Source organism: Prescottella sp. R16 (genome assembly GCF_030656875.1).
Taxonomy (GTDB): domain Bacteria; phylum Actinomycetota; class Actinomycetes; order Mycobacteriales; family Mycobacteriaceae; genus Prescottella.
In genome coordinates, this window is the sequence record NZ_CP130943.1 from 4187707 (window position 1) to 4245377 (window position 57671).

Here is a 57671-nt window from a genome sequence, read left to right on the forward strand (position 1 = left end):
TGGTGGGCCTGCAGCCGATCGAAGTCGATCACATTGAGATCTGCCCGGTAGCCGACCTCGATCCGGCCCCGGTCGAGCAGGCCGACGACGGCCGCGGTGTCGGCGGTGTGCCGCTTGACCAGCCATTCGACCGGGAACCGGTCACCGCGCCGGCGGTCCCGGCCCCAATGTGTGAGCAGCGTGGTGGGGAAGCTCGCGTCGCAGATCGCGCCGCAGTGCGCGCCCCCGTCCCCGAGTGCCGGCACGGTGTCGGCGCGGGCCAGCATCTCCCCGACGGCGTCGAGATTCCCGGCCGCATAGTTGAGCATCGGGAAGTACAGCAGCCCGCGCCCGTCCTGCGACATCATCGCGTCGTATGCCACCGCGACCGGATCGGCGCCGGCCCGCTCGGCGAACGCTGCCACCGAATCCTCCGGCCCCGGCTCGTAGTTCGGCGGATCGCCGAGCAGGTACACCCGATCGAACCGGGTCGAGAGCCGCTCGACGAACTCGCTGTCGGTCACCGGGGACTCCGTCAGGATCGCGGCCCGGACCTCGGTGCGGCGCAACTGCTCGATCCGTTCGGCCGGCGGCAGGTCCGCGAGTGCGGCGTAGGTCGGGTACGCCATGAACGGATGCCAGCTGAGCTCCCAGCCGAGCATCACCCCGACCGCGCGCGGCGCAACCTGACCGATGATCGGAATGTTCTGCTTCGCAGACACTTCCGACAGGCCGTCGAGCAGGTCCACCCATTTGTCCGGAGCCCGGTCGCTCTGGACCACCGAGACCGACATCGGTCGCTGCGCCGCCGCGACGATCGCACTCACGAACTCCATCTCCTCCGGCTCGTCCATGAAGTCGGAGATGAAGTCGATGACGCCGGCACCTGCATCGGCGAGGCCCCGAGCCATGCCGGTCAGTTCTTCGCGCGACGCGGTGAGACTCGGCGTCGGTTCGCCCGTGGACGTCTTGTGCACCGCGGTCCGAGACGTCGACCATCCGAGCGCGCCGGCCTCGATCGACTCGGCCACGAGAGCGCGCATCCGGTCCATCTCGGCGTCGGTCGGCCGCGCGAGATGGTCTCCGCCACGCGGACCCATCACATAGGTGCGCAGCGCCCCGTGCGGCAACTGCGCCGCGAAATCGATCGCGTGCGGAGTGTCGATCGCGTCGAGGTAGTCGGGGAAGGTCTCCCAGTTCCACGACATCCCTTCGGCCAGGACACTTCCGGGAATGTCCTCGACACCCTCCATGAGGCTGATCAACCAGTCGCGCTGCTCCGGCCGGACCGGGGCGAACCCGACACCGCAGTTCCCCATGACCACTGTGGTCACCCCGTGCAGAGACGACGGGGTCAGTAGCGGATCCCATGTGACCTGCCCGTCGTAGTGGGTGTGGATGTCGACGAACCCCGGTGTGACGAGCAGTCCGGCTGCGTCGATCTCGCGTCGCCCGGTGCCGGGCACATCGCCGACCGCGGTGATGCGGCCGTCGTCGACCGCGACGTCCGCCGACCGGGGAGCCGCACCCGTCCCGTCGACGACCAGCCCGCCACGAATCACCAGATCATGCATGAACACTCCCTTCCTCGGAATCCTTGTGCACATCAACGGTTTCGATGATTCTCGCGATGGCCGCCACGATCTCGCCGGCAGCAGCGGCAGCGGCCGACGAGGCGGCGGTGAACTGCAGGAACCCGTGCGGCAGCGAGGGGTAGCGCAGCAGTTCGACCCGCACACCGGCCTCGGACAGTCGCTGCGCGTACTCGAGCCCCTCGTCGAGCAGAGGGTCGTGGCCGCCGACCACGACGACCGTCGACGGCAGTCCCGACAGGTCGAGGGCTCGGATCGGTGCGATCATCGGCGACGTTCTCGGCGCCGCCTCCGGGCAGTAGTGATCGAGGAACCACTGCATCTCGCGGGCACCGAGGAACACTCCCGAGTTCGTGGCGTACGAATCACGGTCGAGGTCGGTGTCGACCACCGGGTAGATCAGCACCTGTCCCACCAGGTCGATTTCCTCGTCGTCTCGGGCCAGGTTCGCGCACACGGCGGCCAGGTTGCCGCCGGCACTGTCACCGGTCACCACGACGCTGCGCCCCAGATCCTCGGATCCGGCTGCGACCCAACGCAGGACGGCCATCGCGTCGTCGATCGCCGCCGGGAATCGATGCTCCGGCGCGAGCCGGTAGTCCACGCTCACGACCGTGGCTCCGGCGGTCTCGGCGATCGCCCGGCAGATCGCGTCCGCGTACTCGAGGTCCCCGGTGACCCAGCCCCCACCGTGGAAGTGGACGACGGTACTCGCCGACGTGGTGGTGTGTGGCCGGTAGAGCCGGACCGCGATGTGGTCACCGATCGTGTGCGCGGTGACCGCACCGACGTCCGGGCCGGGTGCGCACGACGCGGTCGTGCCCCGCACACGTTGCCGTGCCTCGTCCGGTGACAGGTCCACCATGGGCGGAAGTCCGGCACCGGCGACCGCCTCGGCGACGGACTGGAACGCGGGGTCCAGTCGGATTCGAGCGCCTTCCATACCTCTTGTCATGAACTAGAATCTAACTCTAGTCTCAAACTATGGCAACGGTCACACCCGAGCGGACGGAGTATCCTGCCGTTCCCGGATTTCGGTTGCGGGACTTCGCGTCCCGCGACCGACGCGCGCTACGGCCGGCCGGCCGCCGCGGTCGGGAAGATCATGTCCACTGCGCGATCCAGCAGCCGATGGACCTCCGCAACGTTCCGTCGCCCGAGTCCGAACATGATCAACTCGTGCGCCAGGACCGCCGTCACGACCGCGACGATGTCCTCCGCTTCCTCGTCCGGCAGGTCGAACAACTGTTCCCGGTACGACGCGAGGACCTGCGCCGAGAACTCTGCGAACAGCGCGCACACCACCGGATCGGTCGACTGCCGCAGCGTGTTCTGCAGCCGCAGGTAGGTCGGGTACTCCTCGAACCGATGGACCGAGTGGTGCAGGCGGATCCGGATGCGTTCGGCCGGCGGCAGAGCCGGGTCGGGTGCACCGCCGCGCGTGATCGGATCGGTCGCGGACCAGTCCCGCAACACCGCCGCATAGAGGTGGTCCTTGGACGCGAAGTACCGGTACACGGTGCCCAGCGCGACATCCGAACGCTCCGCGACGTCCCGGACCTGGATGCGCTCGAAATCGTCCGCCACCAACAATTCCCCGGCCGCATCGATGATGCGCTGGCGTCGCTCCCGCTGACCGCGGGGCAACGACGCCGGGTCCGGCAGCACCGGTCTGTCCTGCCGGTCCGCAGCCCCTGCACCCACGCTCGCACGCCTCCCATCGCCCCCACCCGACCGGCGGGACACCTGCACCGATGCTACTGGCAGCCCCGTATCCCACTACGAAAAGAGGTTTCTCCATGCACGACTCCACCGTTCCCGAGCCCACCTACGACGTCGTCGTGGTCGGCGCCGGATTCGCCGGCCTGTACGCGCTGCACCTCCTGCGTCTGCGCGGGCTGTCGGCGCACTTGTTCGAAGCCGAGAACGGGGTGGGCGGCACGTGGCTGCGCAACCGCTACCCGGGCGCCCGCTGCGACGTCGACAGCGCCGACTACTCGTACTCGTTCGACGACGCGTTGCAACAGGACTGGGTGTGGACCGAACGGTTCCCCGCACAGCCGGAGATCCTGCGGTACCTCGAGCACGTCGCCGACCGGTTCGGACTGTACGACGACATCACGTTCGGCACCCGGGTGACAGCGGCACACTTCGACGACGCCACCGCGCTGTGGACGCTGCGCACCGACGACGGTGCCGCCGTGACGGCGCAGTGGACGATCATGGCGACCGGTGCACTCTCGGCGGCGCGCCTGCCCGACATCCCGGGCCGGGACTCGTTCGCCGGGGACGTCTTCCACACGTCGGTGTGGCCCGCCGACGGGGTCGACTTCACGGGCCGCCGGGTCGGCGTGATCGGCACCGGATCGTCGGGGGTGCAGGCGATCCCGGTGATCGCCGAGCAGGCCGCGCAGCTCACGGTGTTCCAGCGCACGCCCGGATTCGTCGTCCCGGCCCGGAACCGGCCACTGGCCGCCGGGGAACTCGATGCGATCAAGGCGGACTATCCGGCACGGCGGCAGCGGCTGCGCGAATCGCACGGCGGCTGGACGATCGCGGCCCCCGTCGGCCTGGCCCGCGAGACCGCCCCGGAGGTTCGGGACAAGGAGTACGAGAGCCGCTGGGCGGCTGGCGGTATCGGCTTCCAGAACACGTTCGGCGACATCATGCTCGACGCCGACGCGAACGAGACTGCCGCCGAGTTCGTGCGCGCCAAGATCCGGGCGACGGTCCACGATCCCGCCACGGCGGAGACGCTGTGCCCGCGCGGTTATCCGTTGGGGGCGAAGCGCCTGTGCATCGGCACCGACTACTACGAGACGTACAACCGGGACACTGTCGACCTGGTCGATGTGCGGGCCACCCCGATCCGGGAGATCGTGCCCGCCGGGATCCGCACCGGAACCGGCGCGGACGTCGTGGTCCACGAACTGGATGCGATCGTGTTCGCCACCGGATTCGACGCCATGACCGGCGCCCTCGACGCCGTCGACATCCGCGGCCGTGACGACGTCACGCTGCGGGAGGCGTGGCGGGACGGGCCCCGCACGTATCTCGGGGTCGCGGTCGCCGGCTTCCCGAATCTCTTCGTGATCACCGGTCCGGGCAGCCCCTCGGTGCTGTCCAACGTGGTCGTCTCCATCGAACAGCACGTCGAGTGGGTGACCGGGTTCCTCGACCACCTGCGCGCCACCGGGGCACGGACCGCGGAGGCGACACCGCAGGCGCAAGCGGACTGGGGTGATCACGTCACCGGTATCGCCGCCGGCAGCCTCTACCAGCAGGCCGATTCGTGGTACGTCGGCGCGAACGTCCCCGGCAAACCCCGCGTCTTCCTGCCCTATCTCGGTGGCGTGGGCACCTACCGGACCCTGTGCGCGCAGATCGCGGCCGACGGGTATCGGGGGTTCACCACGACCGCCGACCACGAGGCCGGAAGTTCTCGAGCCGAGCCGTTCCGAACGGCATAACCCCGTCGGCGTCGGGGGGTGATGCCGTTCGTCCGGCCACTACGGTCGGACCGGCGATTCGGTCGGAGTGATCACGATGTTGATCGGCCGTTCCTCGGGATGATCGCCGCGGAGCAATTCGATCCCGTATTCGAGACGATCGAATCCGAGCACATGAGTGCGCATGCGGCTGAGCGGGAATCGGCCGGACGCGACGATGCCCGCCGCCTGCTGGTACGACTGCACACTCGACCCGCCGCACCCGATCAACCGGATGTTCTTGAGCGTCAGCAGGTCGATCGGGAAGTTCTCGATCGGCCGAGTCTTGAGTCCTGCCGACACCACCGTGCCGCCCGTGCGGACGATGTCGAGGGCGTCGAGAAGCGGCCCGGTCGCGTGCGGCGACGTGTCGAGTACGACGTCGAATCCCCGTCCGCGGGTCGTCAGGTGCGCTGCGTCCCGCAGGTCTCCGGTCTCGACGTCGACCACCACGTCGGCGCCGAATTCCTTTGCGAGATCGAGCTTGTGCTGATCGCGTGACAGTCCGGTCGCGAGGATCGTGTCGGCGCCGACCGCCTTCGCCGCGACGACTGCGGCAAGCCCGCGCTGGCCGCAGCCCAGGATCGCGATGGTCGTCCCGATCGTGGTGCCGGGGGTCGTCACCGCCCAGTCGATCGCAGCTGCCAACGGATTCCACAGGGTGGCGTCCAGCGGGTCGGTGCTCGCCGGGAACGGGTGCAGGATCGCGTTCGGATGAATGTAGACGTGCGTCGCGTAGCCGCCCCACAGAGCCGGGGCGTGCCGGGTCGGGATGTACCCGTACGCATTGGGACGGAACGGCCACCCGCTGCATCGGATGGTCGAACCTTCCCGGCAAGCGTCACACCGGCCACATCCTAGGAACGGGTTGACCGCCACCCGGTCACCGATCTGCACTCCGTCCGGGCGGGCACCGCCGCCGATGTCCTCGACGACGCCGACGATCTCGTGTCCGTTGATCCGGGGGAACGGCGACACCCCCGGCTCGTACGCCGAGTGCTTCGCCTCCCACGAGTCGATGTCGCTGGCGCACAGTCCGTTCGCCTCGACGCGGAGCAGCGCCGAACCCGGCACGAGGGCCGGGAGCGGGATCTCCTCGAAACGCACCTCACGCGGACCGGCCTGCACCAGTGCGGTTGCCATCGTTGCCATGTTCAGCGCTCCTCGACGAATTTCCGGGACTCGGCCGCCGCAGCGATGCGCCGCCGCACCAGGTCGACGGCCGCCTGCGGGGCATTCTGCTCTTCCAAGTAGGCCAGTTCGGCAGTGGCCTGAGCGGCAACGGCGTCGAGGCGCTCGACGGCAAGATCACGTGTGAGCAGATCCTGCTCGACCCAGTCGTCGGCCTCGATACGATCTTCCGCAGTCATCGGAGTGATCGGCGGTTGTTGCCAGCCGAACGGGTCGGGTGTCGTCACGCCTTGGCCCCGTCGTCGTAGAAGTTGAACAGTCGCCGCGCGTTGGTCTCGACGATCTTGACGACCTCGTCGTCCGGCACGTCCTGGAAGCGGAACTCGGCGTGCTTCCGACTGTTGGGCCAGTACGAGTCCGAGTGCGGGTAGTCGCACTCCCACGTGATGTTGTCGATGCCGACGACGTGCCGGTTCTTAAGACCGAAGTCGTCGTCGATGAAGCAGCCGTACATGTTCTTGAACCACAGCGTCGAGGGCACCACGTCCTGGACGACGTTCTGGTAGTGCCGATGACGCTCCCACACCGCGTCGATGCGCTCGAGCATGTAGGGCACCCAGCCGATATTGCCTTCGGACAGCGCCACCTTGAGATTCGGGAACTTGTGGAACACCGGCGAGAACAACAGATGCGACGTCGAAGACATCATGTTGGTTGCGTACAGCGAGATGGTCACCGCGTACGGGGCCTCCTCCGCAGTGGCCGGCGGCCGGCCCGAGGAGCCGAAATGCATGCACAGCGGCATGCTCGTCTCCTGGGCGGCAGCGAAGACCGGATCCCAGTGATCGGTGTAGTACGACGGCAGCCCCAGCGGAACCGGATCCTCCGGGAAGGTGATGCCTTTGGCGCCCTTCGCGGCGGTGCGGTGGATCTCCTCGACGCACTCGGCGATGTCCCATAGCGGCAGGATGATCACCGGGATGAAACGGTCGGGCGCGGTGGCGCACCACTCGTCGAGGACGTAATCGTTGTAGGCCTTGACACTCAGGAGCGCCAGTTCCATGTCCGTGCTCTCGACGGTGAACAGGGCGCCGGCGAAACGCGGGAACGACGGGAAACAGGTCTGTGCCCACACGCCGTCGAGGTCCATGTCCGCCAGACGCGCCTTGGGGTCGTAGCAGCCCGGGATCATGTCGGAGTAGCGGACCGGCTCCATACCGAAGTCCTCGGGATTCTTGCCCGCCACCGCATTGAGACCGATCGCGGGAAAGCGCTTGCCCTGGTAGTTCCACACCTGCATAGGTGCACCGCCGGACGGCGACGCCTCCTCGACGATGCGGGGGCCGGCGTCGAGGAACTTGGCGGGCAGGCGATCGGCCCACACGGTGGGATGCTCGATCAGATGGTCGTCGACCGAGACGAGCTTCATCCACGGCTGGAGTGGCATTGGTGTGCCTCCTGTAGAAGTCTGTAACAAACGATTGTTGCAAGAGAAGTGCGCCATGTCCGCGGAACCGCGGACGGCGAGACCGAGGTCAGATGACGGCGGAGAGGTATCCTGGCCGGATCCGCGTCTTGTCGATGTCGTCGGGCTGCCAGCCCGGAACGAGCGCGGTGCCGTCCAGCGTGCGGACCGGGCGGTCGAGTTCGACGAGGATCCCCAGGTTTCGAGTGATCTTCCCCGTCAGCACCTTCGGGTCTCCGGTGCACAGGGCCAGTGCCGCCTCCGCGATGGTCTCCTCCGGTTCGGAGTTGCCGGTGGTGACACCGGGCACGGTGAGGGCGTTCTCGGTGGCGATCGAGTATTCAGGCGCCAGCGTGTTGACCGCGATGTTGTCGTCGTACAGGTCCATCGCGGCGCCCGTGGTGATCCGGTCGATCATGGCCTTGGTGCCGCCGTACAGGCAGGCACCGAACGTCGAGTTCGGGGCGAACGGCGGGCCCTTGCGCGGCCCAGCCTGGGTCGAGGAGATGCTCAGGATCCACCCGGCCCCCCGCTTCCGCATGCCGGGCACCGCCGCCGTCGCCAGATCCCATCCGGCCCAGACGTTCGTCTCCACCGAGTCGTAGAAGGACTCCCGGGTCATCTCGCCGTACAACTGGTCGAAGTGCCGAGTGGCTGCGGCGTTGTTGACGAGGATGTCGACCGGCGCACCGAGCACGGATTCGGCGTGGGCGATCACCGAGGCGCGGTCCGCGGTCGGGTCACCGAGGTCGAATACCAGGGCCTCGGCAGTGCCGCCGTCGGCTCGGATCTGCGCGACGGTCTCCTCGAGCGAGCCCTGCAGACGGCCGTCGCCGGCCCGCAACGATCGCGACACCGCGAGAACGTGGATGCCATCGGCGGCAAATCGTCGCGCGATGGCCCGGCCGATGCCACGGCTCGCGCCGGTGACGACGGCAACGTGCGGAATATCGTTGTCGCTCATCCGTTCACCCCCGAGTCTGCGGGCGCGAAGTACGGCAGTACGACGCCGTCTTCGATCTCGTGGAACTCCACCGCGACAGGCATGTCGATCCGGACGTCGGCGGGCGCGCACCCGATGATGTTCGACACCATGTGGTAGCCCTCGTCGAGCTCGACGATGACCACCACGTAGGGGCTCGTGAAGGCCGGCGTCTGCGGCCTGGTCACCTCGGTGTAGCTGTAGACGGTGCCGCGACCGGAGCCGACCTGCCACTCGAGGCTGTCCGCCCCGCATCCGCGGCACAGCTTGTTCGGGTCGAACTCGGCGTGTCCACACGCCGAGCAGCGCTGGTACCGCAACTCTCCCGCGACGCATCCGTCCCAGAACGGCCTCGACAGGACGGTGGGCTCGGGCAGCGGAATTCCCGCCCGCTGGGGCGCCAGTAAGGTCGTGATGATGTTCTCGCTCATGGTCGTTCACTTCCCAGTAGCAGGACGTCGGTGAAGAAGGCCCCGGCGCCGCCGTTGCTGCACAGCACCACCTCGGGGTCGTCGACCTGGTTGGTCGCGCACACACCCTGGAGTTGGTGCACGGACCGCGCGATGCGCTGGGTCAGCTGCACGATGCCGCCGCCGTGGCTGTACGACATCAGGCCGCCGTCGGTGGTCAACGGCAGCTTCGGGTCGTCACCGGTGACGTTCTCGACGCACCACCGACCGCCCTCGCCCTCCTCGCAGAACTCGAATGCCTCGAACTGCCGGATGATCTCGAAGGAGAAGGGATCGTAGAGTTCGGCCACGTCGACATCGGCGGGCGTGAGCCCGGCCATCGCGAACGACTTACGGGCCGCACGGCGCCCGACGTATCCGTTGGGGATGTCGGAGGACCGGCTGCCGAGATCCCAACTGGGGGCGTGCTGGTAGGACGGGCCCATGTGGTCCAGTCCACCACCGAGGACGTAGACGGGCTTGCCGGGCAGGTCCTTCGCACGCTCGGCGGTGGTGACGATGAGCGCGCAGCCCCCCTCGGAGGTCATCGCGCAGTCGAGGAGGTGGAACGGGTCGGCGATCATGCGCGAGGCCAGGATGTCCTCGGCGGTGAACGGCCCACGGCCGTAGTAGATCGCGTCGGGGTTGATGTTGCCGTTGTTGCGGATAGTCGCCGCGATCTCAGCCATCTGCTCGGACGTCGTGCCGTGCTGGTGCATGTGCCGACGCGCGATCAGTGCGAACTCCGAGGCCGTGTAGAGGCCGAACGGGGCGACGAACTCGTTCGACGGGCGTGTCCACGGCGCGGTGGACTCGCGCTCGGTGTACCGGCCGGCCTCGCCGTCCGCGACCAGCACGGTCTCGCACAGTCCGGCGGCCACGACACTGGCGGCGTGTAGCACACCCGTGATGCCACCGGGGTTGTTCGCGTTCCACACCGGCCCCAGACCAAGCGAGTAGACGATCTGCGGCGCCGTCTTGCTGTACACGCCGTCGATCGTCGTCGGGTCGATACCGGACTCGGCGATGACGCCGCGCGCTGCCTCGAGACTGATGGTGAAGCTGTTGTGGCCCTCCAACACTCGCGCCTGCTCGGTGTTGTAGGCCGCGACGATCACGACGTCGCGGAAGGGATGTGCGGTCACATCGAGTACTCCTGTCTGGATCAAAGATGAAGGGGGCGTTCGCCGATCACGTTGTCGACGGTCAACTGCGCCAGACGCTCCGGATCAACCCCGGCGAGGCGGGCCAGCACCTGGGCGTTGTGCTGGCCGAGAGTCGGCGCCGGTGTCGTGAACGCCGGCGCGGCGTTCGATGCGAACACCACGGGCAGACCCGGGATCTCGAACGCCCCGAGCACCGGATGGTCGAGTTTCTCGGCGAATCCGCGTGCCCGCACCTGCGGGTTGTCGAGGATCCGGCTCGGGTCCACGACGCGGGCGGCCGGAACTCCCTGTACGAGGAGAGCACGCTCGAGTTCGTCGACCTCGCGGACCGCACAGAACTCGGTGACCAGTTCGTCGAGCCGGTCGTGACAGTGGCGACGGCCGCTCGCCGTCGCGAAGGTTTCGTCGAGGACGACGTCCGGAAGTCCGAGGATCGCGGCGAGGGCGGTCCACTGGTCGTCGTCGGTGACGGCGATAGCCAGCCAGTCGTCGTCGCCCGCACAGCGGTAGACGCCCTGCGGAGCAGCGGCCGGACCGCGGTTGCCGTCCCGGGTCGGTGCGTTGCCGTAGGCGCTGTACTCGACGGCCATCTCGGCGGCGACGTTCAATGCGCTCTCGACCATCGGCACCTCGACGAAGCAGCCGCGTCCACGAGCTCGGGCGAACTCGAGCGCCGACAACGTCGCGACCACTGCATGCAGTCCGGCGACGGGATCGCACGGGCCCTTGAGCACCATCGGGCTGCCGTCGCGGTATCCCGTCGTCCACGACAGCCCCGTGGCCTGTTCCATCGTCTGTGCGAATCCGGTACGGTCCCGCCACGGACCGGATAGCCCGAACGCGGGCATCCGGACGAACACCGCCGCGGGGTTCACCTCGTGGATGCGTTCCCATGTGAGACCGAAGTTGTCGAGGACGCGGGGCGAGAAGTTCTCGATGACGACGTCGGCGTGCCGGATCATCTCGAGCAGAACGTCGACCCCTTCGGGTCGGCTCAGGTCCAGGGTCACACCGAGTTTACCGGCGTTCGCGCCCTGGTAGACGCCGCCGGCCTCCCACCAGGAGGGCTCCGCCGGGGTGCGGGTGGACGTGAAGCGCATCCCGTCCGGGCGCTGCACGGACTCGACCTTGATCACTTCGGCGCCGAGCCCGGCGAGCAGTTGTGTGGCCGCGGGTCCCGCCCAGAATGCGGTGAGATCGAGGACCCGCACACCGGCCAGCAGCGCGGCGTCCGTCTCGTCGAGCGGACGCGACGGCTGCACGCGGGGTTCCCACGGCCGGGCGTCGTCGTGCTCACCGAGCGTCGGGGCGGGGCGGACCGCATCGGGCGATACACCCTCGACGAGGTACGGCCGTCGCGGCTGGACGAAGCCGGCCGGATTGTCGACGAACACGCCACGCTCCACGAAATGCGCGTTCTGCGTGACGGTCTCGGGTGTCCCGAGGGGCGACACCGGGATCCGCATGGCGCCGGCGATCTCGTCGATCGCCTCCACCGGCATCGTCATGGTCCACGACTCGATCATCGACTGGAACTCGGCGTAGCGTTCCTGGCGCCGACGCACGTCGACGATCGAATCGTCGGCCAGCAGTTCCGCCCGATCGATCATGATCAGGAAGTCCTGGAACATCTGCGCCGTGATCGTGCAGAAGCCGACGTAGCCGTCGAGGCACCGCTCGACCGACGGGATCTCGACGGTGCGGGGCGTGCGGCGGCCCGGAGCGCCCGTCAGAACGGCAGACACCGGGTGATAGAGAGCCATTGCGACGCCCATGGATTCGAGCATCGACAGGTCCGCCCACTCACCACCGCGGCCCCGACCGGCCGCACCGAGGCGCAGGCCCAGGGCGGTCGCGGCGGCAAAGGAGCCTGCGATCCACTCGCCGAGACGACCACCAGCCTGCAGTGGCTCGCGACCCTCGGGACCCCGGATCGCCAGCGAACCGGCGAGGGCCTGCAACGTGAACTCGGTGGCCGGCCGGTCGGCCCACGGACCACTCCGGCCGAACGGCGTGATCGACAGGATGTCGAGGCCGGGATACTGCGACCGGATCGACTCGATCTGCGCGACCGACAGTTCCCCGGACTCGACCACCAGATCGGCGCCGGCCACGAAGTCGAGGACGTGCGAGTCGGCGGGCCCACCGCGGAGCGACCGCTTACCGGCCGCGAGGTACCGGAACAGCGCACCGTCGTCCGGACCGGCGTTCCCGTCGAGGCGCCACCGCCGCAGCGGATCCCCGTCCGGACCGGCCTCGACCTTGACGATGTCGGCGCCCGCGTCCACCAGCATCTTGGTGCAGTACCCGCCGGCGATCCCCGTGGAGAAGTCGACCACACGGAAGTCCTGAAGCAACGAATGCGACTGTTGCACAGTGTTTCCTTTCGCTCGTCGAACGGTCAGCCGGTGACTGCGGTGAACTGCTCGCGCAGCACGCGCCGCAGCACCTTGCCCATGTCGTTGCGGGGCAGGTCGGCACGGAACTCGACGAAAGCGGGTACCCGGGACGAACGCAGCCGGGCGCCGACCCACTCTCGGATGACAGTGTCGGTGACCACACCGTCCGGGCTGTCCCCGCTCGGCACGATCGCCGCCACGACGACCTCGCCCCACCGGTCGTCGGGAACGCCGTAGACCACGACGTCGTCGACGTGCGGATGTTCCCCGATGACGTCCTCGATCTCGCCTGGGGACAGGTTCTCCCCGCCGCGGACGATCACGTCGTCGAGGCGGCCTTCGACGTAGACGTAGCCGCCATCGTCGATCCATCCTCCGTCCTTCGTGCGGAACCAGCCGTCGGCGTCGAGCAGCGAGGCGCCGGAGTACTCCCCCGAGACCTGGGCGCCGCGCACCCACAGTTCGCCGCGGGCGCCGGCCGGAACGGGGCGCCCGTCGTCGTCGCAGACCACGATCTCGACGTCAGGAACCGGTTGACCGACCGACCCTAGCCGGCGCTTGATCACGGGATCGGTCGACACCAGCGCCTCCCGATGATCCCGCGGCCCGAGAACTGCGATGGACGAGGAGGTTTCGGTGAGACCGTAGCCGTTGACGAAGTCGACGCCGGGCAGCAGTTCGAGTGCCCGTTCGACGACGGGCAGCGGCATGCGGCCGCCACCGTAGGACAGGTGTCGCAGCGAGGGCAGGCCCTGCCCGTCCTCGGTGAGGACGTCGACGATGCGCGCGAGCATCGTCGGGACGACCATGGCGTGGGTGATGTCCTGCTCGCGCACGAGCCGGACCCACTCGCGTTCGTCGAAGTTGGGCATCTGGACGATGCGGCGGCCGCTGTAGAGGCCGGTGAGCAGTCCCGCCACGCCCGCGATGTGGTAGGGCGGGACACTCACCAGCGCGGCCTCGTCGGGGCCCGCACTGAACAGTTCGGTACCGCCCAGAACGTACGAGACGAGGTGTCGGTGCCGCAGGATCGCGACCTTCGGGGTGCCGGTCGTTCCGCTGGTGTGCAGTAGGACCGCGGGCGCCTCGGGGTCCTGTTCGGCCGGTGCGACGTCGACGGCCCCGCCGTGGTCACCGCCACCGAGACTCGCGATCAATGCGTCGGGGGCGACGATCGAGACACCCGCGACGTCCGCGCCGACCCGTGCAACGTTGCCGTCCGCGACGAGTATCGCCGGCGCACGTCCTTCGATGAGGCGGCGCATCGGCTCGTCGGCCAAGCGGTAGCTGATCGGGGCGAACGGAATTCCGCTCCAGGCCGAGCCGAACAGCGCGATCGGGAAGGCGGCGGACGCCGTCGACCCGTAGAGCACGGCCTGTTCGGTGCTGTCGGCGCGATCGGCGGCGAACGCGCCGGCCAACTCGAGTAGTCGCGCGTAGCTGAGGCCGTCGCGCTTGTCGCCGACGGCGATACGATCGCCGTCCGCGCCCGCGGCGATCTCGAGAAGCGTGAGGATGTTCATCGGGTGCCTCAGTCCGATGCGGGCATCGCCTTGGGCGCCTTGACGCCCAGCGGCTCGTCCCCGACGGTGAGGGTGCCCGATCCCGGCTTGGTGCAGAGCAACTCGACGGAGCCGTCCGTGTTGCAGTAACGCTTGCCGAGCTGAATCTCACCACTCGTGGCCCCCTCGGGGGTGCCCGCCGACTCCGGCGTGACCATGGCGACGCCGTCGCAGCGGATGTCGACGTCCTGCGCCGGGATCCGGATGACGATCAGTTCGGCCGCGGAAGTTGCACTCCGCAATCTGGCTCCTACACGCAACTGCATGGGAAAACTCCTCGAGATCTTTCGCGGCTCGTAGCCGCGGGCACGTGGGAACGACGTCGGCGCCGGGACACTACCCATCCGGCGTCGGACATCCGAGCAAACGCTTGTTGCAAACAACTATTACAGCCGTGTGTGATCCACGTCAAACCTCGATACCGGCGGTGTCGGCATAGCCCCTCACGACAGGTCGAGAACCCGACCGCCCACGAGAACCGTTCCCACAGCGGAAGAATCAGGTGAACTCAGCATCTCCCGCAGGGCCACGTCGAGAACGACGAGGTCTGCCGGCGCCCCGGGACGTACGCGACGGGACGGTCCGCCCGGGCTGTCCGCAGACGCCAGATATCCCCGGAGCGCCCGGGAGGCGTCGAGCCGCTCGGCCGCTCCGAACACGACCCCGGATTCGGTCCGGCGCCGGGCCGCGGCCGCGATCACCGCCCATGGATCGAGCGGCCCGTAGGGGGCATCGCTCGACAGTGCGACGGGCACGCCCGCGTCGAGCAGGGTCCGGCACCGGTACAGGTCGCCGTGGTCGCGTTCGTCGACCCGGGCCCGGTAGTCGTCCCCGCGATCGGCGACGAACCCCGGTTGGGTGACGACGATCAGCCCGTGCCGGCGCAGCGCGTCGACCGCCTCGACCGGCACGATCGACGCGTGCTCTATGCGATCACCCGGCAGGCAGCCGACCTGGTCGAGGACGGCGAGCAGGACCAGCAGCGACTCGCGCGTGACACTGTGCACCGCGACGGCGCGCCCGTCCGCCCGCGCCCGGAGGACGGTATCGGCCAGACGATCGAGGTCGGGCGGGTCGGAGTCTGCGAGCACGATCTTGTACGGCCCCACCGTCACCCGGCCGTCGCACGCCGGCAGGCGCGCCGATCCGGGGGCGATACCCAGCAAGTGCAGACGTTGCGGAAGGTCACCGCACCGGACGGCGTCGACCAGCGCCGCGCAGGACCCGGTGGTCAGGTCGGGCGTGGCGTCGGTGACCGCCGTGATGCCCAGCCGCGCGAGGTCACGGCCGATGCCTGCCAGTGCGGGTGGCCGTCCGGTCGGCAGCCGGTCGCGGAGGACGTCGTCGGCACGCCATACCCGGCCGGTGGGGCGATCCGACGAGTCCCGTTCGATGCCGGGATGTCGGACGGCGGCCAGGCCGGCAGCCTCGACCGCGGCCGTGTTGAGCATCCACAGCGCGCCGCTGCGGTGCTGGACGCGGACCGGGCGCGGCGTGTGCAGCGCATCCAGTGCCGACGCGTCGAGTAGGCCCGCAACCGTTTCGACGTAGCCGACGCCCCGCACCCATCCCCCGGCGCCCGCGTCGGCGCCGGCCAGCGCGCGGGCCAACTCCGCGGGGTCGCGCACCGCGGGCGGACCACACCGGACCGAAGCGCGCGCCGCCGCCATCGCGTGCAGGTGCAGGTGGTGATCGACCAGTCCGGGCAGCACCGCGCCGCCGCGCGCGTCGAGCAGCTCGCCCCGGTCCGCGGCCAGCCCCGGCCCAACCTCGACGATCCGGCCCGCGACGACTCGCACGTCCAGGCCCGGCCGCCCCTCCACCTCTGCGTTGCGGACGACGAGTTCGGTTCTCACACCGACAGTCCCAGCTCGCGTAGTACCCGGGCGGTGTCGTGTCCGGGTGCCGGCGCGCGCACCGGGGCCCCGGGACGCCGCCCCGGCCGGGCGATCTCGATCTCGCCGTCATCGGTGGCGACCAGCCAGCGGTCGCCGCGCCAGTGGACCCGCGGCGGGTCCGCATCGACCCCGTCCAGCGTCGCGGCGACGACGTCGGCCATCGAGACCTCCCAGAGGTGTCCGGCGCTCCCGTCCGGGGGCACACTCATGGCCCGCACGGCCGCGGTGAGACCGGTGAGCGGGTCGGCGACGGCGTCGCCGACGAACATCGGCAGCCCGGCCTCGTCGAGGGCGACGAGACCGCTCGACGCGGCGACGTCGTCCCCGAAGCCGACCACCGCACAGTCACGTCCGCGAGCGGTGATCGAGATCCACGTGGTTCCCTCGGCGCATGCGGCGGCCGCGTCGAGCCCGAACCGTTCGAGTGCTCGCGGACGCGACGCCTCGACGACCACGTCCGCGGCGGCGACGAGCCGCGCCATCGCGGTGCGCCCCGCCCGGGTGTCCGGGTCGAGTACCACCGACTCGTGGCCCGCATGGAGCATGCTGTAGAAGCCCCGGTCCCCGAACCTGGCCCCGTCCAGGCGATTCGGTGTCTCGACCTTGATCACCCGCGCGCCCGCCGCCCCGAGCAGCTGCGCGCACAACGGGCCCGCCCACAACGCACTGAAGTCGACGACCAGCAGACCCTGTACGTTCCGCGGCCGGCCGGTGGTCGGGTCCGCGCCCTCGCTCACGGCCCGACGGATCGGGGCGGCCGCGATCCCCAACAGCTCCGCACGCTCCCCCAGGTCCGCCCCGGAGTGCTCCCGCAACCACGCCGCCACCGGGGGCCACGGATCGTCGCCGACGTCGCGGCCGATCATCGCCCCGAGCAGGGCGGGATCGTCCGGGCGGGCGCACGAGACCGCCGCCCAGCCGTCGGCGGTCGGCAGCAGTCGGCAGTGTCGCCCGACCGACAGGCTCCCGCCCCGGACACCTCCCGTGTAGGCGGCGCGTTCGGCGAGCACCCGGGCGCCGTCCACCCGGACGGGGTGAGCGGTGCCCGCGGTCGCCGCGGCGATCCAGTCGGACAGCTCCCGCGCACAGGACGCGGCCCGGCCCGGCGGGACGACCGGCGGCCCGTCGGGCCGACCCGTCAACATCACCACTCCGCTCTCCGCCCAGTCCCGAATGCGTTCCCGCACAGTACCGGGCGGATAGTTCGAGAACCGTGTTCTACACTCCACGCGCTCACACTTGCACAGTCATCTCGACCGACGAGGACCGGATGGATTTCCACACACCACACATCTCGGCCCGCCATCTCGCCGACGGCTTCGCCGACCGGCCCTTGCTCGACGACGACGCCGCGATCGACACGCCGGTCGTCGTCGTCGACCTCGACCTCGACGGGCACGACGATCCGGGGGTGCTCGCGGCCGCGGCCGAGCGGGCCCGTGCCGCAGACCGCTACCTAGTCGGTCTCCGCCGTGGCCCGATCCCCGCGACGGCCCCGCAGCTCCCCCTGATCCGGGCACTGGACGCCACCTACACCGACGCCCCCGACACCCCCGAGCGGGCCGTCGTCCCGGTTTCCGGCGCCGAGCACGCGGTGCGGGACTTCGCGGCCCGGGTCGCCGCGAACCCGCAGGCCTCGACGGTGCTGCGGCAGGTCCTGCGCGCCGGACTCGACCTCGACGTTCCGGCCGCGGTCGATGTGGAGTCGCTCGCCTATTCGACGCTGCTGGGCGGCCCCGAGTTCGCCCGGTGGCTCGGCCGGCGTGGCGCTCGCCCGTTGCCGCCGCCACCGGCCACCGATCCGGTCCTGGTGTCACGCGCCGGCACCGAACTCCATGTGACACTGAACCGGCCCGAGCGCCGCAACGCGTACGGTACCCGGCTACGCGACGCCCTCACGGCGGCCTTGAGCATCGCGGTCACCGACGCGTCGGTGATGCGGGTCGTGCTCGACGGTGCGGGCCCGGCCTTCTGCGCCGGCGGCGATCTCGACGAGTTCGGGACCACCCCCGACATCGCCCTCGCGCACCTGGTCCGCACCCGCGGCGGGGCCGGACTGCTGGTCCACGAGTTGGCCGATCGCATCGAGGCCCGAGTTCACGGAGCCTGTGTCGGTGGCGGTATCGAGATCCCAGCCTTCGCAGGTCGGGTCCTCGCGGCCGAAGACGCATGGTTCCGGCTGCCGGAGGTCGAGATGGGCCTGATCCCGGGAGCGGGCGGCACCGCGAGCGTTCCTCGGCGGATCGGACGCTGGCGCGCGATGCACCTGTTCGTCACCGGAACGCGCATCGACGCGCGGACCGCGCTGGATTGGGGGCTGGTGGACGCTCTCTGTTGATCCCGGAACGCCCGACTCCGCCAGCAAACGCTTGTTGCAGAGCCCGCATTCTCCTGCCATGATGAACCGAGCTTTGGAACCAGCGGGCGCTGCCACGCTCGCGCGCCGCGGAAGGGCCGAACGCATGCCGTCGAAAATCGAACGGACGTCACCGAGCGAACGCCCCGTCGGCGACGCCAAGGCGGCCTTCCTGACGAAGATTCGCAAGGCCGCACTACGTCAATTCGCCGACAGCGGCTACAACGGCACCTCGATGCGCGACATCGGCTCGCTCGTCGGTGTGCACGCCGGCAGCCTGTACGTCCACATCAAGAGCAAGGAAGACCTGCTCTACCAGATCGTGGGCGAAATCGTCGAGAACGGCGAGGCGGCACTGTCGAAGGTCGAGGCCTCCGACGTCGGCGCCATCGACAAGCTCCGCATGCTGGCCCGCATCCATCTGCGCTGGGCCATGGCGAACCCGGACGCCGCGAAGGTGTTCGAGCGGGAATGGATGCGGCTCAACGGCGCCCAGCTCGACGAGGTCCGCCACAAGCGGCAGCAGTGGGCCGAGGCGGTGGAGCGGATCATCCAGGCCGGCGTCGACGCGGGCACGTTCCGGAAGATGGACGTGGCACTCGCCGCGGTCGCGTTCCGGTCGGTCCTCAACGCCAACTACACGTGCGAGGGCGATCCCGACGTCGACGGTATCAAGCTGGCCGACGAGTTCGTCGATTTCCTCTTCAACGGCTGGGTCGTCGTCGACAACCGCTGACCCCGCCGGGTAACAGGCAACCGCCCGCTGCCCTCCTTCCCGCGTATCGGGGCCGGCCCCGACGCCTCGAATCCGTAAGGGGCTTCCATGTTGACTGGAACCGCATTCGTCACCGGCGGCACAGGCGCACTCGGTGTCGCCGTCACCGAACATCTGCTGTCGATCGGCTGGCGCGTCGTCGTACCGTTCATCGTGCCGGAGGAGGCCGCGCGCCTCTCCGACCACGATCGGCTCGAGAAGATCCGCTGCAACGTCGCCGAACCCACCGAACTGGACGAGGCCGTGACCGTCGCCGCGAACGACGCGGGCGCTCCACTGACCGCACTGGTCAACCTCGTCGGCGGTTTCGAGTCGGGTCCGCGCACACACGAGGCCGACGCCGCGGCCATCGACCGCCAACTGGATCTCAACGTGCGCACCACGTATGCGGTGCTGCGCGCGGGGCTGCCGCACCTGATCGCGAACGGTGGCGGGTCGGTGGTGGCCATGTCGTCCGGCGCGGCTCTCAAGCCATTCCCCGGCGGTACCGCCTACAGCACCTCCAAGGCCGCGGTGCTTGCGCTGGCCGAGTCGATCGCCGTCGAGTACAAAGCGGACGGAATCCGGTCGAATGCGTTGCTGCCCGGGGTGATCGATACCCCCGCGAACCGCACGGCGATGCCGAACTCCGATCGCGCCAACTGGGTCGCCCCCGCCGCGATCGCGAAGGTGATCGAGTTCCTGCTCTCGGAGGACTCGGCACCCATCTCGGGTGCCGCGATTCCACTGGGACTCTGACGACCCGGATCCCTGCAGATTCTCGACATGTTCGTTGCAGTCCGCGGTCCGATCGGCGGGTCGCGGATCGCTACGAATCAGTGCCGTACGTACCTTGCGACGCAGAGTCCGTCGCTCTCGAAGGCGTAACACACCAGAGGTCGTAGATCGCAGCCGGCTCGGTAGACGCGCGTCCTACCGACACCGATGCGACGATATTGCGGGTTCCATGCGAGCGGATGTCCACGCCGTGGCCCGGCGTGGCGGCAGCCGTTCCGCAGTCGATGCCTCGAAGTTCAGTGGATCGAGCCCGCACGCCCCGGTGTCAGCGACGTCAACACATCCACTCGCTTGACCTTGCCGGTTGCGTTCCGGGGCAATTCTTCTGTCTGGACGACCCACCGGGTCGGCACCTTGTATCGCGCGATCCGTTCGGTCATGTAGTCGGTCAGTTCCGACTGGGTCACCGAGGCGCCTGCAGCCACCACGACCACGGCACAGACTTCCTCACCGTAGTCGTGATGGTCGACCCCGACGACGATGCACTCACGCACCGACGGATGCTCGCCGAGTGCGTCCTCGACCTCCGCCGGGTACACGTTCTCTCCGCCACGGAGAATGAGATCGGACCGCCGGCTGCTGATCCGGAGGTATCCGTCCTCCATCGTGCCCAGATCGCCGGTACGCATCCACCCCGAGTCGTCAGTGATCGATGCGGTGGCCTCCGGGTTGTTCCAGTAGCCGAGCATCACCAGCGGGCCACGCACACAGATCTCGCCCTCGACACCCTCCGGGACCGGATTCCCCGCATCGTCCCGGACCTCGACCTGCATGGTGAGGACCGGGCGGCCCACCGTGTCGGGCCGCTCGGCCAGGTCGGCTGCGGCGGCAACCGTTGCAGCAGAGGAGGACTCGGTCAGACCGTAACTGGTTCCGAGTGTACGTTCTGCGGCCGGCAGGATCTCCCGCAATCTCTCCTTCAATTTCGAAGAAGACGGGGCGGAACTTATCGAGATGGTCTGCAGGGACGACAGATCGTAGCGGGAGAGATCGCCGTGCTCGACCAGTCGGGTCATCATCGTCGGAACCGCACCCCAGTTCGTGAGGCCTTCCCGCTCGATCAGTGCCAGCACCCGATCGATGTCGAATCGGCCGGTGCTGATCACGGCGGTGTCACCGAACGCCAGCCGCGGAACAGCGAGGTTGTGAAGTGCCGCGATGTGGAAGAGCGGTGTCGCCAGCAGGAACCGCCGCCGACTCGGTGCGCGGACCAACTCCGCTGCGAGTGCATCGTTGAACCTGTGAAAGTCCACCGCCGCCACCATGTTCCGGTGCGAATGTGTCGCCCCTTTGGGGCGGCCGGTGGTACCGCTGGTGAACAGAATGACCGCCGGATCGTCTTCGTTCACGCTGCTGTGCGGCAGTTCGATGCCCGGATGCGCGGATGCCCGAGCAGGCACGTCCTCCTCCGTGGACAGCACCGGTACCGCCACGGGTCCGAGGAGGTTCCGACGAGGCGCGTCCGCGACGATCACCTTCGGCTCGGACAACTCCACCCCGTAAGCGACTTCACGAGCGGACCACAGCGAGTTCATCCCCACGGTGATTGCGCCGAGCGCGGTCGTGGCCCAGAAGGTCATGATCCATTCCGCGTTGTTCGCCGACAGGATCGCGACCCGGTCTCCCGGACCGACGCCATGCTCGGAACGCAACGAGTGAGCGAGTGACGCAACCCGTGCCAGATGCTCGGTGAAGGTCAGGCGGAGGTCGTCGCACACCAGGTACTCGGCGTCACCGTAGCGTGCGGACTCGGCGAGTATCTCGTTCAGCGAGCGGTATCTGTTGCGGAACACCGGCATCGGGTATCCACGTACCTGCTCCTCAACGATCTCGAAGGGCGCCCCCGCCGCCGTGAGCCGGGCAACTGCTTCCGTGCGCGCGTCGAGCACACGACGAAGGTCGGACATCTCTATACCTTTCCGAAAAAGGAATCGATCGCGGTCGGACCGTCGACTGTGATCATCGGATGGTCGACTGGCCGCCGTCGACGTTCCACGACTGGCCACTGACCCACGCAGTCTGGCTGCTGGCGAGGAATACTGCTGCTCAAGCGATCCCGGCGGGATCACCGGCACGGCGCAGAGGAATGTTCGCTTCCGCGTACTGCTTCCACACAACCGCCGACCCGGATCCCGGACGGCCCGAGCTCCTTGGCCATCGACGACGTCAGCGACTGGATCGCGGCCTTCGACGCCGAGTATGCCGACGAGTTCGCGCCGCTCGGCTTGCCGTCGACCGACGAGATGTTGACGATGCACCCACCCGCACCGCGCTCAACCATCGAGCGCGCACAGGCCCGGCTCATCAGGAACGTTCCTCGCAGATCGACTCGGCGCACCCGGTCCCAGACGTCGACGTCCGCGACCAGGGCGACGGCCCTGCGACCGATCGGAGACCTCGCCACGTCCACGATCACCGGGTTACCCATAGCAGCCCTCCTCGAACAGCGCATACGAGTACCGTCGAGACACGGCCAACTACGCATTCTGTGGCAGATTTGAGAATACAATTCTCATGACATGAGACACCATAGTGCTTCGATACACAAGCCTTACTGTCGAGTAGCCAGACCATCCATCACTAAATAGAATGATGTTCTAAAAATAACCTCGATCCGGATCCGCTCGCCCAGACGCCCCATCCGCTCGCGGAGCGCAGGGGCGATCACCTCGACGATCTCACCGGAATCGCCTTCGCCCCAACCTCTGTCGACGAACAACCGACAGTCGAAGCAGGCCACAAGTCCTCCTCACCCGAGGAGTAGCCGGGCAGGCCCGGATGTGATGTAGCTTTCTAAACGAACAAGCGTTTGCTCCAATGGGGAGAACATGAGACTCCAAGAAAAATCTGTGCTCGTCACCGGCGTCGGCCCAGGACTGGGACGTGAGAGCGCGCTGTTGTTCGGCGAGAACGGTGCACAGGTCGCGGTCACCGACATCGCCGACGCGGACGACGACGATCAAGCTGTGGCCGGATACCGTCGTGACAGCTTCGTCCGCCCGTTGCACGGCATGCCACCTACCTTCTTCGGTTCCACGGCCGATAGAGTGACGGACCGATCGAGTGAAGAAACACGGGAGGGGACCCCGATTCGACGGGGATGCCGCTCGAGTTGAATCGCCCACCGCGACTGCGCGACAACACGAACGCTGCCCTGTTCTTCGCATCGGACGAGTCCGAATACATCAGCGGAGTCTGCCTGCCGACCGCCGACGGCGGAATCCTCACAGACTTCCATCTCGATCGCGGACCGGTCCGACTCTCACCAAACAAGGAGAATCCGATGCTCGACCCCCAACGCAACCCACGGTGGAAAACCGCCCTGGTCGCAGCCGCAGCCGGACTGGCACTGACAGGCTGCGCGTCGGCCACAGATACCGCAGACGGCGCGTCGCTCAGCGCGTCGACCTTCTCGGAACTGCGGGAGGGCATGATCAACGTCGAACCCGCTTCCGGTGATGCAACATCGGGCGGCACACTCACTTTCGGCGCCTACTCCGAACCGCGGTCTCTCGACCCGGCAGAAACGATCGCCGCGGTGACCACCGGTGGTGTCGAGATGCTCAACGTCTACGATTCGCTGATGCGTTTCGATGCGGAGACGGCCACGTTCGTCCCGCAGATGGCGGAAAGCCTCGACCACGACGACGACTACCGGACGTGGACGCTGACCCTGCGCGACGACGTCACCTTCTCCAACGGTGATCCGGTCGACGCAGCCGCAGTCCGGTCGAGCCAGGAACGCTACGCCCGGAGCAAGGGGCCCGAATCCTCGTTGTGGATCGACAACGTCCGCGAGGTCTCCACTCCGGACACCCGCACAGTCGTCTACCGGCTCGACAACCCGTGGCCCGAGTTCCCGGGCATCCTCGCCACCGGTCCGGGCATGATCGTCGCTGCCGCAGCCGACGGCCCCGACGGCTCCTTCACCCCGATCGGTGCCGGCCCGTTCACCCTGGAACGCTGGGCTCCGACCACCGAGATCGTCTTGGCCGCCAACGACACCTACTGGGCCGGGCAGCCGCATCTCGACGCTCTCAAAATCGTCTACCTGTCGGGCCAGCAGACCAATATCGACACTCTGCGCACCGGCGGTATCGATGCATCCTTCGTGCGCGAACCCGACCATGTCGAAGACGTTCTCAGCGACGGCACCAGCGGCTACGTCAACCTGGCCGCTGCGCAGAACGCGGCGATCATCAATACGGCCGAGGGTCGTCCCGGAGCCGATCCCCGGGTGCGGCGGGCCATGCAGTTGGCCATCGACGCTCCCCAGATGACCGACCGCATCTACAACGGCTACGGGCTCGGTGACAGCACGCTGTTCCCCGAATACTCACGCTGGCACACGGAGACATCCGGACTCGCCTACGACCCGGAAGCCGCCCGAGCCCTTCTCGATGCCGCCAAGGCGGACGGCTACGACGGCAAGGTCGAATACATCAAGGCCAACACGCCCACCGACCAGCGGTCCGCGTTGACGTTCGAAGCTATGCTCGAAGCCGTCGGATTCGACGTCCAGGTCAACATCGTCCCGACCGTCAACGACCAGATCCGGCTGGTGGCGGCAGATCGGAACTACGACGTCTCCGGCTGGGGACTCGCCTTCCGCGAATCCGATCCGTACCCGAAGATGTTCGCGACGATGAGCAGCGGCGGCACGCAGACGTACGGGATGTACACCAGCCCCGAGATGGATGCGCTGCTCGCAGAATTCCAGCAGGAAGCGGACCTGGACGCCAAGCGCGCCACGATGGATCGCATCCAGCAGCAGATCAATCAGGATGTGCCGTTCCTCGTCTACGGCCCCTTCGCCGAGTTCGTCGTGTGGAACGACTCCGTGCACGGTGTCGTCGGCAGCGCCAACACGATGGTGTTCTTCGGCGGAGCGTGGAAGGACTGATCCGTTCGGGCCTCGTGTGGTCGGGCAGTTCCCGGCCACACGAGGTGCCGGGACGGCCACTGCACGATCACCGGTAGTCGTCGAGAACCAGGCGCGACACGTCCCGAACGTTGCGGAGCGCTTCGGCGAATCCGATCCGGCCAGTGGTCCACAGCACCAACGAGTTGAGCATCGTGCTTCCGATCGACAGCGACGCGAGCCGGGCACGTTCGGCGGGCACGCCGTCCATGAGTTCGAAAAGCGCCGTCCGGTTGGCGGCAGAGCGCTCGTCGAGCGTGTCGCGCACGTAGGGGTCGTCCGAGGTTTGGAGTTCGACCTCGAGCCGAGCAAAGTTCGGGCCGCGCTGGAACGCCTTCATCTGCCGCGTGTAGAGGTCGACGACACGGTCGAGGACCGATCCCTGAGCCCGTGCCTGTCCCGACTCGCGTTCTTCGGCGAGACGTGCGGCGAGAATGTCGTTCCAGGCGACCATCGCGGCCGCGAGCAGATGCTGCTTGGCCGGGAAATACCGGTACAGCGTGCCGAGCGCCACCCCCGACCGTTCCGAAACTTCGCGCATCTGGATCCGGTCCGGACTCGTCTCGGCGAGCATCTCGATCACGGTGTCGGTGAGCTGCCGGCGACGTCGTCGCTGCGCGTCGGTCATGTCGTCGGGGTTCATCGGCACGGCAACGGCATCGGTCACGAGGGCAGCCTAGTCATCAGCGGATCACGACCGGTGTGGTCTCCGTGGGCGGCGGCGAGAGACACCCGCCCAGTACGTCGTGCAGTTCGTCCTGGCTCCATCGCGAGGCCGACCGCACGGTCGTCTCCACGGCCGGTGCCGACATCACGTCGATCCGATCACCGTATGCCACCAGCACACGTCCGGTGATCGGCTCGGCGACAGGCGAGGCGAGATAGACGACGAGTGGCGTGACGTGGTCGACGGACAGCGGGTCGTCGCCCGTTCGCGGTCCCGGACCGAACACGTCACCGGTCATCTCGGTTCGGGCACGAGGACAGATAGCATTGGCACGCACACCGAACGAGCCGCAGCCCCGCGCCGTCGACACCGTCAGCGCGACGACACCCGCCTTCGACGCCGCATAGTTGGCCGCACCCGGCGGTCCGGACGCATAGGCCTCCGACGACGTGTTGACGATGCGGGCGTACACCGGCTCGCCGGTCTGTTTCGCCCGGCGCCGCCAGTGGTCGGTCGCAGCCCGAGTGGTGAGGAACGTGCCCCGCAGATTGACCCGGAGCACTGCATCCCATTCGTCGGCGGACATGTTGAATACCATGCGATCCCGGATGATCCCCGCATTGTTCACCAGGATGTCGAGGCTGCCGAACTCCTCGACCGCCACTGCGACGAGCCGATCTGCGGTGGCTTGCTCGCCGACGTCGCCATAGCAGGTCACGGCATTGCCGCCGGCGTCACGGATCGCCGCGGCGACGGACTCGAGGCGTTCACCCCGTGCGTTGATCACGACATTCGCACCGGCTTCCGCCAGGGCGAGGGCCTCGGCCGCGCCGAGACCCTCACTGGCTCCGGTGACGATTGCGGTGCGCCCCGCGAGCGGTCGTGACCTACTCATCGCGACTCCCGTGGCAACCCGAGGATCTGCTCGGAGATGACGTTGAGCTGGATCTCGAGGGTGCCGCCACCGATCAGCAGTTTCGGCGTCGCGAGATACGCCTTGGCCGCGCGCCCACCACCGGAGACGTCCGCGCCCAGGCTGCCCACGGCCGCCTCCGGGCCGAACCATTCGAGCACCTGCGCGGTGACGTCGGTGATGTGGTGTGCGGACGCGGCCTTGAGCGCACTTGCCTCGACCCCCGGGTTGAGGCCGGAGAGTCGTTTGAGGACGCTGCGGTGCGCGAGCGCGTCGAGGGCCCCGGTGGTCGACGTGATCCGGCCCAGCGCGGGCAGCGCGTCGTATCGGGTGTCCGGGTCCAGGGACCGCGCCACCTCCACGGGATCGAAGCGGTATCCGCCGGCGACGGGGGTGTTGCCCATCGCGACCCGCTCGTTCGCCAGGGTCGTGCGGGCCACCTTCCAGCCCTCGCCCGGAAGACCCACCAGGTCGGCGTCCGGGACGAACACACCGTCGAGGGTGACCTCGTTGAACATGCTGTCGCCGTTGGCCTCCCGGAGCGGCCGGACCTCCACTCCCGGCGCCGACATGTCGACGAGGAAGAAGCCGATCCCGCGATGCTTGGGGGCGTCCCGGTCGGTGCGGGCGAGGCAGATGCCCCAGTGCGCCTCGTAGGCCTTGGAGTTCCACACCTTGTTGCCGTCGATGCGCCAACCGCCGTCGACCTTGGTGGCGAACGTCGTCAGCGACGCGAGATCCGAACCGGCGCCGGGCTCGGAGAACAACTGGCACCAGACGATCTCCCCGCGCAGGGTCGGAACGACGAGTCGTTCCATCTGTTCCTCGGTGCCGTACTGGAGAATGGACGGCAACGCCCACTCACCGATGACCGTGCTGGGCTGGGTGATTCCGGCGCGGTCGAACTCCTCGGCGATGATCAGCTGTGCAGCGGTGTCGGCGCCCAGACCGTACGGCTCGGGATAGTGCGGCGCGACCAGACCGCGGTCGGCGAGCAGCACCCGTGCGGCTGCCTCGTCGAGCGCCACGGCCTCGGCGATCGTCGCCGCCACCCCGGCGCGGAAGTCCGGCCGGTCCGGGACGCCCAGTACGGATTCTCGTTCCGTGGTCGACGCCAGTTCGCCGGCGCGGCGGGCCCATTCGTCCGGCGAGCCGCCGAGCGCGAGCAGGCTCACGACGCGCCGCCAGTACAGGTGGATGTCGTGTTCCCACGTGTTGCCGATCCCGCCGAGCAGGGTGAGCGCATCGAGTACCACGTCGACGGCCTCGCGACGTACCACCGTCGCGGTCCGAGCCGCCGCGAGTGCCAACTGTTCCCGGTCACCGCTGTCCGCGGCCAGCGCGGCGTCCCACACCGAGCTGGTCAGCACCTCGAGCCGGATGAACAACTGCGCGCACTTGTGCTTGATCGCCTGGAACGACCCGATCGGGCGCCCGAACTGCTCGCGGATCTTCGCGTACGCCAGGCTGGTCTCCTGCGCCCAGCGCGCGACGCCGACAGCCTCGGCGCACTGCAGCACAGCGACGATCGCCGCGACCTCGTCGGCATCCGCACCGAGGACGTTCTCGGCGGGGATCCGCGTGTCGGACAATCGCACCCGCCCGATGTCCCGGGTCAGGTCGACCCCCTCCTCGGCGACGACCTCGACGCCGACGTCACTCGCCGACACCGCGAACCACACCGACCGCTCACCGCACCGACCGGCCAGCACGAGGATCTCGGCACCGGGCGCACCGAGCACGGGCACGGTCTCGCCGGTGGCCACCACCTCGTCGCCGTCACCGTCGAGCGTGACGGTGCCGGTCTCGAACGCGACCGCGCCCGTGGCGCCGCCGGCCAGGCGTGGGAGCAGCGCCTTTCGTGCCGTATCCGTGCCGTGGGACTGGATCACGGCGCTCGCGGTGACCGTCGGCAGCAACGGTCCGGGGACCAACCCGTGCCCGGACTGTTCCAGCGCCACCGCGAGTTCGAGCAGGCCCGCGCCCGCCCCGTCGTACTCCTCGGCCAGGTGTAGCGACGGAATCCCCATACCCACCAACTGCTCCCAGAAGGCGGGCCGATCACCGCGCGCGAACTCCTCGAACTGCGCGCGGGTCCGTTCCACGGGTGCCTCGCGGGCGGCGAACCGCGCGAGCGAGTCGGCGAGTGCGTCGTGATCTGGTCCGATACCGATCGGCATATCCGATCAACCTTTCAGTTTGAGCACCTTGCGGGCGTTCTCGTGCAGGAACTTCGGCCACACCTCGTCCTTGAACGGCACGCCCGGCATGTCGCCGAAGATTCGGTCCAGGGTCAACCCCGCGGGGAAGTACCCGGCGTAGATGATCTTGTCGGCGCCGCGAGTGTTCGCGTAGTCGACGATCGCCTTCGGGTAGTGCTTGGGCGCGAACGCCGAGGTCGAGTAGTAGAGGTTCGGCCATTTGATCATCAGTTTGACGGCCAGATCCTCCCACGGTTCGCAGCCGTGCCGCGTGACGAATACCAGATCTGGGAAATCGAACATCACGTCGTCGATCAGTTCGACGTGCTGGACTGCCGACTTCAGTCGCGGGCCCGCGATTCCGGCACACGCGAAGATCGGGATGTCGAGTTCGACGCACTTGGCATAGATCGGATACATCTGCGGCGCGTTGAGCGCCACCTGCGGGAACGTACCCGCGGCGAACGAACTCACCGAGACGATGCCGAATTCCTCGTACTCACGGGTCATCCGGGTCAGTGTGCCCATGATGTCGTTGGGATCGACCGCCGAACCCTGCGGCACGAATCGGTCCGGGAACATGCGGACGGCGCGCTGCCCGGATTCCTTGGCCATGCTGACCATGCCGATCTCGATACCGTGCTTGTCCATCTCGTACAGCGTCACCGAGATCGGATCGTCGGTCGCGAGGTCCGGCACACCCTTGAACATGTACTGCGCCGGCATGCTGAACTCGTCGTTGCTCTCGCGATCCTTCGTCTGCCGTGTGATGAACGCGTACTCGTCGTAGCCGGCCTCGCGGAAACCGATGTGCGTGTCGATGATCGAGATGCCGTCGTAGGGCGTCATGCGTTCTGCTCCTTCGCGATCGGCCTGCCGTCCAGACCGTGGACCGTGACCTTCTCACGCTCGAGGATGTCCAGGCTCGCCTCGACGTTGCCGGTGTGATGCGGCGCGGCGGCGCACAACCACGTCACCGCTTCGACCATCTCCTCGAGCGACTCGGGGACGAACCACTGCGAACCGACCATGTTCGACGCCACCGACAGCGCACCGGCGGTCGCGACCGCCGAGCGAGGGCTCACCGCATTGACCCGGATGCCGGTGCCGTTCAGTTCGGCGGCGAGCCCGGCCGTCATCCGGTCCTGCGCGGCTTTGCTCATGCCGTACAGGGCGGTGCCGTGGATGTCGGCGTCCAGGTCGGTCTGCCCGTCGGGCAGCGGCTCGACCGGACGGATCCGGGCCGTGCCACTGGTGATGTTGACGATCCAGCCCTCGCCGCGCTCCATCATCCCCGGGATCACCCGCTGTGCGAGATCGAGCGGCGCATGCACGTTCACCTCGAACGTCAGGTGCGCACGCTTGGCCGGGTAGCTTCGCAGCGGTTCGAACATCGCAGCCGCGGCATTGTTGACGAGGATGTCGATCGGGCCGCCCAGTGCCGCTTCGGCTTCCGGCACGATGCGGGCCCGGGACTCCGGATCCTCCAGCGCGGACGCGACGATCGCGACGGTACCGCCGCTCGCACGGATCAGGTCGGCGGTCGCGGCGAGGGTGCCGTCGAAGCCTCCTCTCGGTTCGTCGACCGTGCGCGCGACGATCGCGACCGCCGCACCTTCGGCGGCGAGCCGCTGGGCGATGCCGGCACCGATGCCACGGCTGGCACCGGTAACGATCGCGCGTCGGCCGTGCAGGCGGTCGGTCATACGCCGAGCTCCGCCTCGAGCTGCTCGGCGAAAGACTCCCGCAGCAGCACGTCGTTCGGCTCGTCGGGCAGCTCGGTGAGCGGCTGCGCGACCTCGGACGGCGTGGGTCCGTACTGCGCGGCGAGCGGAGCCAGTGCCTCGAGGTCGAAGTCGTACAGTTCGGCGGCGTTCTCGGCGAACAGCTTCCGCAGTTCCGCCTCCTCCACGTCGTGCATGACCTGCCGGACGCACTCGCGGGTGAACGGGTAGGTGCCTTCGTTGTGCGGGTAGTCGCTGCCCCACATGAACTTGCCGTCGCCGAGGGTGTCGCGGGCGGCCATGTCCTGCGCCGACGGCATCGTCGCGCCGACCCACACGTTGCGCCGGAAGTATTCGCTCGGACGCAGCGGCAGTTGCTCGTCCTCGCTGTAGAACAGTTCACCGATCCGGCCGGTGCGCTTGACGCGCAGGTCGACGGTGTCGAGCTGACGCATCAGGTCCGGCGCCCACGAGCAGCCCTGCTCGGAGACCGCGAACTTGAGCTTCGGGAACCGTTCGAAGACACCCGAGAGGATCATCTGCACCAGCGGGCGCATCGAGTAGAAGCCGACCTCGTTGATGTAGAGCAGCGACGAGGTCTTGTAGCGGCCGTAGTCCGGCAGGCCGGTGCCGGCATGGCTGTTGATCGGGACACCCAGATCCTCACAGACCTCCCAGAGACGGTCGTACTCGGGATCGTAGAGCGGCTTGACCCACTTGATGTCCGGTGCGAGGTTCGGCAGCAGGATGCCGCCGCGCAGCCCGTTCTCCTTGACCCACTTGACATCTGCGATGGCCTCGTCGACGTCGTTGAGGAAGATCTGCGCGACACCGGCACGCTGTGCGGGCGCGTCGTTGCAGAAGTCCTTCAGCCAACGGTTGTGGGCACGGATGCCGGCGAGGCGCTTGTCGAAGTCCTCGGCCCGCGGCGGACCGGCCAGGACGGCGGCGCTCGGGAAGAAGGGCGGCACCGTGTTGGGGAAGAGAACCTCGCCGACCGTGCCGTCCCCCTGCGTCTCGCGCAGCCGACGCTCGTTGTCCCAGTTGCGGGTTCGGCCGTCGTCGACGAGGTCGCGGTACGGGTTCTTGTACTTTCCGCGCCACGCATCGAACTCCTCGTACCACCGGGAATCGAGGTACTCGCGGTACGTGGCGTGGTCGGCACCGGCGTGGCTGTCGGCGGAGATGAGGATGTACGGCGTTTCGTTCGTCACGAGAGCACTCCTGGTCAAGACGCTATGTGAAACCATGTTCTACCTGATTGACATCGAGAGTAGCGACACTAGCGTTGATGTCAAGTCTCCACCCGCCCTGTATATAGAATACAATTTCACATACCGCGTTGTGGTGCAGAAACGCCACGGACCCCCACCCGAAGGTGGGGGTCCGTGGCGCTCCGGATTCGACGGCGGACGGTGAGGAACCGTCGGCGTCGGTCCTACGACTTCGCGGCCGTGGCGGTTGCGAACTTCGACGCGAAGGCGTGGATGCTCGCCACCACGTGATCGAGTTCCTCGTCGGTCGTGCCGTGGCTCATGCCGAGGGACATGCCCCGCTCGAACACCTCGTCCGCGAAGGGCAGGCCGCCCTCGGGAACGCGGTACTCGACGTTCTTCATCATCGGATGACGCGTCACGTTGCCGCTCCACACCGTGCGGGTATCGATACCTGCGCCCTCGAGCGACTCCTGCAGATCCGAGCGCACGAAGCCGGCGTCCTCACGGATCGTGACGGGGTAGCAGAGCCACGCGGTGTGGAATCCCTCGAGCTGCTCGGGCAGACGGAAGAGCTCCGGGTAGGCACCGAACGCCGCGGAGAAGGCGTCGAAGATCTCGTGACGGCGCTTGAAATTCGCGTCGAGCTTGGACAGCTGGACCAGGCCGAACGCGGCACCCAACTCGGACGGCTCGAAATTCCACGGCAGCACGTCGAAGATGAAGTCGTTGTCGTACGCGACGCCGTCCAGGTCCTCTCGGAACACGCGGCCGGTCTTCGCCTCGTCGGATCCGAACAGGTGCGGCTCGGAGCGGCGACCCCAGCGGCGCAGCATCAGGCCCTTGTCGCGCAGCTTCTCGTCGTCGAGGCAGACCATGCCGCCGTTGCCGGCGCACGTCATGATGTGCGACATCGCGAAGCTGGTGACGGTGATGTCCGACCACGTGCCGGTCTTCTCGCCGTGCAGGGTGGTGCCGATGCAGTCACACGAATCCTCGATGACCTTGAGGCCGTGCCTGTCGGCGATCTCGCGAATCGCGCGCCAGTCGGGGGCGTTACCGGCCAGGTTGGGGACCAGGATCGCCCCCGTCTTGTCGGTGATCAGTTCCTCGATCTTGCTGACGTCGACGTTGTAGGTGTCGGGCTCGACGTCGACGAAGACCGGGATCCAGCCGCCGCGAACGATGGGCGAGACGTCCGTGGAGAACGTCAGCGGCGAGGTGATGACCTCGGAACCCTTGGGCAGATCGAGCAGTTCGAGCGCCAGGTACAGCGCCGACGAACCCGAGTTGCACATCAGGCCCAGCTTCTTGCCGTAGAGGTCCGCGACCCGGCGCTCCATCTCGGCCACGTTCTTGCCGATCTTCAGGGCGAACGGACCGCCACGCAGCACCTCGAGGCAGGCCTCGATCTCGCGCTCGTCGTGCACACTGCGGGCATAGACAACCCTGGTCATGGAATCTCCTCGTCTTTCTTTCGGAAACGTGGCCGCGTCGGGGCACGGCGCCGCCGACGCGGCTACGGCCTCATTTGGTCCGACAGCTCAACCCGATATGTGAATAACGTGCATTGAACGTTCATTCAAGGCGAATATAAGGCGGAGAGACGCGGCCGTCAAGGCGGACGCGTGCCGGACTCGACACCCCCACCACCTCGAGCACCACCGCGACAATCAGGACGAACACCGGGGCGGCGAACGACCCGAGCCGTTTTGACTCGGCGCGTCGGCGGCAGTTAATATTGCTGAATGATCGTTCAAACCGGAAAGGGCTGACGTGCTGGAACCCCAGGACCGGAAGTCTGAGATCCTCGACGCCGCAGCTGCCCTGTTCGCGACGCGCGGGATCGCCGGAACCTCGATGCGCGAGATCGGCGACGAGGTCGGCCTGAACGCCGGGGCGCTGTACCACTACTTCCGGTCGAAGGGCGCCATCGTCACCGAACTGGTCACGGTGTTCCTCTCGGACCTGCTCGCGAACTATCGCACGATGGAACTCGACCGGCTCGAGCCCCGCGCCCGGCTGAAGGCGATCGTCGACGTCTCGCTCGCGACGGGCGCGGCACGCCCCGACGCGACCAAGGTTTATCACGCGGAGTTCCCCAACCTGCGTAGCCTGCGCGACTTCGACGAGGCGCGCACGATCGCAGACGAGATCCAGACCATCTGGCTCGACGCCATCGAGGCGGGCAAGGAGGCCGGCGCCCTCCGAAAGGACGTTCCCTCCAAGGTGTTCCACCGATTCCTCCGGGACTCGGTGTGGTTCACCGTCTACTGGCGCAAGCCGGACGACTCCTACACGATCGACGAGCTCTCGAACGACTGCATCACGGTGTTCCTCGACGGCATGGCCGCCCCGACCCGTTAGCACTCTGCACCCACCACCCCGTACAGCGAAGGAAGAATCAGCTGTGAGCAACACCGACACCACCCCCACCGGATCGTCCCCCGCCCAGGTCGGCACGGCACGCGTCAAGCGGGGCATGGCCGAGATGCTCAAGGGCGGCGTCATCATGGACGTGGTCAACGCGGAGCAGGCCAAGATCGCCGAGGACGCCGGCGCTGTCGCCGTCATGGCACTCGAGCGGGTTCCGGCCGACATCCGCGCCCAGGGCGGTGTCTCGCGCATGTCGGATCCGGACATGATCGACGGCATCATCGAGGCCGTGTCGATCCCGGTCATGGCGAAGGCCCGCATCGGCCACTTCGTCGAGGCGCAGATCCTGCAGTCCCTCGGCGTCGACTACATCGACGAGTCCGAGGTCCTCACCCCGGCCGACTTCGAGAACCACATCGACAAGTTCGCGTTCACGGTGCCGTTCGTGTGTGGCGCCACCAACCTCGGCGAGGCGCTGCGCCGCATCAACGAGGGCGCCGCCATGATCCGCTCGAAGGGTGAGGCCGGTACCGGCGACGTCTCCAACGCCACCACCCACATGCGCAAGATCCGCCAGGAGATCCGCCGCCTGACGTCGCTGCCCGAGGACGAGTTGTACGTCGCCGCGAAGGAACTGCAGGCTCCGTACGACCTGGTCGTCGAGGTCGCCAAGGCCGGCAAGCTTCCCGTCACCCTGTTCACCGCCGGTGGCATCGCCACCCCCGCGGACGCGGCGATGATGATGCAGCTCGGCGCCGAGGGCGTGTTCGTCGGCTCCGGCATCTTCAAGTCCGGCAACCCGGCCGAGCGGGCCGCCGCGATCGTCAAGGCCACCACGTTCCACGACGACCCCGACGTCCTCGCGAAGGTCTCGCGTGGTCTCGGTGAGGCCATGGTCGGCATCAACGTCGACGAGATCCCGCAGCCGCACCGTCTCGCCGAACGCGGCTGGTAGTCGCTCACGGAAACTCGCGCTCCGAGTCTCCCGGCCCGCCACTACGACCGGTTCCGACGTGGTTACATGAACCGCAGCACGCCATCCGTGACGAACGATCGTTGGGAGAAGCGCAGTGACCACGTCGAAAGATTCCGCCACCCCGGACATCAAGCCGCGCAGCCGGGACGTCACGGACGGGCTCGAGAAGACCGCGGCCCGCGGCATGCTCCGCGCGGTCGGGATGGGCGACGACGACTGGGACAAGCCGCAGATCGGGATCGGGTCGTCGTGGAACGAGATCACCCCGTGCAACCTGTCGTTGGATCGGCTCGCCGACGCCTGCAAGGACGGGGTGTTCGCCGACGGCGGCTACCCGCTCGAGTTCGGCACCATCTCCGTCTCCGACGGCATCTCGATGGGCCACGAGGGCATGCACTTCTCGCTCGTGTCGCGGGAGGTGATCGCGGACAGCGTCGAGACGGTGATGCAGGCCGAACGCCTCGACGGCTCGGTCCTGCTCGCCGGCTGCGACAAGTCACTGCCCGGGATGCTCATGGCGGCCGCGCGGCTGAATCTCGCGAACGTCTTCCTGTACGCCGGCTCGATCCTGCCGGGCATCGCGAAACTCTCGGACGGCACCGAGAAGGAAGTGACGATCATCGACGCCTTCGAGGCGGTCGGTGCGTGCTCGCGCGGGCTGATGAGCCGCGAGGACGTCGACGCGATCGAACGCGCCATCTGCCCCGGCGAGGGCGCGTGCGGCGGCATGTACACCGCGAACACGATGGCGTGCGCCGCCGAGGCGCTGGGAATGTCACTGCCCGGCAGCGCCGCTCCCCCGGCCACCGACCGCCGCCGCGACGGCTACGCCCGCCGCAGCGGCCAGGCCGTCGTCGAACTGCTGCGCCGCGGCATCACCACATCGGACATCCTCACGAAGGAGTCGTTCGAGAACGCGATCGCCGTCGTCATGGCGTTCGGCGGCTCCACCAACGCGGTGCTGCACCTGCTCGCGATCGCGCACGAAGCACAGGTGCCGCTCACCCTCGACGACTTCGCCCGCGTCGGTGCCCGCGTCCCGCACCTCGCGGACGTCAAGCCGTTCGGGCGGCACGTCATGATCGACGTCGACCGCATCGGCGGTGTCCCGGTCATCATGAAAGCGCTGCTCGACGCCGGCCTGCTGCACGGTGACTGCCTCACCGTCACCGGCCGCACCCTCGCCGAGAATCTCGCCGACATCGCACCCCCCGACCCCGATGGCAAGGTGCTGCGCGCACTGACCTCCCCGATCCACCCGACCGGCGGCATCACGATCCTGAAGGGCTCCCTCGCCCCGGGCGGGGCCGTCGTGAAGTCTGCGGGCTTCGATTCGTCCGTGTTCGAGGGCACGGCCCGGGTTTTCGATCGGGAGCGGGCCGCGATGGACGCGCTCGAGGACGGCACCATCACCGCCGGGGACGTCGTCGTCATCCGCTACGAGGGCCCCAAGGGCGGCCCGGGGATGCGGGAGATGCTGGCGATCACCGCCGCGATCAAGGGCGCGGGCCTCGGCAAGGACGTCCTGCTGCTCACCGACGGACGTTTCTCCGGTGGCACCACGGGCCTGTGCGTCGGACACGTCGCCCCCGAGGCCGTCGACGCGGGGCCCGTCGCGTTCGTCCGCGACGGCGACCGGATCCGGCTCGACGTCGCGTCCGGCACCCTCGATCTCCTGGTCGACGACAAGGAGCTCGCCACCCGCCGTGACGGATGGGAGCCCCTACCTCCGCGCTACACGCGCGGTGTCCTGGCCAAGTACACCAAGCTCGTCGGGTCTGCCTCCGACGGCGCCGTGTGCGGATGACCCGCCGGCGACGGCGCCGGAGGCCCGATCAGATGGGTCGATAACCGGCCCCCACTCCGCCGCTCGCATTGATGCTGTCGAGGATCGGCTGCATGTTCGTGCCCAGTTCGGGACCGATGCACGCCACCCCGAGGTAGGCGTTCACCATAGCCACCAACGTGGTGCCGACGACGACGGGCGAACCGGAATCGCCCTCGATGACGCACATCTGCGTCCACGTCTCCTGCGTCTGCAGCAGGTCGCCGTACACGATTCCGCACGTGTGCCCGGTGGTCCGGCCCTGCTTGCACGCCACGGCCGGGAACTGCGCGGGCTGCCCGATGTCGGTGATCGTGACCTGCCCGATGGTGTTCACCGGTGTCACCTTCGCGGGATCGAACTCGATCACCGCATAGTCGTAGTCGTGGTCGGACACCGCGAAGTGTCCGACGACCCCGGCGGCGGGATCGGATTCGGGGGTCACCGGCCACCCCACCTCACCGCAGTGGCCCGCCGTCAGGCCGACGAGCCGGCCCGCACTGTCGTGCCCGATCGTGGTGAGGGTGCATTCGTACTTGTCGTCGATCACGATGCCGGAACCGCCGCCCAGGGCCGTGGTGGGCGGTGCAGCGGTCGCGGTACCGATCCCGACGGTGGCGGCGATCATCGCCACCACCGCGAGAATCAAGGAAAGTCGTCGGAGCATGTTGCCCTCCCGGTTGGCAATGAGAATGTGCCAACGGCAACTCTCCCACCCGACGCTCATCGCCCGGGCAGGCTTGACCCGATCGTCACCGAATCGCCGACACCGCCCGCTACCCCAGCGCTTCGAGAGCCCGGCGGGCGTCCTCGAGTTCCTTCGCCAAAGCGGCAACTCGCTGCTCCGCAGCCTCCCGGGCTGCGGAAATGACCGATTGGACGGCTTCGAGCGCCCCCGGATCGCCGAGTTCACGCATCGCGCGATCGACGGCGTCCGGACTGACCGGAACCGCCTTGCTCGGCCGCTTCGCACCGTGCGCGACGGTGACGGTCCACTCGTTCTCGGCCCCCGCGTGAATCGTGACGCTCACCCCGCCCTGCGGCTTGCGCGGCCGACGCGGGGCCGGCGCCGCGGTGGTCGGGGCCGGAGCCGCGGCCGGAGGAGCCGACACGGCAGGAGCGGGAGCGGCCGGCTTCGCGGGTACCGCGGCCGGCGTCGTGGGTACCGCGGCCGGCTTCGTGGGTACCGCGGCCGGCGTCACCGCCGGTGCCGGTTTCGGGGCGGGTTTCGGGGCCGGGGTCCGGGCCGCGGCGGCGGTCTTGCGCGCCGGTGCGGCCGGTTCCGGCGCCTTGCGTGTCATGCGTAGTTCCTCCGCTTCGAACGGTAGTTCGTCGTCGACCCCCTTGGGGCGAATGAGAACTGTATTACCTTCGACAGCAACTACTTTCGCGGAGCATCCGGCGTCGATCCCGAGGCTGGGCATGGCCTCGCGCAGATAGACGGTGGCCCGCTTGCCCTCGGCCAGGGCCGCAGCCAGCGTCTCGAGATTCTCCGCGGTGAGGTGTTCCGGCGATCCGGAGCGGCTGCGGGGCGGCATGATGAGGTTCCTCCTGACACATACGTTCGTCTTGCACCGGCCACTGTTCCACAGACCTCCGACAGTCGTCCCGGGCCGCACGGCTGGCTACGCTTCGCACGGATCCACCACACGACCGTCGCGACGAAAGGGAAGCCCGTGGAACTGCCCGAGCACATCGATCCGGCCGTGCTCGGTCTGATCCAGTCCGAGGTGGAACAGACGCTGCTCGGCGGCCCCCGCCGCTACACCCGCGACCAGATCGCCGAACTCGCCGGTATCCCGCTCGAACGGGCGCAGCGTCTGTGGGTGTCGATGGGTTTCGCGGTCGATGCAGACGCCGACGCCGTCATGTTCACCGATGCCGACGTCGACGCGCTGCGCATGCTCGTCGCGTTCGTCGACGGCGGCGCCCTCGCCCCCGACGCCGCGGTCGCCGCGACCCGCGCGCTCGGGCAGTCGATGTCGCGGCTGGCCGAGTGGCAGGTGGCGGTGCTCAACTCGCATCTCGCCGACGAACTGGCCGCGGCGCACGGGCAGTCGGAGAGCCTCGACGAAGACTCACTGCGCGACGCCGTCGGCGCGCTCACGTCGGGAATGCTGCCCGTCGTCGAGGCCCTGCAGACGTACGTGTGGCGCCGGCATCTGGCGGCGGCCACCGCCCGCCGGTCCGGCAGCGTCGGCGAGGACACGACGCACCGCACCCTCGTCGTCGGGTTCGCGGACATGGTCGGTTACACGAGCCTGACCCGCCGGATCCGCGTCGACGAGCTCAGTGCGCTGCTCGAGGAGTTCGAGTCGCGCACCACCGCGGTCATCGCGCAGGGCGGCGGCTGGGTGATCAAGAACGTCGGCGACGAAGTGATGTTCGCGGCCGAACACGCCGCCGACGCCGCCCGGATCGCCCTCGCCCTGCAGGAGGTGGCGCGCACCGACGCGAACCTGCCGGATCTGCGGATCGGGCTCGCGCTCGGCCCGGTGCTGGTGCGGTTCGGCGACCTGTTCGGCGCCGTCGTCAACATCGCAGCCCGGCTCACCAGTGCGGCCCGGCCGGGAACCGTCCTGGTCGACGCCGCTCTCGCGGACGCCCTGAGCGGGGACCCGGGGCTGTCGCTCAAATCCCTGCGACCACTGCGCGTTCGCGGCTACAACCGATTGCGGGCGTTCTCGGTCCGCGCGAAGGGGTGACGGTTCGCGGCGCGGGCGGCGAGGAAGTCGTCGACGATCTGCACGCACGCGTCCGGACCGAGCGGGGTGAACGTCGCGAGCCGGGTGAAGACGAGCGGGCCGACGAGCTGTGCGAGCGCGAGGTCGAAGTCGAAGTCGCCGAGCAGGTCCCGTGCCTCTTCGCTGCCGAGGACTCGGTCGAACGCGACCCGGTACTGCGCCACGACGTGTTCGCGTAGCGACCGGAGTTCGGGGCGGTCCGTCCTGCCTGCGCCCTCGGGATCCGGTGGCGCCGCGACGTCGTCGAGTGCCGGCCCCATGCCCAGCCAGCACAGTGCCGTCACGTGCATCGGCGCGTCCTCGATCATCCGCGCCTGCACGGTGAGCAGCGTGATCAGTTGCTCGCGCAGACCACCGGACAGCGGTGTCCGCGGGGCGGGCACGATGAGCTTGCCGAACGCGGCCGCCACGAGTTCGGTGCCGCTGTCGAAGTTCCGGTAGAGGGTGGCGCGGGCGACCTTCGCGAGCTTGGTGACGGCGTCGATCGTGACGGCTTCGGTACCGCCCTTCGCGAGCAGCGTCGCCGCCGCGTCGAGCAGTCGCGCCCGCGACCGCACCCTGCGCGGGTCCCGCTCCATCGCATCCACGTCCGCGCCCATCCGCCACCGCCTGCCCACGAAACCGTCAGTGCAGTTACGGTACCGGCAGTCTCGTTTCGAGGGGCTCGGCCCGTGTCGTTTCCTCGGGCAGACGACGGTCAGGGCCGACGCGCGGCGCGCGGGATCGGGACCGGAACGGCATCCAGCAGCTGCCGTGTGTAGTCCTCACCCGGGGCGCGGTAGATCCGGTCGACCGTCCCGGACTCGACGACCGCCCCGGCCTGCATCACCAGCACCCGGTCGGCGATGACCTCGATGAGGGCGAGGTCGTGGCACACGAACAGATAGGCCAGCCCCAGTTCCTCCTGAAGGTCACGGAGCAGGTTGAGGACCTGCGCGCGGACCGAGACATCGAGCGCGGCAACGGGTTCGTCGCACACGATCATCTTCGGTTCGAGGGTCAGCGCCCGGGCGATCGCGACGCGCTGGAGCTGTCCGCCGGACAGTTCGGCCGGATAGCGGCCGAGATATCTCGATCCGATACCGACCTTGTCGAGCAGTTCCTGCGCAAGGGTGCGCCGGGCCGCCCGGTCGAGGTCGGTGTGCACGATCAGCGGTTCGATGACGGCGTCGACGACGGTCATCCGCGGGTCGAGCGAGGAGTGCGGGTCCTGGAAGATCATCTGCATGCCGCGGCGCATCTCCCGCAGGCGCTGCGATGTCGCGGCACGCACGTCCTCGCCGTCGAAGACGATCGTCCCGGTGTCGGCCTCGATCAGTCGCAGCACCATGCGTCCGACCGTGGACTTGCCCGCACCGGACTCCCCGACGACAGCGAGGCACTCGCCGGCGTCGAGGGTGAAGGACACGTCCTTGACGGCGTGGGTCCAGCCGGTGCGGCGGCCCAGGAAGTCGCGGCGGGTGGAGAACGACTTCGACAGGTTGTTCACCTCGAGCAGGGTCATGGCTCGTCCACTCCTCGCAGTTCCAGGTCGGTCGCCCGCAGGCAGCGGACGCCGCGACCCGTGGCATCGGTCAGGGCCGGGTGCGTGGTGTCGCACAGTCCGGCGACGGCGTGCAGGCAACGGTCGTGGAAGTGGCAGCCCGCCGGCCACTCCCCCGCAGCCGGGATACGTCCCGGGATCGCGGTCAGCCGCCGGTCCCCACCGAGACCCGGCCGGGGGATCGACGCGAGCAGCCCGGACGTGTACGGGTGCTGCGGGCGGAAGAAGACGTCGTCGGCGCGGCCGTCCTCGACCACCTCACCGGCGTACATCACCACCACCCGCTCGCACAGTTCCGCGACCACACCGAGGTCGTGGGTGACGAACAACAGGGAAATCCCCGTCTGCTGCTGCAGATCCCTCAGCAGATCCAGGATGGTCTCCTGCACGGTCACGTCCAGCGCGGTGGTCGGTTCGTCCGCGATCAACAATCTGGGGTTGCAGGCCATGACCATCGCGATCATCACCCGCTGGCACATGCCACCACTGAACGCGTGCGGGTATTCGCGCACCCGCTCGGCGGCCCGCGGGATCTGTACCAGTTCGAGCATCTCCACCGCGCGTGCCATCGCCGCCTTGCGGTCCAGTCCGAGGTGTTTGCGGACGGATTCGGCGATCTGGTCACCGACGGTGTAGGCGGGGTTCAGCGACCGGATGGGCTGCTGGAAGATCATGCCCATCCCGGTGCCGCGCAGTGACCGCCACTGCTTCGGCGGCAGCTTCGTCAGGTCACGGCCGTCGAATTCGACGCTGCCGCGGGCGATCCGGCCACCGGTGTCGGCGGTCAACCCCATCACCGCGAGCGACGACACGGTCTTACCGGAGCCGGATTCGCCGACCAGGGCGACGGATTCCCCGGCCGCGACGTCGAACGAGACGTCCTGCACGGCGGTCACCCAGTCCTTGCGGCCGGACCGGAACTGGACCGTCAGGTCCCGCACCCGCAGCAGCGGGTTGCCCGGTGCCACACCGGGGCCGTCGGGACGGGTGAGAGTGTCAGTTGCTGCCATTGCGGCTCCTCGTCAGGGCCCGGCGAACCCCGTCGCCGAGATAGGTGAACGCGAGCACGGTCAGGAAGATCATCACGCCGGGCGGCCACACCAGATACGGGGCGAGCTGCATGTTCGACGCCGCCGTCGACAGCATCGACCCCCAACTCGCTGCCGGCGGTTTCGCACCCAGCCCGAGGAAACTCAGGCTCGCCTCCGCCGCGACCGCGGTGCCCAGCGACACCGAGATCACGAGCACGATCGGGGGCATCACGTTCGGCAGGATGTGCCGCATGATCGTGCGGGATGTCTTGCAGCCCAACGCAACCGATGCCTCGATGTAGGTGTCGCCGCGCACGTCCATCGTCGACGCCCGCGCCACCCGGTAGAAGCGGGGCGCCATCACCAGACCGACCGCGAACATCGCGGTGGTGATCCCGGACCCGAGGACCGCGACGATCGTGATGGCCAGTACCAGCGACGGTGCGCTCATGAGCGCATCCATGATCCGGGTCAGCACCGTGTCGACCCAGCCGCCGCGGTAGCCGGCGATCACACCCAGCGGTAGCCCCAGCACGAACGCCAGGACGACGGCCTGCAGCGACGCCTGCAACGAGATCCGCGAGCCGTAGATCAACCGGCTCAGCACGTCCCGTCCGTAGTCGTCGGTGCCCAGCCAGTGCGCCGACGACGGCGGCTGCAGCCGGTTCACCACGTCCTGCGTGTACGGGTCGTACGGCGCGAGCAGCGGCGCGAAGATCGCGATCAGGATCAGCGCGAGCACGAACGCGCCCGCGAGCACCGTCACCGGACGGTTGCGCACGAACCCCCACACCCGGCCGGCCGATCCCGGAACCCGGTAGGCGGCATCGGATTGCGACTGCGGTTGTGTGGTTGTCATGCGCGCACCTTCGGATTGAAGTAGCCGTACGAGATGTCGACCAGCAGGTTCACGATCACCACCACACACGTGGTGAACAGGACGAACCCGAGCAGCACCGGAACGTCGTGGTTCTGCACACTGTTCACGGCCAGCGAACCCATGCCCGGCATGCTGTAGATGATCTCGATGGTCACCGCCCCACCGAGTACCTCCGCGACCCGGAACCCCAGCACCGTCACCACCGGGATGCACGCGTTCTTCAGTCCGTGCTTGAGGACGACGCTGGCCTGCCCCAAACCGCGGGCCTTGGCGTTGAGGATGTAGTCGCTGCCCAGCACCTGCCCCAGGGACGACCGCAGTTGCAGGGTCACCTCCGCCGCCGGCAGCAGTGCGAGCGCCACCCCCGGCAGCACCAGATGCTGGAACCACGGCACCACACCGTCCGACACCGGCACGTACCCGAACGCCGGGAAGATCTGATTCGACACCGCGAACAGCGACACCAGGACCAGACCGAACCAGAACGCCGGGATCGCGATCGCGATCGACGCGATGACGTTGATCGCGCGGTCCACGACGCCTCCGGGACGCAGCGACCCCAGTACGCCGAGGACCACACCGATCACCACGGCCAGCACCATCGCGAACCCGACCAGCGACAGTGTCGTCGCCATCCGCCGCAGCAGCAGTTCGCTCACCGTCTGGTTCGACAGCAGCGACACCCCGAGATCACCGTGCAACACGCCGCCGACCCAGTCGAGATAGCGCACGAACACGTTCTGATCCAGCTTCAGCGTCGCCCGCAACTGTTCGAGCCGTTCGGGTGTCGCCTCCTCCCCCGCCAGGATCACCGCCGGATCACCCGGCGCCAGATCGATCAACAGGAAGATCAACAGCGGCACGATCAGCAGCAGCGGAATCGCCGCCAGCAGCCGCCTACCGGCGTAACGCAACATGGTTGCCCCTCAACAGATGTCGGTGTCCGATAACTATCGCTACTTCGTCATACCGACGTGACGGATGTCGAAGATCCCGAGATTCACCCAGGGCATGTCCTCGGTGCCGACGACCTTGCCGGTCGAGACGGTGGCGTTGGTCTGGTTGCAGATCGGCACGAACAGCGCCTCCTGCAGCGTCAGATCCCAGATCTCGTTGTAGATCGGCGCCCGCTCGTCCTGCGACAGAACAGGATTTGCGGCCTTCGCCGCGAGTTCGGCGATCTGCGCGTTGTCGCCCGCCATCCCGTACGGCCCCGTCAGGAAGTAGCTGACCGTCTCGGCCGGGTCGACCTTGGGGCTGAAGCTGTTGGCCACCATCGACTGGAAGTCACCGGCGATGTAGCGCGGCTCGTTCTGTGTGTTCGGCACCGGATTGAGCTCCGCCTCGATCCCGGCCTGCGACAGCGCCGACTGGATGACGTTCGCGGACTTCTCCGTGTTGGTACCCGCCGCGAACGTCAGCGTGACCTTCGCGCCCCCGGCCTGCTGGACGAGACTCTTCGCCTTGTCCAGATCGAATGTGTACGGGTACTCGTAGGAGTCGTCCCGAGACCAGCTGCCCTCCGGATACAGCTGACGGTTCGGGGTGCAGGTGCCGGAGAACAGGGCGTCGATCGCCTCCGGGTCGATCGCCGACGCCACCGCCTGACGTACCTCCGGCTTGGCCAGGTCGCCCTGCGGGCGCATGTACACCCCGAGCACGTTGCGGAAGGAATCCTCGTCGACCGCGAGGGTCCCGCTCTTCGCGAGCGACTGCGCCTCCACGACCTCGTTGGCCGAACTCACCCAGCTCAGGTCCGTCGCCCCGGTCTTGAGACCGTTCAGACGCGTGCTCGCGTCCGGGACCCACGTGAACTCGATGCCTGCCACCTTGCCGGCCTCGGGATCCCAGTTGGTTCCCTCGGCACGTGCCAGCGTGACCGATTCCTCGGGGACGTAGGCCGTGACCACGTACGCGCCGGTACCGGCCTGGCCGGGATCGTTGCGGAGGTCGGCGCCGGATGCGATGGCCTTGGGGCTGACCATCATTCCCACGTTGGAACTGAATACGCCCGGCAGCTCCACCCCGGTCCCGGGAGCGAGTCGCAGCCGCACGGTGTGCTCGTCGACGGCCTCGACACCCGTGATGTTCTTCAGCGCGGCGACCACGGTGCTGCCCTCCATCGTCTGGCCGCGCTCGATGTTCGCGGCCACCGCCGCAGCATCGAAGGGGGCACCGTCGTGGAACGTCACACCCTCACGCAACTTCAGGTCCAGATACGACCCGTCCGAGGCGAACTCCCACGACTCCGCCAGCCCCGGTTCGAGATTTCCGTCGGCATCGACCACCGTCAGGCGGTCGAAAACCGGAGTGAGGTAACCCCATCCGCCGTAGCTGGTCTGCAGGTAGGGGTCCAGATTGCGGGTAGGTGCACTGGCCGTGACGCGCAGCACCGCCGAGGAGTCGAGTTCTCCCGATCCGCCGGCCGGCGTCGACGACGCACCTCCACCGCACGCGGCCAGGACCGCGGCAGCTGCCGCCAGTGCGGCGAGGTTCCTCGAACCACGGATCCACTTGTCCCTCATTGACGTCCTCCTGCATATCCACGACGGGCCGAACTGTCCCGATCGGTCGTCGACGGTGGGTGCTTGTGGCACGCGGAGCACGCCGTCCGCATCGAAGCGGACCGCACTCCACGGCGGGGTACAGACATAGGGCACGGTTGCCCGAACACACTGTGGCTGTCGAGTGGCCGGCGAGGGTCGACGGGACGTTCTCCCGTACCGGCGGCTCCGACCATAGCAGCTCGAAGACGAAAATGTGTGTCGTAACTCACTGTCGCATAGGAGGTTTCGGTAAATCAATGCACCCGCGACGGCCGTCCCGGCGCACGACACGGAGAGCGCTGCGCAGGCAGCGCCCTGTCGGGGGCGAAGTGGATTCCGAGCTAGTCCGGCGTCGCGAGGACCACCTCTTGTCGCTTCACCTTTCCGGTCGCGTTGCGCGGAAGCTCGTCGATGGTGAGAGTCCATCGCGTCGGAACCTTGTACCGTGCAATACGTGCGGCTACGAATGCCTGGAGTTCCGCGACCGTGACGGCACCGGCCCGGGAAACGACCACGACCGCGCAGACCTCCTCCCCCAGGTCCGCATGCTCCGCACCCAGCACGATGCATTCGCGCACTGCCGGGTGCTCGATCAGCACGTCCTCGACCTCGGCCGGGTAGACGTTCTCACCACCACGGAGAATGAGATCGGATCGGCGGCTGCTGATTCGGAGATATCCGTCCGTCATGGTTCCCAGGTCACCGGTCCGCATCCAACCGGCGTCGTCGATCGTCGCGGCGGTTGCTTCGGGGTTGTTCCAGTATCCGAGCATGACCAGCGGGCCGCGCACGTAGATCTCGCCCTCGACACCGTCCGGCACCGGCCGACCGTCCTCGTCCCTGATCTCGACACGCATGGTCGGCACCGCGGTACCGACGGTGTCCGGGCGCTCCGCCAACTCTGCGGCCGTGGCAAGGGTTGCGGCCGAGGACGACTCGGTGAGGCCGTACGTGGTTCCGAGGGACCGTCCGGCTACCGGCAACGTCTGCCGGAGTCGCTCCTTGAGCGCTGTGGACGACGGCGCCGAACCGACCGAGATCGTCTGCAACGACGACAGGTCGTAGGCGGACAGGTCGCCGTGTTCGACGAGCCGACTCACCATCGTGGGTACCGCGCCCCAGTTGGTGAGCCGCTCGCTCTCGATCAGGCGGAGCACGCGGTCGATGTCGAATCGCCCGGTGGTGATCACCGCGGTGTCACCGAACGCGAGCCGGGGCACCGCGAGATTGTGCAGGGCTGCGATGTGGAAGAGCGGCGTGGCCAGCAGGAACCGACGACCGCTCGGTGCCCGGCCGAACTCGGCTGCCAGGGCGTCGTTGAACCGGTGGAAGTCCACCGCCGCCACCATGTTCCGTTGCGAATGCGTGGCGCCTTTGGGTCGTCCCGTGGTGCCGCTGGTGAAGAGGACGACCGCCGGGTCGTCCTCGCCCACATTCGGCGCCGGAAGGTCGGCGCCGGGACTCGACGTGCAGAGGGCGGGGATGTCCACCTCGGTGGAGAGGACCGGGACGTCCACCGTCCCGAGCAGCTCCCGCCTGGGTGCGTCCGCCACGATCAGGGCGGGCTCGGAGAGTTCCACGCCGTAGGCGACCTCGCGGGCCGACCACATCGAGTTCATCCCGACCGTGACGGCTCCGAGTGCCGTGGCGGCCCAGAAGGTCATGATCCACTCGGCGTTGTTGGCCGACAGGATCGCGACCCGGTCCCCCTCGGCAATGCCGTACCGCGCCCGCAGTTCGGATGCCAGTGACGCCACCCGGTCGAGGTGTTCGGTGAAGGTCAGCCGGAGGTCGTCGCACACCAGGTATTCGGCGTCGCCGTACCTCGCGGAGTCGACCAGCAGGCGGTGCAGGGACGGGTATCTGTTGCGGAACACCGGCATCACCGTTCCGTGGACCGGCTCCTCGACGATCTCGAACGGGGCACCCGGCGCGGTCAGTCGAGCAATGGCTTCCGCGCGTGTGTCGGGCACACGACGAAGGTCGGACATCACTACACCTTTCCGAGGGAGGGATCGATCGAGGCCGCGCGCCCCGATCAACGAACGGTCAATTGACCACCGTCGACGTTCCAGGACTGGCCGCTCACCCAGGCGGCCTGGTCACTGGCCAGAAACACTGCAGCCCACGCTATTTCTCGAGGATTACCGGCGCGCTGCAGCGGGATGTTGGCCTCCACGTACCGCTGCCAGACGTCGGCGGGCCAGTCGTCGAGGCGGCTGGTGGAGGTGACCCCCGGGCACAGCGCGTTCACCCGGATCCCGGACGGCCCGAGCTCCTTGGCCATCGACGACGTCAACGACTGCACCGCCGCCTTCGATGCGGCGTAGGCCGCGGTGTTCGCTCCGCCGAGCTTTCCGCCGATCGACGAGATGTTGACGATGCATCCGCCCGCACCGTGCGCCTGCATCGCGCGTGCGAAGGCGCGGCTCATCAGGAAGGTGCCGCGCAGATTCACGCGCAGCACCCGGTCCCAGACGTCGACGTCGAGTTCGGTGACGGGCACGCGATCGCCCGCGCGCGCCGCCGCGGCGTTGTTGACGAGGACGTCCACGCCCCCGAACTCCGCCTGGACCTGTGTGAGCAGGGAGTTCACCGAGTCCTCGTCGGCGACGTCCGCGACGACGGCGCTCGCCTTCCGGCCCAGCGCCCGGATCTCGTCGGCGACCGATTCGATGTCGCGCCAGCCGGCGGCCTTCTCCTCGTCGGTGTAGCGGTCCGGTGTGCGTCCCGTGCCGGTGACGACGACGTCGCACCCGGCACGCGCGAGCTCCACCGCGATCTCCCGGCCGATCGAACGCATCCGACCGGCACCCGTCACCACGGCGACCTTGCCGTCGAAACCCGTGAGCTGCGCGGTCATCGGATGCGCTCGACGATCGCCCCGGTCGCCATGGCGCCACCGGCACAGACCGCGACCAGCGCACGCTCGCCGTCGCGGCGTTCGAGTTCGTCGATCACCGTGCCGATCAGCCGGACCCCGGACGATCCGACCGGGTGTCCGAGCGCGATGGCGCCACCGTTCACGTTGAGCCGGTCCTCGTCCACTCCGTGCACCCGGGCCATGGACATCGGCACGGCCGCGAACGCCTCGTTGACCTCGAACAGATCGATGTCCGCGACCGACAGGCCCGTCCGCTCGAGCAGGTATTCGGTGGCCTGCACCGGACCGTCGAGCAGGAAATGCGTCTCCGCACCGATCAGGCACTGCGCGACGATCCGGGCACGCGGGCGCAGACCGAGGTCGCGGGCCCGTGCCTCGTCCATGAGCACCGCCGCGGCGGCGCCGTCCGAGATCTGCGACGACGTGCCCGCGGTGTGCAGACCGCCCTCGAGGATCGGCTTCAGGTTCGCGAGCGCCTCCATCGACGTCTCCCGCAGCCCCTGATCACGCGACACCACGGTCGGAGCAGCGCCGTCGGCGCCGGGCGCCTTCACCGGGACGATCGCCCGGTCGAAGCGGCCGTCCGCCCACGCCTGCGCCGCACGCTGCTGCGACCGCAGACCGAACGCATCGAGATCCTCGCGGCTGAATCCGCGCCGGCGCGCGATCCGGTCGGCACCCTCGAACTGGGCCGGAATGTCGACGCTCCAGCCCGCCGGCTTGGGGCTGCCGACATCGCCCTTGATGTTCGACAACAACGGAACCCGGGACATCGCCTCGACACCGCACGCCAGCCCGGCGTCGATGACACCGGCCGCGATCTGCGCCGCGATCAGCTGCACCGACTGCTGACCCGAACCGCACTGGGCGTCGATGGTCGTCACACCGGTCCGTTCCGGCAGGCCGGCATGCAGCCACGCGTTACGGCTGACGTTCGAGGCCTGCTCCCCGGCCTGGGTGACGCAGCCACCGATCACCTGCTCGACGATCGCCGGATCGAGGTTCAGGCGCTCGAGAATCCCGGCCTGGACGGCACCCAGCAGTTCCGCAGCGTGCAGTCCGGACAGCCAGCCACCACGCCGACCGATCGGAGACCTCGCGACATCCACGATCACCGGGTTACCCATAGCAGTCCTCCTCGAACAGACAGATGTGTGGAACGCAATTCTTGATACCGAGGAAAACGACGCTTGTGTGATGGGAGTCTCACTGGGCGGTAATCGGCGTCGTCGAAATCTCGTTCCGGTCGACGACGGTCCGCTGGTCGATCCCGAACGTCTTCACGGGGCCTCGCCCGTCCGGAGGGTGGCGACGTGCGCGGCGATCTTGCGTGCGGCCGCGGCCCAGCACCGGTCGAGCACGTCGTCGGTGATGCCCGCGGCGTGCGGCGTCACCACCACGCCGGGTGCGGTCCAGAGCGGGTGCTCGACGGGAAGCGGTTCGGGATCGGTGACGTCGAGGATCGCATGCACCCGCCCGCACTGCCCGAGAAGGGCTTCCGTGTCCACGAGTTCTCCCCGTCCGGCATTGATCAGCACCGCACCGTCCTTCATCGTCGCGAGGAACCCCGCATCCGCGAGGTGCACCGTCGAATCGTCGAGCGGCAGAGCCAGGATCACGACGTCCCGGTCACCGAGCACGGCCCGGCCCTGCGCGAAGTCCACAACGCCCGTTCGCGCCGTCCGTCCGACGAGGGTGACCGTACAGCCGAACGGTTCGAGCCGTCGACGAAGGTTCTCACCGATGTCGCCCGCACCGAACACGAGTACGCCTCTACCGGAAAGAGTTCCGGTGCGGTGGGCCTCCCATCGTCGATTCTCCTGCTTGATCCGGTACCCCGCGAGATCACGGACGTGCGCGAGGAGCTGCGCGACCACCCACTCGGCCACCGCCCCACCGTGCGCTCGATCCGCATTCGATACGACGACGCCCTCGGGCACGACGTTCGTCCAGCGCTCGACACCCGCACTGAACAGCTGCACCGTGCGCAGTCGCGGCAGCTGCACGAACAGGGGGCCCGACTCGGCCGGATCGAGGCGATGCGCGACGAGGACCTCGGCGTCCTCCGCGCCATCCGGGAGTTGTGCGCCTTCCGGGTCGTACACGACGACACGCACGTGCGGTATCCCCGCGAGGGCGGACACCCCGCGCTCGTCGGGGACGAGGACCACCGTCGGCGTCATCGGTCGGCGTCGTCGTCGTCGACATGCCGGGCCGCCACCCAACCGAGGATGTCGGCGGGCCAGATCGGGCGGGAGTGTCGACGATAGTGGTCCCACGTCGCCTCGAGTACCTCGGATTCGGTACAGCCGCCCAGTAGTTCGGCCCAGTAGTACTCGTCGAGCCGCTCGCCGGGCGGTCGCCGTTCGATCCCGGAGATGATCCGGATGACCTCGCGGCACGTGAAGATGTCCGCGGCGCGTTCCGTGGGGGCGGGACGGGCCACTGCCGGGCCCGGTCCCGCCCCCACGGGTGTCGATTCCACGGTCATCGCGGACGGGACAGGATCTTCTGCGCGAGAGGCGGTTCGGCGCGCAACGCCGCGCGCACCGCCGCTTCCCAGAAGCCGTGGTAGCCGTTGCCGTCGTTCTTCAGCTGCCGGTCGAGCCACCAGTCCGGGAGCGACGTCTTGTCCGGGCCTCCCGCGACGCGCACCATCCACGCGTTCTTGCACCGCTGTTCGAGCGCGACCGCACGGAGGTAGACCGCCCGCGCGGTGTCCGCGATGACGAAAACTCCGTGCCCACCCAGCAGGGCGCGATCGGCGTCCCCGATCGACCGGACCGCCTTCTCCGCGGCCTCCATGCTGTTGACGGCGCCGTCGTACTCGTCGACCAGGACCAGCTCACCCCCGCCGAGGCTCGAGCTCTGGTCGTACGCGGGCGGCACCTCCTTGATGTCGCCCCACACCGTGCCGTACTCGGAGTGGTTGTGCAGCGCCCACACCACCTCGGGGCGGGCGTTGTGCAGTGCCAGGTGCAGCGGGATGCCGAGCGGCACCGGCCAGTCACCTTCGATCAGGTTGCCCTGCAGATCGATTCGCAGAATGTCCTCGGGGCACATCTCCTCCCACGTGAGCAGCCACGGATTGCACAGCAGCGTGCCGTCGCCCAGGTTGTAGGTGATGTGGCCGGCGAGGTGGTCGCGGTAGCCCTCGTTCCAGAGGGTGCGGCCGAGCAGGACGATCTCTTCGCGCGGATCGAGTTCCGGGATCAGCCGGTCCGCGGTGGGGGTGAAACTCATCGACGGATTCCTTTCAGCCGCGGGGCAGGACGATCTCGGGCAGCGGGTGGCGGTACAGTTTCGCCGCGTTCTCGCTGCACATCATTCGCATCTCGTTCGCCGGAATGTCGCCCCAGTAGTTCTCGAGGACGCTCTGGGTGTGCGGCCAGGTGCCGTCCCCGTGCGGGTAGTCCGTCTCGAGCATGATGTTCTCGACCCCGATGACGTGGCGCAACGCGATGGTGGACGGGTCGTCGAGGGTGCAGAACCAGAAGTTGCGGCGCAGGATGTCCGCGGGGCGTTCCGCCCAGCCCAGGCCGTAACCGGAGCGGTCGATGATGTTGTCCAGACGGTCGATCAGCATCGGCACCCAGCCGATGCCGCCCTCGCTCATCGCGATCTTCAGCGTCGGATGTTCCTTGGGGTAGCCCGACCACAGCCACTCGCTGCACGCGGCGAGCGAGAGCTGACCGAACATCGTGGCACCCAACTGGAGTCCCGGCGCGCCCTGCGGGTACTGGTACATGCCGGAACTGCCGACGTGCAGCGAGATCACGGTGTCGGTGTCGACGCACGCCTGGATGATCGGATCCCAGTGGTCGCGGTCCCACAGCGAGGGCAGCCCGATCGCGTGCGGCCGCTCGGGGAACGTCACCGAGGTGAAGCCGCGCGCGGCGTTGCGCTCGATCTCCTTGACCGCCTCGACCGGATCGGTCAGGTAGGTGATGCCGCCGGGGATCACCCGTGTCGGGTACTCGAGGTACCACTCGTTGTAGAGCCAGTCGTTCCACGCGCGCACCGCCGCGATGCCGACCTCCTTGTCGGACGCGTGCGCGAACACGCGGCCGCAGAACCCGGTGATCTGCGACGGGAAGTTGAGCATGGCCCAGATACCGCCGAGGTCCATGTCCTTGACGCGGGCGTGGATGTCGTAGCAGCCCGGTCGCATCTGGTCGAAGCGGAACGGCTCGTACTTCACGGACTCCTTGCGCCGTCCCGCAACGGCATTCATGCCGACCTGGGAGTAGATGTTGCCGTCGAACTCCCACACCTGGGCGCCGTTCTCGTCCTCGAGGATCTTCGGGCCGCGGTCCTTCAACGAGGCGGGCATCCACGTCTCGAACAGGTGCGCCGGCTCGACCACGTGGTCGTCGACGGAGATGACCGTGTACTTGACCTCGGCCGGTTCGGGTTCGGGGTTGAACAGTTCGGGATCGAGTTCCTGATTGACAGCCGTCACGGCGGGCTCCTCCAGAGATCACGTACAGCCGGCTTCCTGAGCGGGCCTTGCACGATTGAGTATCACTATGTGATAGTGAGTATCACTTGCAGATACACAGTAGGAGTGATTCAGATCTCGGTCAAGACTTTGGGCACCCTCGCGCGCGGCCTTCGCGTGATCGAGGCGATCGCCGCACACCAACCGATCGGGCTGACCGATCTCTCGCGCCTGCTGGGCGAGGACAAGAGCGCCCTGCAGCGCACCCTCGCGACCCTGCACGACGCGGGATGGATTCGCCCCCTACCTGATTCGCCGCCGAGATGGCAGGTGTCCGTCAAACCCCTGGTCGTCGCCGGGTACGCATTGACATCCTCGCCGCTGCCGGCCCGCGCGCGGCCGCTGCTGGGTTCGCTGCGGGACGCCACCGGCGAGACGGCACACCTCGCGCTCGTCGACGACTCGACCATCGCCGTGGTGGACGTCGCGGAGGGCAAGCAGATCGTGCGCACCACACTCCAGGTCGGACAGGTCCACCCGCCCGAGACCAGCGCGGCCGGACGCGCCATCTGCGCGCAACTGACACCCGACGCTCGCGGCGCCTTCGCGCCCGAGCCGGACGCACTGCTTCCCGACTCCGAGTACGCCGAGATCCGCCGTCGCGGCTGGTCACTGTGCGAGGGCGCCGTGCAACCCGGATCGACGAGCATCGCCGCCGCGATCCCGGACGCGGACGGGACTCCGGTCGCCGCCGTGGTCGTGAGCGGCCCGGACACTCGACTGACCCCGGACCGATACGCCCGGATCGGAGCGCTGGTGCGGGACGCGGCGACCGAACTGGGAGGCCTTCGTCTGCGCTGAGAACCTTCGGCCGGAGCCGGCTTCCCCATTGCCATTGTGACAACGGTCATTGTATGGTCCAGTTAACAGTAACCAGTAGTCACATACAGATGGCTCGCCGCTACAGCGGCCGTGGCAGAACGAGGGGTAGTCATGACCACTGCAACTCCGTCGACTCGCACAGCTCCGCCGGTGTCCGATCGCGAGGAGACCGCGCGGCGGCTCCTGGCGTCGTCCGCGCGCAAGTCGTACGACCCGATGGTCGAGGTCGACTGGTCCGCGCCGCTGCCGGACGACAAGTTCGGTCTCACTCCCGAGTGGAGCACGCTGTACGGCACCGCCCTGTGGGACGAGATGAGCGACGAGCAGAAGATCGAGCTCACCAAACACGAGGCCGCGAGTGTGTCGAGCGTCGGCCTGTGGTTCGAGATCCTGCTCATGCAGATGCTGCTGCGCGACGTGTACGACCGCGACAAGCATTCGCGGCACGTCCAGTTCGCGCTCACCGAGGTGGCCGACGAGTGCCGGCACTCGGTGATGTTCGCCCGCGCCGGCGAAAAGTTCGGGATGCCCGACTACGGTCCGATCCCGTTCATCCACAAGGCCGGACGCCTGTGGGGCGGCATGTTCAAGGGCGCCAACGCCTACGCGAGCGTGATGGCTGCCGAGGAGATCCTCGACATGATGCAGCGCGACTTCATGAAGGACGAGCGCGTCCAGCCGATCACCCGCACCGTCAGCAAGATCCACGTCCTCGAGGAGGCCCGGCACATCCGGTTCGCCCGTGAGGAGGTGGGACGCCGCCTGCAGGGCGCGAGCCGCACGCGGCGGGCGTTCGAGCGGATCAGCACCGCGACCGTCGTCTACTTCGTCATGAAGTCCATGATCAACCCCGACGTCTACACCAACGCCGGCCTCGACAAGGACCGCGCACTCGAGGTGGCCCGCACCAACAAGCACCACCACGACAAGATCCGCACCTCCGGCGCCAAGCTGATGAACTTCCTCGACAGCGTCGGCCTCGTCGGCGGACCGTCGAAGGTGCTGTACAAGAAGGTCCACCTGCTCTGACGGCAGGATCACGGCGCGACGTGCGCGGTGCACGAGGTGGGGAGGCCTCGAGTACCGCGCACGTCGCGTTTCTTCGTGAGGGTTTTCTCCGTGGAGGCTCAGCCCCAGCGCGACTGGCCGCCGTCGAGCGGGATGGTGGCACCGGTGAGGTAACCGGCGTCGTCGCTCACGAGGAACACGACGGCACGGCCGATGTCGGTTTCGGCGTCACCGATGCGGCGCAGCGGAATACCGGCCTTGAATTCTTCGGCCTCCTCCGGGAAACGATTGATCCAGCCTTCGAGGGCCGGCGACATCGCGTGCGGCGCAATAGAGTTGACACGGATACCGTCGATGCCCCATTCGCAGGCGGCGGCACGCGTGAGCGAGCGCATGCCTTCCTTGACGGATCCGTACACGCCGTAGTTGCTGGCATCCCAGCGCACGGCCGCGGACGTCACCAGGTTGATGATCGATCCACCGCCCCGCTCCTTCATCGACGGATGACACGCGCGCATGAGACGCAGCGTGGCCAACGGGCCGGTCGCGAACGACCGCTCGAAGTCCTCGTCCTTGACCGCGAGCAGCGGCGACGGGCCACCGTCGTTGGCGTTGTTGACCAGGATGTCGATGCCACCGAAGTGGGCGACGGCCTGATCGACGGCACTGTCGATGGCGTCGGCACTGGTGACGTCGCATGTGATGGCGAGCGCCTTCCCACCGAGCGCCTCGACCTGCTCGACCGTCGTGACGAGCTTGGACGCGGTCCGTCCGAGAGCCGCGATCGCGACACCTTCCTTGGCGAGTGCGAGTGCGATGCCCTGACCGATGCCCTGACCGGCACCCGTGATCAGCGCAACCTTGCCGTCCAGCTTGCCCATGTGAACCCACTCTCGAGATCTCGTGAACTGGGAAGATCTGGAAGTACAGATCTCCAATCGACTATTCTCGACCAAGCATTTGCTTGTGGCGAGTGTTTTCGCAAGATTGGCGTCGGAAAGTTTTCCGAACACGGACGATCCTCGTGGCGCGGGGGTTGCATCACGACAGAAAGGCAGTTCGCATGAGCTACCCCAACCCGATCGACTTCACCGGTCGCGCGGTCATCGTCACCGGCGGCACCAAGGGCATCGGCTACGTCATCGCCGAACACTTCCTGCAGGCCGGGGCCGACGTGCTGGTGTGTGCCCGCAACGAGCCCGAGAACCTGCCCACCGTCGACGGCCGCACCGCCGCCTTCCGCGCCGTCGACGTCCGCAACCCCGACGACGCCACCGCCCTCGTCCAAGATGCCGTCGACCGCTTCGGTCGCCTCGACGTACTGGTCAACAACGCCGGCGGCTCGCCCGACGTCGACGCCGCGACCGTGTCGCCGCGGTTCACCGAGCGGATCGTCGCCCTCAACCTGCTGGCCCCCGCCTACATGGCGCAGGCCGCGAATCTGGTGATGCGCGAACAGGAGACCGGCGGCGCGATCGTCAACATCGGCAGCGTCTCGGCACACCAGCCGCAGCCCGGCACCGCCGCCTACACCGCCGCGAAGGCCGGCCTGCTCGCCCTCACCAAGGCCCTCGCCCTCGAGTGGGCACCGAAGGTTCGCGTCAACCACATCACCACCGGCCTGATCCGCACCGAAGCCGCGGCCGCCGTATACGGCGAGGACGGCGGCGCTGCCGTCACCCGCACCCTCCCGATGGAGCGCATGGCCGTGCCCGCGGACATCGCGAAGGCCTGCCTGTTCCTGTCCAGCGACCTGTCGTCGTACGTCAACGGCGCCGACGTCGCCGTCCACGGCGGCGGTGAATACCCGGCCCGCTACATGGCGACGCATCCGGAACTCTGATCCGGCCGACCCGGCCTTCCAGCCGAATGTCACACGCGTTCAGTTGAACTGAACGCGTGTGACATTCGGTCTCGTGGGGCTACTTCCGGATCCATGCGTTCTGCAGCAGCAGAATCCCGTCGAGACTCGGGTTCACCCCGTAGACGGACTCGTCCCATCCGATGAACGCTTCGGTGGCACCGAGATTCACGAACGGAACCTGCTCGTTGACGAGGGTCTGCAGCGTCCCGAACGCCTGCACCTTGTCCTCGTGCGTCGGCGCCGACTGGATCGCATCCAATGCGGCGTCGAACTCCGGCGAATCGACACCGCTGATGTTGTTCGTCGACTTGCTGTCCACTGCACTGTAGAGGCGGATCTCCGGAGCTGCGTCGAACAAACTTGTTGCGCCGTAACCCAGGTCGAAGTCCTTGTCGACATACAGGCGTTTGACCATGTCGGTGACGCTGGGCACGTAGTCGATGGTCACGTCGAATCCGACGGCGTTGAGCTGCGCCTGGATGGCGAGCGCGTTCGCCTGCGAGTTGGGCTCGGCGATCGACAGGTACGTGGCCTTGCCGTCGAATCCGTCGGCCTTCGCCTCGTCGAGCAGCCGACGGGCCTTCTCGGGATCCGGTTCGATACCTGGGACGTCGCCCCGCCACTGTGACCATTCCTGGAAGATCACCGACCCGGGCATGCCCTCGCCCCCGCGCGCCCGCTGGTCGACCACCGCCGGGTCGACGGCGTAGGCGATCGCCTGACGCACCCGGACGTCCGAGCCTGCATGGCCTGCCCGCTGATTGATCTGCAGTACCTGACCCATCCCGACAGGGTCCACGTATCCGGCAAACCGCTCCTTGGCCACGTTCACGGTGTCCGAGTTCCGGAGGAAGATCATGTCCACGCCACCGGATACGAGCGTATCGATCTTCGGCTGGTCACCCTGGACGTTGACGATTCTGACGGCGTCCAGATTCGGCCGGCCGTCCCAGTAGTCTTCGCGCGCAACGAGTTCGATCGACTCGGGCGGGTCGAACGTGCCCAGTGTGAA

52 protein-coding genes (2 of these 52 only partly in view) are annotated in these 57671 nt (G+C 68.0%); 12 read left to right on the plus strand and 40 right to left on the minus strand.

What is annotated here, in order from left to right:
- The 3 genes from Q5696_RS19565 to Q5696_RS19575 form a co-directional block, all read right to left on the minus strand.
- Nucleotides 1-1553, minus strand: partial view of an N-acyl-D-amino-acid deacylase family protein gene (locus Q5696_RS19565; protein WP_305092908.1) — the 5' portion only. Its footprint begins 175 nt before the window's first position; only the first 1553 of its 1728 coding nucleotides appear in the window; the start codon lies at nucleotides 1551-1553; its stop codon lies off the left edge, out of view.
- Nucleotides 1546-2526 (minus strand): alpha/beta hydrolase, encoded by a 981-nt coding sequence (locus tag Q5696_RS19570; RefSeq protein WP_305092909.1) that lies wholly within the window; start codon nucleotides 2524-2526, stop codon nucleotides 1546-1548. Before Q5696_RS19570 ends, Q5696_RS19565 begins: the two co-directional genes overlap by 8 nt.
- A gap of 116 nt (nucleotides 2527-2642) precedes the next feature.
- Nucleotides 2643-3275 carry a TetR/AcrR family transcriptional regulator gene (locus Q5696_RS19575; RefSeq protein ID WP_305092910.1) on the minus strand — a complete coding sequence of 211 codons (633 nt, stop codon included), beginning with the start codon at nucleotides 3273-3275 and terminating at the stop codon, nucleotides 2643-2645.
- A 95-nt stretch (nucleotides 3276-3370) separates the two neighbouring features.
- Here Q5696_RS19575 and Q5696_RS19580 point away from each other — a divergent pair, with 95 nt between their 5' ends.
- Complete coding sequence (locus Q5696_RS19580) at nucleotides 3371-5041, plus strand: flavin-containing monooxygenase (RefSeq protein ID WP_305092911.1); 1671 nt, start codon at nucleotides 3371-3373, stop codon at nucleotides 5039-5041.
- Nucleotides 5042-5080: 39 nt separating this feature from the next.
- Here the strand turns inward: Q5696_RS19580 and Q5696_RS19585 are convergent, their stop codons facing one another.
- From Q5696_RS19585 to Q5696_RS19635, 11 genes are all read right to left on the minus strand, one after another.
- Nucleotides 5081-6211, minus strand: a complete 1131-nt coding sequence (locus tag Q5696_RS19585) for a zinc-dependent alcohol dehydrogenase (protein ID WP_305092912.1) — start codon at nucleotides 6209-6211, stop codon at nucleotides 5081-5083.
- A gap of 2 nt (nucleotides 6212-6213) precedes the next feature.
- On the minus strand, nucleotides 6214-6477 hold the full coding sequence (locus Q5696_RS19590; protein ID WP_305092913.1) for a hypothetical protein: 264 nt from the start codon (nucleotides 6475-6477) through the stop codon (nucleotides 6214-6216).
- Nucleotides 6474-7637 carry an amidohydrolase family protein gene (locus Q5696_RS19595; RefSeq protein ID WP_305092914.1) on the minus strand — a complete coding sequence of 388 codons (1164 nt, stop codon included), beginning with the start codon at nucleotides 7635-7637 and terminating at the stop codon, nucleotides 6474-6476. The genes Q5696_RS19590 and Q5696_RS19595 overlap by 4 nt, the downstream gene beginning before the upstream one ends.
- 88 nt (nucleotides 7638-7725) lie before the next feature.
- A complete protein-coding gene (locus Q5696_RS19600) occupies nucleotides 7726-8619 on the minus strand; it encodes an SDR family NAD(P)-dependent oxidoreductase (protein WP_305092915.1) in 894 nt (297 codons plus the stop codon).
- Nucleotides 8616-9068 carry a Zn-ribbon domain-containing OB-fold protein gene (locus tag Q5696_RS19605; RefSeq protein WP_305092916.1) on the minus strand — a complete coding sequence of 151 codons (453 nt, stop codon included), beginning with the start codon at nucleotides 9066-9068 and terminating at the stop codon, nucleotides 8616-8618. The genes Q5696_RS19600 and Q5696_RS19605 overlap by 4 nt, the downstream gene beginning before the upstream one ends.
- On the minus strand, nucleotides 9065-10231 hold the full coding sequence (locus tag Q5696_RS19610; protein WP_305092917.1) for a thiolase family protein: 1167 nt from the start codon (nucleotides 10229-10231) through the stop codon (nucleotides 9065-9067). The genes Q5696_RS19605 and Q5696_RS19610 overlap by 4 nt, the downstream gene beginning before the upstream one ends.
- Before the next feature lie 20 nt (nucleotides 10232-10251).
- Nucleotides 10252-12627, minus strand: coding sequence for a CaiB/BaiF CoA-transferase family protein (locus Q5696_RS19615; RefSeq protein WP_305092918.1), 2376 nt, complete (start codon nucleotides 12625-12627; stop codon nucleotides 10252-10254).
- Between the two features lie 26 nt (nucleotides 12628-12653).
- Complete coding sequence (locus Q5696_RS19620; RefSeq protein WP_305092919.1) at nucleotides 12654-14174, minus strand: class I adenylate-forming enzyme family protein; 1521 nt, start codon at nucleotides 14172-14174, stop codon at nucleotides 12654-12656.
- An 8-nt stretch (nucleotides 14175-14182) separates the two neighbouring features.
- Nucleotides 14183-14455, minus strand: a complete 273-nt coding sequence (locus Q5696_RS19625; protein WP_305092920.1) for a hypothetical protein — start codon at nucleotides 14453-14455, stop codon at nucleotides 14183-14185.
- A 201-nt stretch (nucleotides 14456-14656) separates the two neighbouring features.
- Nucleotides 14657-16069 (minus strand): amidohydrolase family protein, encoded by a 1413-nt coding sequence (locus tag Q5696_RS19630; RefSeq protein WP_305092921.1) that lies wholly within the window; start codon nucleotides 16067-16069, stop codon nucleotides 14657-14659.
- Nucleotides 16066-17256 (minus strand): CoA transferase, encoded by a 1191-nt coding sequence (locus Q5696_RS19635; RefSeq protein WP_305092922.1) that lies wholly within the window; start codon nucleotides 17254-17256, stop codon nucleotides 16066-16068. The genes Q5696_RS19630 and Q5696_RS19635 overlap by 4 nt, the downstream gene beginning before the upstream one ends.
- 125 nt (nucleotides 17257-17381) lie before the next feature.
- Here Q5696_RS19635 and Q5696_RS19640 point away from each other — a divergent pair, with 125 nt between their 5' ends.
- From Q5696_RS19640 to Q5696_RS19650, 3 genes are all read left to right on the plus strand, one after another.
- A complete protein-coding gene (locus Q5696_RS19640) occupies nucleotides 17382-18449 on the plus strand; it encodes an enoyl-CoA hydratase/isomerase family protein (RefSeq protein ID WP_305092923.1) in 1068 nt (355 codons plus the stop codon).
- 124 nt (nucleotides 18450-18573) lie between these two features.
- Nucleotides 18574-19203, plus strand: a complete 630-nt coding sequence (locus Q5696_RS19645) for a TetR/AcrR family transcriptional regulator (RefSeq protein WP_305092924.1) — start codon at nucleotides 18574-18576, stop codon at nucleotides 19201-19203.
- Nucleotides 19204-19293: 90 nt separating this feature from the next.
- Nucleotides 19294-19980 carry an SDR family NAD(P)-dependent oxidoreductase gene (locus tag Q5696_RS19650; RefSeq protein WP_370654952.1) on the plus strand — a complete coding sequence of 229 codons (687 nt, stop codon included), beginning with the start codon at nucleotides 19294-19296 and terminating at the stop codon, nucleotides 19978-19980.
- Nucleotides 19981-20255: 275 nt separating this feature from the next.
- On the opposite strand, the gene casG (Q5696_RS19655) is transcribed toward Q5696_RS19650, so the two are convergent.
- Both casG (Q5696_RS19655) and Q5696_RS19660 read right to left on the minus strand, forming a co-directional pair.
- Nucleotides 20256-21926, minus strand: coding sequence for a steroid-24-oyl-CoA synthetase (casG, locus tag Q5696_RS19655; protein WP_305092926.1), 1671 nt, complete (start codon nucleotides 21924-21926; stop codon nucleotides 20256-20258).
- Nucleotides 21927-22084: 158 nt separating this feature from the next.
- Nucleotides 22085-22447: an SDR family NAD(P)-dependent oxidoreductase gene (locus tag Q5696_RS19660; protein WP_305092927.1), complete on the minus strand. Its 363-nt coding sequence runs from the start codon at nucleotides 22445-22447 to the stop codon at nucleotides 22085-22087.
- A gap of 672 nt (nucleotides 22448-23119) precedes the next feature.
- Here Q5696_RS19660 and Q5696_RS19665 point away from each other — a divergent pair.
- Nucleotides 23120-24922, plus strand: a complete 1803-nt coding sequence (locus Q5696_RS19665; RefSeq protein WP_305092928.1) for an ABC transporter substrate-binding protein — start codon at nucleotides 23120-23122, stop codon at nucleotides 24920-24922.
- 67 nt (nucleotides 24923-24989) lie between these two features.
- On the opposite strand, the gene Q5696_RS19670 is transcribed toward Q5696_RS19665, so the two are convergent.
- The 7 genes from Q5696_RS19670 to Q5696_RS19700 all read right to left on the minus strand — a co-directional run bounded on the left by Q5696_RS19670 (nucleotide 24990) and on the right by Q5696_RS19700 (nucleotide 33116).
- The gene (locus tag Q5696_RS19670) at nucleotides 24990-25583 is read right to left on the minus strand and encodes a TetR family transcriptional regulator (RefSeq protein WP_305095379.1); all 594 of its coding nucleotides are present in this window, start codon (nucleotides 25581-25583) and stop codon (nucleotides 24990-24992) included.
- Nucleotides 25584-25623: 40 nt separating this feature from the next.
- Complete coding sequence (locus Q5696_RS19675) at nucleotides 25624-26502, minus strand: SDR family NAD(P)-dependent oxidoreductase (RefSeq protein ID WP_305092929.1); 879 nt, start codon at nucleotides 26500-26502, stop codon at nucleotides 25624-25626.
- Entirely contained in the window at nucleotides 26499-28700 is a 2202-nt protein-coding gene (locus Q5696_RS19680; RefSeq protein WP_305092930.1) for an acyl-CoA dehydrogenase family protein, read from the minus strand. The genes Q5696_RS19675 and Q5696_RS19680 overlap by 4 nt, the downstream gene beginning before the upstream one ends.
- A 6-nt stretch (nucleotides 28701-28706) precedes the next feature.
- Complete coding sequence (locus Q5696_RS19685) at nucleotides 28707-29570, minus strand: amidohydrolase family protein (RefSeq protein ID WP_305092931.1); 864 nt, start codon at nucleotides 29568-29570, stop codon at nucleotides 28707-28709.
- Nucleotides 29567-30427: an SDR family NAD(P)-dependent oxidoreductase gene (locus Q5696_RS19690; protein ID WP_305092932.1), complete on the minus strand. Its 861-nt coding sequence runs from the start codon at nucleotides 30425-30427 to the stop codon at nucleotides 29567-29569. The genes Q5696_RS19685 and Q5696_RS19690 overlap by 4 nt, the downstream gene beginning before the upstream one ends.
- Nucleotides 30424-31659 (minus strand): amidohydrolase family protein, encoded by a 1236-nt coding sequence (locus Q5696_RS19695; protein ID WP_305092933.1) that lies wholly within the window; start codon nucleotides 31657-31659, stop codon nucleotides 30424-30426. The genes Q5696_RS19690 and Q5696_RS19695 overlap by 4 nt, the downstream gene beginning before the upstream one ends.
- A gap of 224 nt (nucleotides 31660-31883) precedes the next feature.
- A complete protein-coding gene (locus Q5696_RS19700) occupies nucleotides 31884-33116 on the minus strand; it encodes a DegT/DnrJ/EryC1/StrS family aminotransferase (protein WP_305092934.1) in 1233 nt (410 codons plus the stop codon).
- Between the two features lie 319 nt (nucleotides 33117-33435).
- Between Q5696_RS19700 and Q5696_RS19705 the strand changes: the two genes are divergently transcribed.
- The 3 genes from Q5696_RS19705 to ilvD all read left to right on the plus strand — a co-directional run bounded on the left by Q5696_RS19705 (nucleotide 33436) and on the right by ilvD (nucleotide 36818).
- The gene (locus tag Q5696_RS19705) at nucleotides 33436-34026 is read left to right on the plus strand and encodes a TetR/AcrR family transcriptional regulator (protein WP_305092935.1); all 591 of its coding nucleotides are present in this window, start codon (nucleotides 33436-33438) and stop codon (nucleotides 34024-34026) included.
- 43 nt (nucleotides 34027-34069) lie between these two features.
- The gene (gene pdxS, locus Q5696_RS19710; RefSeq protein WP_305092936.1) at nucleotides 34070-34990 is read left to right on the plus strand and encodes a pyridoxal 5'-phosphate synthase lyase subunit PdxS; all 921 of its coding nucleotides are present in this window, start codon (nucleotides 34070-34072) and stop codon (nucleotides 34988-34990) included.
- 115 nt (nucleotides 34991-35105) lie between these two features.
- Nucleotides 35106-36818, plus strand: coding sequence for a dihydroxy-acid dehydratase (ilvD, locus tag Q5696_RS19715; protein WP_305092937.1), 1713 nt, complete (start codon nucleotides 35106-35108; stop codon nucleotides 36816-36818).
- A 28-nt stretch (nucleotides 36819-36846) separates the two neighbouring features.
- On the opposite strand, the gene Q5696_RS19720 is transcribed toward ilvD, so the two are convergent.
- Together Q5696_RS19720 and Q5696_RS19725 are read right to left on the minus strand one after the other, a co-directional pair.
- Nucleotides 36847-37503 carry a S1 family peptidase gene (locus Q5696_RS19720; protein ID WP_305092938.1) on the minus strand — a complete coding sequence of 219 codons (657 nt, stop codon included), beginning with the start codon at nucleotides 37501-37503 and terminating at the stop codon, nucleotides 36847-36849.
- A 109-nt stretch (nucleotides 37504-37612) separates the two neighbouring features.
- A complete protein-coding gene (locus Q5696_RS19725; protein ID WP_305092939.1) occupies nucleotides 37613-38374 on the minus strand; it encodes a DUF6319 family protein in 762 nt (253 codons plus the stop codon).
- Nucleotides 38375-38512: 138 nt separating this feature from the next.
- Here Q5696_RS19725 and Q5696_RS19730 point away from each other — a divergent pair, with 138 nt between their 5' ends.
- Nucleotides 38513-39541, plus strand: coding sequence for an adenylate/guanylate cyclase domain-containing protein (locus Q5696_RS19730; protein ID WP_305092940.1), 1029 nt, complete (start codon nucleotides 38513-38515; stop codon nucleotides 39539-39541).
- Here the strand turns inward: Q5696_RS19730 and Q5696_RS19735 are convergent.
- The 13 genes from Q5696_RS19735 to Q5696_RS19795 all read right to left on the minus strand — a co-directional run bounded on the left by Q5696_RS19735 (nucleotide 39499) and on the right by Q5696_RS19795 (nucleotide 52926).
- Entirely contained in the window at nucleotides 39499-40179 is a 681-nt protein-coding gene (locus tag Q5696_RS19735) for a TetR family transcriptional regulator (protein WP_305092941.1), read from the minus strand. The two genes, Q5696_RS19730 and Q5696_RS19735, sit on opposite strands and share 43 nt — an antisense overlap.
- A 98-nt stretch (nucleotides 40180-40277) precedes the next feature.
- Nucleotides 40278-41084 carry an ATP-binding cassette domain-containing protein gene (locus tag Q5696_RS19740; RefSeq protein WP_305092942.1) on the minus strand — a complete coding sequence of 269 codons (807 nt, stop codon included), beginning with the start codon at nucleotides 41082-41084 and terminating at the stop codon, nucleotides 40278-40280.
- Nucleotides 41081-42133 carry an ABC transporter ATP-binding protein gene (locus tag Q5696_RS19745; protein WP_305092943.1) on the minus strand — a complete coding sequence of 351 codons (1053 nt, stop codon included), beginning with the start codon at nucleotides 42131-42133 and terminating at the stop codon, nucleotides 41081-41083. Before Q5696_RS19745 ends, Q5696_RS19740 begins: the two co-directional genes overlap by 4 nt.
- Nucleotides 42120-43013, minus strand: a complete 894-nt coding sequence (locus Q5696_RS19750) for an ABC transporter permease (protein WP_305092944.1) — start codon at nucleotides 43011-43013, stop codon at nucleotides 42120-42122. Before Q5696_RS19750 ends, Q5696_RS19745 begins: the two co-directional genes overlap by 14 nt.
- On the minus strand, nucleotides 43010-43951 hold the full coding sequence (locus Q5696_RS19755; protein WP_305092945.1) for an ABC transporter permease: 942 nt from the start codon (nucleotides 43949-43951) through the stop codon (nucleotides 43010-43012). Before Q5696_RS19755 ends, Q5696_RS19750 begins: the two co-directional genes overlap by 4 nt.
- Before the next feature lie 39 nt (nucleotides 43952-43990).
- Nucleotides 43991-45559, minus strand: a complete 1569-nt coding sequence (locus Q5696_RS19760; protein ID WP_305092946.1) for an ABC transporter substrate-binding protein — start codon at nucleotides 45557-45559, stop codon at nucleotides 43991-43993.
- Nucleotides 45560-45921: 362 nt separating this feature from the next.
- Entirely contained in the window at nucleotides 45922-47571 is a 1650-nt protein-coding gene (gene casG, locus Q5696_RS19765; protein WP_305092947.1) for a steroid-24-oyl-CoA synthetase, read from the minus strand.
- Nucleotides 47572-47618: 47 nt separating this feature from the next.
- On the minus strand, nucleotides 47619-48443 hold the full coding sequence (locus Q5696_RS19770) for an SDR family NAD(P)-dependent oxidoreductase (protein ID WP_305092948.1): 825 nt from the start codon (nucleotides 48441-48443) through the stop codon (nucleotides 47619-47621).
- Nucleotides 48440-49591, minus strand: a complete 1152-nt coding sequence (locus tag Q5696_RS19775; protein WP_305092949.1) for a steroid 3-ketoacyl-CoA thiolase — start codon at nucleotides 49589-49591, stop codon at nucleotides 48440-48442. Before Q5696_RS19775 ends, Q5696_RS19770 begins: the two co-directional genes overlap by 4 nt.
- A gap of 153 nt (nucleotides 49592-49744) precedes the next feature.
- Nucleotides 49745-50647, minus strand: coding sequence for an NAD(P)-dependent oxidoreductase (locus Q5696_RS19780; RefSeq protein WP_305092950.1), 903 nt, complete (start codon nucleotides 50645-50647; stop codon nucleotides 49745-49747).
- Nucleotides 50644-50955: a galactose-1-phosphate uridylyltransferase gene (locus tag Q5696_RS19785; RefSeq protein ID WP_305092951.1), complete on the minus strand. Its 312-nt coding sequence runs from the start codon at nucleotides 50953-50955 to the stop codon at nucleotides 50644-50646. The genes Q5696_RS19780 and Q5696_RS19785 overlap by 4 nt, the downstream gene beginning before the upstream one ends.
- Nucleotides 50952-51707: a class II aldolase/adducin family protein gene (locus Q5696_RS19790; protein ID WP_305092952.1), complete on the minus strand. Its 756-nt coding sequence runs from the start codon at nucleotides 51705-51707 to the stop codon at nucleotides 50952-50954. The genes Q5696_RS19785 and Q5696_RS19790 overlap by 4 nt, the downstream gene beginning before the upstream one ends.
- Before the next feature lie 13 nt (nucleotides 51708-51720).
- Nucleotides 51721-52926, minus strand: a complete 1206-nt coding sequence (locus Q5696_RS19795) for an amidohydrolase family protein (protein ID WP_305092953.1) — start codon at nucleotides 52924-52926, stop codon at nucleotides 51721-51723.
- A 105-nt stretch (nucleotides 52927-53031) separates the two neighbouring features.
- Here Q5696_RS19795 and Q5696_RS19800 point away from each other — a divergent pair, with 105 nt between their 5' ends.
- Both Q5696_RS19800 and Q5696_RS19805 read left to right on the plus strand, forming a co-directional pair.
- Nucleotides 53032-53766: an IclR family transcriptional regulator gene (locus Q5696_RS19800; protein ID WP_305092954.1), complete on the plus strand. Its 735-nt coding sequence runs from the start codon at nucleotides 53032-53034 to the stop codon at nucleotides 53764-53766.
- A 132-nt stretch (nucleotides 53767-53898) separates the two neighbouring features.
- A complete protein-coding gene (locus Q5696_RS19805; protein WP_305092955.1) occupies nucleotides 53899-54816 on the plus strand; it encodes an AurF N-oxygenase family protein in 918 nt (305 codons plus the stop codon).
- A 98-nt stretch (nucleotides 54817-54914) separates the two neighbouring features.
- On the opposite strand, the gene Q5696_RS19810 is transcribed toward Q5696_RS19805, so the two are convergent.
- The gene (locus tag Q5696_RS19810) at nucleotides 54915-55676 is read right to left on the minus strand and encodes an SDR family NAD(P)-dependent oxidoreductase (RefSeq protein WP_305092956.1); all 762 of its coding nucleotides are present in this window, start codon (nucleotides 55674-55676) and stop codon (nucleotides 54915-54917) included.
- Nucleotides 55677-55858: 182 nt separating this feature from the next.
- Here Q5696_RS19810 and Q5696_RS19815 point away from each other — a divergent pair, with 182 nt between their 5' ends.
- Nucleotides 55859-56638, plus strand: coding sequence for an SDR family oxidoreductase (locus tag Q5696_RS19815; protein ID WP_305092957.1), 780 nt, complete (start codon nucleotides 55859-55861; stop codon nucleotides 56636-56638).
- A 79-nt stretch (nucleotides 56639-56717) separates the two neighbouring features.
- Here Q5696_RS19815 and Q5696_RS19820 read toward each other — a convergent pair whose 3' ends face one another.
- Nucleotides 56718-57671: the 3' portion of an ABC transporter substrate-binding protein gene (locus Q5696_RS19820; RefSeq protein ID WP_305092958.1), read on the minus strand. The gene runs 654 nt beyond the window's last position; only the last 954 of its 1608 coding nucleotides appear in the window; its start codon lies off the right edge, out of view — the gene reads right to left on this strand; it ends in the stop codon at nucleotides 56718-56720.

Excerpts from the sequence above, each read along its gene's own strand:
- Q5696_RS19570 (WP_305092909.1), bottom strand. The coding sequence starts at position 2,526 with ATGACAAGAGGTATGGAAGGCGCTCGAATCCGACTGGACCCCGCGTTC.
- Q5696_RS19580 (WP_305092911.1), top strand. The coding sequence starts at position 3,371 with ATGCACGACTCCACCGTTCCCGAGCCCACCTACGACGTCGTCGTGGTC.
- Q5696_RS19585 (WP_305092912.1), bottom strand. The coding sequence starts at position 6,211 with ATGGCAACGATGGCAACCGCACTGGTGCAGGCCGGTCCGCGTGAGGTG.
- Q5696_RS19595 (WP_305092914.1), bottom strand. The coding sequence starts at position 7,637 with ATGCCACTCCAGCCGTGGATGAAGCTCGTCTCGGTCGACGACCATCTG.
- Q5696_RS19600 (WP_305092915.1), bottom strand. The coding sequence starts at position 8,619 with ATGAGCGACAACGATATTCCGCACGTTGCCGTCGTCACCGGCGCGAGC.
- Q5696_RS19605 (WP_305092916.1), bottom strand. The coding sequence starts at position 9,068 with ATGAGCGAGAACATCATCACGACCTTACTGGCGCCCCAGCGGGCGGGA.
- Q5696_RS19620 (WP_305092919.1), bottom strand. The coding sequence starts at position 14,174 with ATGAACATCCTCACGCTTCTCGAGATCGCCGCGGGCGCGGACGGCGAT.
- Q5696_RS19635 (WP_305092922.1), bottom strand. The coding sequence starts at position 17,256 with ATGTTGACGGGTCGGCCCGACGGGCCGCCGGTCGTCCCGCCGGGCCGG.
- Q5696_RS19640 (WP_305092923.1), top strand. The coding sequence starts at position 17,382 with ATGGATTTCCACACACCACACATCTCGGCCCGCCATCTCGCCGACGGC.
- Q5696_RS19645 (WP_305092924.1), top strand. The coding sequence starts at position 18,574 with ATGCCGTCGAAAATCGAACGGACGTCACCGAGCGAACGCCCCGTCGGC.
- casG (WP_305092926.1), bottom strand. The coding sequence starts at position 21,926 with ATGTCCGACCTTCGTCGTGTGCTCGACGCGCGCACGGAAGCAGTTGCC.
- Q5696_RS19660 (WP_305092927.1), bottom strand. The coding sequence starts at position 22,447 with ATGGGTAACCCGGTGATCGTGGACGTGGCGAGGTCTCCGATCGGTCGC.
- Q5696_RS19665 (WP_305092928.1), top strand. The coding sequence starts at position 23,120 with ATGCCGCTCGAGTTGAATCGCCCACCGCGACTGCGCGACAACACGAAC.
- Q5696_RS19670 (WP_305095379.1), bottom strand. The coding sequence starts at position 25,583 with ATGAACCCCGACGACATGACCGACGCGCAGCGACGACGTCGCCGGCAG.
- Q5696_RS19675 (WP_305092929.1), bottom strand. The coding sequence starts at position 26,502 with ATGAGTAGGTCACGACCGCTCGCGGGGCGCACCGCAATCGTCACCGGA.
- Q5696_RS19680 (WP_305092930.1), bottom strand. The coding sequence starts at position 28,700 with ATGCCGATCGGTATCGGACCAGATCACGACGCACTCGCCGACTCGCTC.
- Q5696_RS19685 (WP_305092931.1), bottom strand. The coding sequence starts at position 29,570 with ATGACGCCCTACGACGGCATCTCGATCATCGACACGCACATCGGTTTC.
- Q5696_RS19690 (WP_305092932.1), bottom strand. The coding sequence starts at position 30,427 with ATGACCGACCGCCTGCACGGCCGACGCGCGATCGTTACCGGTGCCAGC.
- Q5696_RS19700 (WP_305092934.1), bottom strand. The coding sequence starts at position 33,116 with ATGACCAGGGTTGTCTATGCCCGCAGTGTGCACGACGAGCGCGAGATC.
- Q5696_RS19720 (WP_305092938.1), bottom strand. The coding sequence starts at position 37,503 with ATGCTCCGACGACTTTCCTTGATTCTCGCGGTGGTGGCGATGATCGCC.
- Q5696_RS19725 (WP_305092939.1), bottom strand. The coding sequence starts at position 38,374 with ATGCCGCCCCGCAGCCGCTCCGGATCGCCGGAACACCTCACCGCGGAG.
- Q5696_RS19735 (WP_305092941.1), bottom strand. The coding sequence starts at position 40,179 with ATGGGCGCGGACGTGGATGCGATGGAGCGGGACCCGCGCAGGGTGCGG.
- Q5696_RS19740 (WP_305092942.1), bottom strand. The coding sequence starts at position 41,084 with ATGACCCTGCTCGAGGTGAACAACCTGTCGAAGTCGTTCTCCACCCGC.
- Q5696_RS19745 (WP_305092943.1), bottom strand. The coding sequence starts at position 42,133 with ATGGCAGCAACTGACACTCTCACCCGTCCCGACGGCCCCGGTGTGGCA.
- Q5696_RS19750 (WP_305092944.1), bottom strand. The coding sequence starts at position 43,013 with ATGACAACCACACAACCGCAGTCGCAATCCGATGCCGCCTACCGGGTT.
- Q5696_RS19755 (WP_305092945.1), bottom strand. The coding sequence starts at position 43,951 with ATGTTGCGTTACGCCGGTAGGCGGCTGCTGGCGGCGATTCCGCTGCTG.
- Q5696_RS19760 (WP_305092946.1), bottom strand. The coding sequence starts at position 45,559 with ATGAGGGACAAGTGGATCCGTGGTTCGAGGAACCTCGCCGCACTGGCG.
- casG (WP_305092947.1), bottom strand. The coding sequence starts at position 47,571 with ATGTCCGACCTTCGTCGTGTGCCCGACACACGCGCGGAAGCCATTGCT.
- Q5696_RS19770 (WP_305092948.1), bottom strand. The coding sequence starts at position 48,443 with ATGACCGCGCAGCTCACGGGTTTCGACGGCAAGGTCGCCGTGGTGACG.
- Q5696_RS19775 (WP_305092949.1), bottom strand. The coding sequence starts at position 49,591 with ATGGGTAACCCGGTGATCGTGGATGTCGCGAGGTCTCCGATCGGTCGG.
- Q5696_RS19780 (WP_305092950.1), bottom strand. The coding sequence starts at position 50,647 with ATGACGCCGACGGTGGTCCTCGTCCCCGACGAGCGCGGGGTGTCCGCC.
- Q5696_RS19785 (WP_305092951.1), bottom strand. The coding sequence starts at position 50,955 with ATGACCGTGGAATCGACACCCGTGGGGGCGGGACCGGGCCCGGCAGTG.
- Q5696_RS19790 (WP_305092952.1), bottom strand. The coding sequence starts at position 51,707 with ATGAGTTTCACCCCCACCGCGGACCGGCTGATCCCGGAACTCGATCCG.
- Q5696_RS19805 (WP_305092955.1), top strand. The coding sequence starts at position 53,899 with ATGACCACTGCAACTCCGTCGACTCGCACAGCTCCGCCGGTGTCCGAT.
- Q5696_RS19810 (WP_305092956.1), bottom strand. The coding sequence starts at position 55,676 with ATGGGCAAGCTGGACGGCAAGGTTGCGCTGATCACGGGTGCCGGTCAG.
- Q5696_RS19815 (WP_305092957.1), top strand. The coding sequence starts at position 55,859 with ATGAGCTACCCCAACCCGATCGACTTCACCGGTCGCGCGGTCATCGTC.